Origin of the sequence: Rhizobium sp. Rhizsp42, from assembly GCF_047304155.1 — a bacterium.
Taxonomy (GTDB): Bacteria; Pseudomonadota; Alphaproteobacteria; order Rhizobiales; family Rhizobiaceae; genus Rhizobium.
The window spans coordinates 1-50,104 of sequence record NZ_JBGLYS010000040.1; the positions used below are offsets into that span (position 1 = coordinate 1).

52 protein-coding genes and 2 pseudogenes are annotated in these 50,104 nt (G+C 63.3%); 29 read left to right on the forward strand and 25 right to left on the reverse strand.

Going from position 1 to position 50,104, the window contains the following annotated elements:
• Positions 1–138: 138 nt before the first annotated feature.
• A complete protein-coding gene (locus ACCD05_RS26820; RefSeq protein ID WP_413396564.1) occupies positions 139–1,014 on the forward strand; it encodes a transglutaminase family protein in 876 nt (291 codons plus the stop codon).
• A 100-nt stretch (positions 1,015–1,114) separates the two neighbouring features.
• Positions 1,115–1,915 (forward strand): annotated as a pseudogene (locus ACCD05_RS26825) (transglutaminase-like domain-containing protein); the annotation flags it as partial.
• 61 nt (positions 1,916–1,976) lie between these two features.
• On the opposite strand, the gene ACCD05_RS26830 reads toward ACCD05_RS26825, so the two are convergent.
• Genes ACCD05_RS26830 through ACCD05_RS26840 form a run of 3 tightly spaced genes read right to left on the reverse strand, consistent with a single transcriptional unit; the run spans position 1,977 to position 5,169 of the window.
• Complete coding sequence (locus ACCD05_RS26830; protein ID WP_413396566.1) at positions 1,977–2,801, reverse strand: transglutaminase family protein; 825 nt, start codon at positions 2,799–2,801, stop codon at positions 1,977–1,979.
• Positions 2,802–2,813: 12 nt separating this feature from the next.
• Positions 2,814–3,755: an alpha-E domain-containing protein gene (locus tag ACCD05_RS26835; RefSeq protein ID WP_413396568.1), complete on the reverse strand. Its 942-nt coding sequence runs from the start codon at positions 3,753–3,755 to the stop codon at positions 2,814–2,816.
• Between the two features lie 4 nt (positions 3,756–3,759).
• Positions 3,760–5,169, reverse strand: coding sequence for a circularly permuted type 2 ATP-grasp protein (locus tag ACCD05_RS26840; protein ID WP_018897244.1), 1,410 nt, complete (start codon positions 5,167–5,169; stop codon positions 3,760–3,762).
• A 355-nt stretch (positions 5,170–5,524) separates the two neighbouring features.
• Here ACCD05_RS26840 and ACCD05_RS26845 point away from each other — a divergent pair, with 355 nt between their 5' ends.
• A complete protein-coding gene (locus ACCD05_RS26845; RefSeq protein WP_413396571.1) occupies positions 5,525–6,424 on the forward strand; it encodes a DMT family transporter in 900 nt (299 codons plus the stop codon).
• A gap of 69 nt (positions 6,425–6,493) precedes the next feature.
• On the opposite strand, the gene ACCD05_RS26850 is transcribed toward ACCD05_RS26845, so the two are convergent.
• The gene (locus ACCD05_RS26850; RefSeq protein ID WP_413396573.1) at positions 6,494–8,185 is read right to left on the reverse strand and encodes a DEAD/DEAH box helicase; all 1,692 of its coding nucleotides are present in this window, start codon (positions 8,183–8,185) and stop codon (positions 6,494–6,496) included.
• Positions 8,186–8,539: 354 nt separating this feature from the next.
• Positions 8,540–8,911, reverse strand: coding sequence for a hypothetical protein (locus ACCD05_RS26855; RefSeq protein WP_413396575.1), 372 nt, complete (start codon positions 8,909–8,911; stop codon positions 8,540–8,542).
• Between the two features lie 279 nt (positions 8,912–9,190).
• Between ACCD05_RS26855 and ACCD05_RS26860 the strand changes: the two genes are divergently transcribed.
• The gene (locus ACCD05_RS26860) at positions 9,191–12,409 is read left to right on the forward strand and encodes a response regulator (RefSeq protein ID WP_413396645.1); all 3,219 of its coding nucleotides are present in this window, start codon (positions 9,191–9,193) and stop codon (positions 12,407–12,409) included.
• A 26-nt stretch (positions 12,410–12,435) separates the two neighbouring features.
• On the opposite strand, the gene mnmD is transcribed toward ACCD05_RS26860, so the two are convergent.
• Entirely contained in the window at positions 12,436–13,176 is a 741-nt protein-coding gene (mnmD, locus tag ACCD05_RS26865; RefSeq protein ID WP_413396577.1) for a tRNA (5-methylaminomethyl-2-thiouridine)(34)-methyltransferase MnmD, read from the reverse strand.
• Here mnmD and ACCD05_RS26870 point away from each other — a divergent pair.
• From ACCD05_RS26870 to ACCD05_RS26915, 10 genes are all read left to right on the forward strand, one after another.
• Complete coding sequence (locus ACCD05_RS26870; RefSeq protein WP_413396579.1) at positions 13,175–14,353, forward strand: NAD(P)/FAD-dependent oxidoreductase; 1,179 nt, start codon at positions 13,175–13,177, stop codon at positions 14,351–14,353. The two genes, mnmD and ACCD05_RS26870, sit on opposite strands and share 2 nt — an antisense overlap.
• Positions 14,354–14,577: 224 nt before the next feature.
• The gene (locus ACCD05_RS26875) at positions 14,578–15,300 is read left to right on the forward strand and encodes a DUF1045 domain-containing protein (protein ID WP_018897252.1); all 723 of its coding nucleotides are present in this window, start codon (positions 14,578–14,580) and stop codon (positions 15,298–15,300) included.
• A 98-nt stretch (positions 15,301–15,398) separates the two neighbouring features.
• The gene (puuE, locus tag ACCD05_RS26880; protein WP_413396581.1) at positions 15,399–16,322 is read left to right on the forward strand and encodes an allantoinase PuuE; all 924 of its coding nucleotides are present in this window, start codon (positions 15,399–15,401) and stop codon (positions 16,320–16,322) included.
• A complete protein-coding gene (uraD, locus tag ACCD05_RS26885; RefSeq protein WP_413396583.1) occupies positions 16,322–16,819 on the forward strand; it encodes a 2-oxo-4-hydroxy-4-carboxy-5-ureidoimidazoline decarboxylase in 498 nt (165 codons plus the stop codon). The genes puuE and uraD overlap by 1 nt, the downstream gene beginning before the upstream one ends.
• A 60-nt stretch (positions 16,820–16,879) precedes the next feature.
• Positions 16,880–17,173 carry a nucleotidyltransferase family protein gene (locus ACCD05_RS26890; protein ID WP_413396585.1) on the forward strand — a complete coding sequence of 98 codons (294 nt, stop codon included), beginning with the start codon at positions 16,880–16,882 and terminating at the stop codon, positions 17,171–17,173.
• Positions 17,174–17,214: 41 nt separating this feature from the next.
• Positions 17,215–17,505 (forward strand): nucleotidyltransferase family protein, encoded by a 291-nt coding sequence (locus tag ACCD05_RS26895; protein ID WP_413396587.1) that lies wholly within the window; start codon positions 17,215–17,217, stop codon positions 17,503–17,505.
• The gene (locus ACCD05_RS26900) at positions 17,502–17,864 is read left to right on the forward strand and encodes a DUF86 domain-containing protein (RefSeq protein ID WP_047506317.1); all 363 of its coding nucleotides are present in this window, start codon (positions 17,502–17,504) and stop codon (positions 17,862–17,864) included. Before ACCD05_RS26895 ends, ACCD05_RS26900 begins: the two co-directional genes overlap by 4 nt.
• Positions 17,865–17,869: 5 nt before the next feature.
• Positions 17,870–18,370 (forward strand): ureidoglycolate lyase, encoded by a 501-nt coding sequence (locus tag ACCD05_RS26905; protein WP_413396647.1) that lies wholly within the window; start codon positions 17,870–17,872, stop codon positions 18,368–18,370.
• Positions 18,367–18,723 carry a hydroxyisourate hydrolase gene (gene uraH / locus ACCD05_RS26910; protein ID WP_047506311.1) on the forward strand — a complete coding sequence of 119 codons (357 nt, stop codon included), beginning with the start codon at positions 18,367–18,369 and terminating at the stop codon, positions 18,721–18,723. Before ACCD05_RS26905 ends, uraH begins: the two co-directional genes overlap by 4 nt.
• A 3-nt stretch (positions 18,724–18,726) precedes the next feature.
• Entirely contained in the window at positions 18,727–19,467 is a 741-nt protein-coding gene (locus ACCD05_RS26915; protein WP_413396589.1) for a metallophosphoesterase family protein, read from the forward strand.
• 2 nt (positions 19,468–19,469) lie between these two features.
• Here the strand turns inward: ACCD05_RS26915 and ACCD05_RS26920 are convergent, their stop codons facing one another.
• From ACCD05_RS26920 to ACCD05_RS26935, 4 genes and pseudogenes are all read right to left on the reverse strand, one after another.
• Positions 19,470–19,874 carry a type II toxin-antitoxin system HicB family antitoxin gene (locus ACCD05_RS26920; RefSeq protein WP_413396591.1) on the reverse strand — a complete coding sequence of 135 codons (405 nt, stop codon included), beginning with the start codon at positions 19,872–19,874 and terminating at the stop codon, positions 19,470–19,472.
• A gap of 2 nt (positions 19,875–19,876) precedes the next feature.
• Positions 19,877–20,082, reverse strand: a pseudogene (locus ACCD05_RS26925) (type II toxin-antitoxin system HicA family toxin).
• Positions 20,083–20,125: 43 nt separating this feature from the next.
• A complete protein-coding gene (locus tag ACCD05_RS26930) occupies positions 20,126–21,268 on the reverse strand; it encodes an L-lactate dehydrogenase (protein WP_413396593.1) in 1,143 nt (380 codons plus the stop codon).
• 92 nt (positions 21,269–21,360) lie between these two features.
• Positions 21,361–22,329 carry a quinone oxidoreductase family protein gene (locus tag ACCD05_RS26935; RefSeq protein ID WP_413396595.1) on the reverse strand — a complete coding sequence of 323 codons (969 nt, stop codon included), beginning with the start codon at positions 22,327–22,329 and terminating at the stop codon, positions 21,361–21,363.
• 96 nt (positions 22,330–22,425) lie between these two features.
• On the opposite strand from ACCD05_RS26935, the gene ACCD05_RS26940 reads away from it, so the two are divergent.
• Both ACCD05_RS26940 and ACCD05_RS26945 read left to right on the forward strand, forming a co-directional pair.
• On the forward strand, positions 22,426–23,262 hold the full coding sequence (locus ACCD05_RS26940; RefSeq protein WP_413396597.1) for a LysR family transcriptional regulator: 837 nt from the start codon (positions 22,426–22,428) through the stop codon (positions 23,260–23,262).
• A 99-nt stretch (positions 23,263–23,361) separates the two neighbouring features.
• The gene (locus ACCD05_RS26945; protein ID WP_413396599.1) at positions 23,362–23,958 is read left to right on the forward strand and encodes a dihydrofolate reductase family protein; all 597 of its coding nucleotides are present in this window, start codon (positions 23,362–23,364) and stop codon (positions 23,956–23,958) included.
• Here the strand turns inward: ACCD05_RS26945 and guaD are convergent.
• From guaD to ACCD05_RS26970, 5 genes are all read right to left on the reverse strand, one after another.
• Positions 23,955–25,262, reverse strand: a complete 1,308-nt coding sequence (gene guaD, locus ACCD05_RS26950) for a guanine deaminase (protein WP_413396601.1) — start codon at positions 25,260–25,262, stop codon at positions 23,955–23,957. The two genes, ACCD05_RS26945 and guaD, sit on opposite strands and share 4 nt — an antisense overlap.
• Positions 25,263–25,306: 44 nt before the next feature.
• Positions 25,307–25,780, reverse strand: a complete 474-nt coding sequence (locus tag ACCD05_RS26955) for a hypothetical protein (RefSeq protein WP_413396602.1) — start codon at positions 25,778–25,780, stop codon at positions 25,307–25,309.
• Positions 25,777–27,021, reverse strand: coding sequence for a urate hydroxylase PuuD (puuD, locus tag ACCD05_RS26960; protein WP_413396604.1), 1,245 nt, complete (start codon positions 27,019–27,021; stop codon positions 25,777–25,779). Before puuD ends, ACCD05_RS26955 begins: the two co-directional genes overlap by 4 nt.
• A gap of 197 nt (positions 27,022–27,218) precedes the next feature.
• On the reverse strand, positions 27,219–27,404 hold the full coding sequence (locus ACCD05_RS26965) for a hypothetical protein (protein WP_413396606.1): 186 nt from the start codon (positions 27,402–27,404) through the stop codon (positions 27,219–27,221).
• Positions 27,404–27,658, reverse strand: a complete 255-nt coding sequence (locus tag ACCD05_RS26970; RefSeq protein ID WP_413396608.1) for a hypothetical protein — start codon at positions 27,656–27,658, stop codon at positions 27,404–27,406. Before ACCD05_RS26970 ends, ACCD05_RS26965 begins: the two co-directional genes overlap by 1 nt.
• 214 nt (positions 27,659–27,872) lie before the next feature.
• Here ACCD05_RS26970 and ACCD05_RS26975 point away from each other — a divergent pair, with 214 nt between their 5' ends.
• Positions 27,873–28,235, forward strand: a complete 363-nt coding sequence (locus ACCD05_RS26975) for a hypothetical protein (protein ID WP_413396609.1) — start codon at positions 27,873–27,875, stop codon at positions 28,233–28,235.
• On the opposite strand, the gene ACCD05_RS26980 is transcribed toward ACCD05_RS26975, so the two are convergent.
• Complete coding sequence (locus ACCD05_RS26980) at positions 28,229–29,134, reverse strand: LysR substrate-binding domain-containing protein (RefSeq protein WP_413396611.1); 906 nt, start codon at positions 29,132–29,134, stop codon at positions 28,229–28,231. The genes ACCD05_RS26975 and ACCD05_RS26980 overlap by 7 nt on opposite strands.
• Positions 29,135–29,259: 125 nt before the next feature.
• Here ACCD05_RS26980 and ACCD05_RS26985 point away from each other — a divergent pair, with 125 nt between their 5' ends.
• A complete protein-coding gene (locus tag ACCD05_RS26985; RefSeq protein ID WP_413396649.1) occupies positions 29,260–29,451 on the forward strand; it encodes a hypothetical protein in 192 nt (63 codons plus the stop codon).
• Here ACCD05_RS26985 and xdhC read toward each other — a convergent pair.
• The 5 genes from xdhC to ACCD05_RS27010 form a co-directional block, all read right to left on the reverse strand.
• Complete coding sequence (xdhC, locus tag ACCD05_RS26990; protein ID WP_413396613.1) at positions 29,424–30,242, reverse strand: xanthine dehydrogenase accessory protein XdhC; 819 nt, start codon at positions 30,240–30,242, stop codon at positions 29,424–29,426. The two genes, ACCD05_RS26985 and xdhC, sit on opposite strands and share 28 nt — an antisense overlap.
• Before the next feature lie 439 nt (positions 30,243–30,681).
• Entirely contained in the window at positions 30,682–31,224 is a 543-nt protein-coding gene (locus tag ACCD05_RS26995) for an endonuclease domain-containing protein (protein ID WP_413396651.1), read from the reverse strand.
• Complete coding sequence (xdhB, locus tag ACCD05_RS27000; RefSeq protein WP_413396615.1) at positions 31,149–33,491, reverse strand: xanthine dehydrogenase molybdopterin binding subunit; 2,343 nt, start codon at positions 33,489–33,491, stop codon at positions 31,149–31,151. Before xdhB ends, ACCD05_RS26995 begins: the two co-directional genes overlap by 76 nt.
• A gap of 256 nt (positions 33,492–33,747) precedes the next feature.
• The gene (gene xdhA, locus ACCD05_RS27005; RefSeq protein WP_413396617.1) at positions 33,748–35,214 is read right to left on the reverse strand and encodes a xanthine dehydrogenase small subunit; all 1,467 of its coding nucleotides are present in this window, start codon (positions 35,212–35,214) and stop codon (positions 33,748–33,750) included.
• A 33-nt stretch (positions 35,215–35,247) separates the two neighbouring features.
• Positions 35,248–36,024 (reverse strand): 3-hydroxybutyrate dehydrogenase, encoded by a 777-nt coding sequence (locus ACCD05_RS27010; protein WP_413396619.1) that lies wholly within the window; start codon positions 36,022–36,024, stop codon positions 35,248–35,250.
• A 393-nt stretch (positions 36,025–36,417) separates the two neighbouring features.
• Between ACCD05_RS27010 and glpK the strand changes: the two genes are divergently transcribed.
• Both glpK and ACCD05_RS27020 read left to right on the forward strand, forming a co-directional pair.
• Complete coding sequence (glpK, locus tag ACCD05_RS27015) at positions 36,418–37,911, forward strand: glycerol kinase GlpK (RefSeq protein ID WP_413396621.1); 1,494 nt, start codon at positions 36,418–36,420, stop codon at positions 37,909–37,911.
• Positions 37,912–37,993: 82 nt separating this feature from the next.
• Positions 37,994–38,401, forward strand: a complete 408-nt coding sequence (locus ACCD05_RS27020) for an OsmC family protein (RefSeq protein ID WP_111562943.1) — start codon at positions 37,994–37,996, stop codon at positions 38,399–38,401.
• Positions 38,402–38,699: 298 nt separating this feature from the next.
• Here ACCD05_RS27020 and ACCD05_RS27025 read toward each other — a convergent pair whose 3' ends face one another.
• The 3 genes from ACCD05_RS27025 to ACCD05_RS27035 form a co-directional block, all read right to left on the reverse strand.
• A complete protein-coding gene (locus ACCD05_RS27025) occupies positions 38,700–39,731 on the reverse strand; it encodes an acyltransferase family protein (RefSeq protein WP_413396623.1) in 1,032 nt (343 codons plus the stop codon).
• A gap of 110 nt (positions 39,732–39,841) precedes the next feature.
• A complete protein-coding gene (locus ACCD05_RS27030; RefSeq protein WP_413396625.1) occupies positions 39,842–40,783 on the reverse strand; it encodes an HlyD family secretion protein in 942 nt (313 codons plus the stop codon).
• Positions 40,780–41,025: a DUF3302 domain-containing protein gene (locus ACCD05_RS27035; RefSeq protein ID WP_413396627.1), complete on the reverse strand. Its 246-nt coding sequence runs from the start codon at positions 41,023–41,025 to the stop codon at positions 40,780–40,782. The genes ACCD05_RS27030 and ACCD05_RS27035 overlap by 4 nt, the downstream gene beginning before the upstream one ends.
• Positions 41,026–41,217: 192 nt before the next feature.
• Between ACCD05_RS27035 and ACCD05_RS27040 the strand changes: the two genes are divergently transcribed.
• From ACCD05_RS27040 to map, 7 genes are all read left to right on the forward strand, one after another.
• Positions 41,218–41,592 carry a YciI family protein gene (locus ACCD05_RS27040; protein ID WP_018897284.1) on the forward strand — a complete coding sequence of 125 codons (375 nt, stop codon included), beginning with the start codon at positions 41,218–41,220 and terminating at the stop codon, positions 41,590–41,592.
• A complete protein-coding gene (locus tag ACCD05_RS27045) occupies positions 41,589–42,848 on the forward strand; it encodes an RNA polymerase sigma factor (RefSeq protein ID WP_413396629.1) in 1,260 nt (419 codons plus the stop codon). The genes ACCD05_RS27040 and ACCD05_RS27045 overlap by 4 nt, the downstream gene beginning before the upstream one ends.
• Positions 42,849–42,946: 98 nt before the next feature.
• Positions 42,947–43,408, forward strand: coding sequence for an SRPBCC family protein (locus ACCD05_RS27050; RefSeq protein WP_413396631.1), 462 nt, complete (start codon positions 42,947–42,949; stop codon positions 43,406–43,408).
• Between the two features lie 30 nt (positions 43,409–43,438).
• A complete protein-coding gene (locus ACCD05_RS27055; protein WP_413396633.1) occupies positions 43,439–43,855 on the forward strand; it encodes a DoxX family protein in 417 nt (138 codons plus the stop codon).
• 72 nt (positions 43,856–43,927) lie between these two features.
• Positions 43,928–44,194 carry a type II toxin-antitoxin system Phd/YefM family antitoxin gene (locus tag ACCD05_RS27060; RefSeq protein ID WP_047506264.1) on the forward strand — a complete coding sequence of 89 codons (267 nt, stop codon included), beginning with the start codon at positions 43,928–43,930 and terminating at the stop codon, positions 44,192–44,194.
• A 105-nt stretch (positions 44,195–44,299) separates the two neighbouring features.
• Positions 44,300–45,361: an LLM class flavin-dependent oxidoreductase gene (locus ACCD05_RS27065; protein ID WP_413396635.1), complete on the forward strand. Its 1,062-nt coding sequence runs from the start codon at positions 44,300–44,302 to the stop codon at positions 45,359–45,361.
• A 113-nt stretch (positions 45,362–45,474) separates the two neighbouring features.
• Positions 45,475–46,233 (forward strand): type I methionyl aminopeptidase, encoded by a 759-nt coding sequence (gene map / locus ACCD05_RS27070; protein ID WP_413396637.1) that lies wholly within the window; start codon positions 45,475–45,477, stop codon positions 46,231–46,233.
• A 104-nt stretch (positions 46,234–46,337) separates the two neighbouring features.
• Here the strand turns inward: map and ACCD05_RS27075 are convergent, their stop codons facing one another.
• Positions 46,338–46,919, reverse strand: coding sequence for a PadR family transcriptional regulator (locus ACCD05_RS27075; protein ID WP_413396639.1), 582 nt, complete (start codon positions 46,917–46,919; stop codon positions 46,338–46,340).
• Positions 46,920–47,070: 151 nt separating this feature from the next.
• Between ACCD05_RS27075 and ACCD05_RS27080 the strand changes: the two genes are divergently transcribed.
• Complete coding sequence (locus ACCD05_RS27080; protein ID WP_413396641.1) at positions 47,071–48,255, forward strand: YbfB/YjiJ family MFS transporter; 1,185 nt, start codon at positions 47,071–47,073, stop codon at positions 48,253–48,255.
• Between the two features lie 123 nt (positions 48,256–48,378).
• Complete coding sequence (gene sbmA, locus ACCD05_RS27085; RefSeq protein WP_413396643.1) at positions 48,379–49,644, forward strand: peptide antibiotic transporter SbmA; 1,266 nt, start codon at positions 48,379–48,381, stop codon at positions 49,642–49,644.
• Positions 49,645–50,104 lie beyond the last annotated feature (460 nt).

Here is a 50,104-nt window from a genome sequence, read left to right on the forward strand (position 1 = left end):
GGGCCCGCGCGCCAATGGGCGGGGGGGGCCCCCTGGCCCCGTCTATATTTCTCTCCCCGGGGGGGCTGGGGCGGTTTTTCTATTCCCGGCTTTCAAATCCCGGGGCGCCCCCCCGGGCGGGGGGGGCACGAGGGCAGCATGACCGTATATTCCGTCAGGCACATCACCCAATACAGCTACAAACGCCCGGTCACCTTCGGCCAGCATCGGGTGCTGTTTCGCCCGCGCGACAGCTTCGACCAGCGGCTGCTCGACGCGACGATGGTGGTCGAGCCGACGCCGGCGCGGGTGCGCTGGATACACGACGTGTTCGGCAATTGCATCGCGCTGGTCGATATAGAGGGCGCGTCCGATCATCTCCGCTTCGAGACCAATATCCGGCTGGATCATACGCCCGAGGTGCCCGTCGAGTTCGAGATGGACAGCGAGGCGCTGACCTATCCTTTTTCCTATGAAGAGGACGAGCTTCCCGATCTCAGCTGCACCATCGCCCGCTCCTACGACGATCCCGAGGGTGCGGTGGCGCTTTGGGCGCGGCAGTTCACTGGTGCGGGCGCTTCAGTGCAGACGGGGCACATCCTGATGACGCTCTGCTTCTCCATCCGCCAGAGCTTCGTTTATGCGCGCCGCGTCGAGAGGGGAACGCAAACGCCTGTCGAGACGCTGCAGCGGCGGCAGGGGACGTGCCGGGATTTCGCGCTGCTGATGATGGAAGCGGCTCGGTCTCTCGGTTTCGCCGCGCGTTTCGTCACCGGCTACATCTACGTACCTGATCGCGACGGATCGCGCACGCTCGGCGGCGGGTCGACGCATGCCTGGTGCCAGGTCTATTTGCCGGGCGCGGGCTGGGTGGAGTTCGACCCGACCAACGGCATTGTCGGCAATCAGGACCTTATCCGCGTCGGCGTCGCCCGCGATCCGCACCAGGCGATCCCGCTCTGGGGGAGCTATGACGGCACGAGCGACGACTTCGGCGACATGTTCGTGCAGGTCAACGTGACCACCGAAACATGATGCCGTTAACCGGCCGTCGAACGTGGAACCGATCGGTGCCGGTGACGTTCCCTGAAAGCGCGCCAATGCCGCCGCGCCGCTTTTTCGAGAAGGAACGATCATGAAGATCCACGCCGGTTTCACGATAGGGTATGAATGCGTGCAACCGACGCCGATGCTTCTCACCCTCAACATCCATCCCTCAAGACGGGTCGATCTTTTGACCGAGCAGGTGCTGGAGTTCGACCAGCCTATCGACGCCTGGGGCTACACCGACGATTTCGGCAATGCCTGCACCCGCATTGTGGCGCCGGCGGGGACCACCACCATCTCGACCAGCTTCGACATCTACGACAGCGGCCAGCCCGATGTCATACCCGTCGATGCCGTCCAGCATGAGATCAAGGATCTGCCCGACGACGTGCTCGTCTTCCTGCTCGGCAGCCGCTACTGCGACACGGACCGGCTCGCCGATTTCGCCTGGGAGACCTTCTCGGCCACCGCGCCCGGATGGACCCGCGTGCAGGCGATCACCGATTTCGTGCACGGGCATATCCGCTTCGACTACATGAACGCCGATCTCCTGCGCACCGCGCATGGCGGCTACACGGACAGAACCGGCGTGTGCCGGGATTTCGCGCATCTGGCGATTACGCTTTGCCGCTGCATGAACATTCCCGCGCGCTACTGCACCGGCTATCTCGGCGATATCGGGGTTCCCAGGGACCCGGCGCCTATGGATTTCAGCGCCTGGTTCGAGGTCTATCTCGGCGGCCACTGGCACACGGTGGATGCGCGCCACAACACGCCGCGCATCGGCCGTATCCTGATGGCGACGGGCCGCGACGCCACCGACGTCGCGATCTCCACGGCGTTCGGCCCGGCGCGGCTGGCGCAGTTCGAGGTCGTTACCGATGAGATTGCCAACGGCGAGATCGTCACCGGCGACACGGCGTCGCCGCCGCTCAATGCCGGCGTTTTGCCTAGCTCTGGGACTGACTCTGAGATTGCCCCTGGTCCGCGACCTTGACGATCACCTGCAGTTTTTCGCCCGGCGTGCCGATGCGCATGCCCGAGACGGGCGCGGCGTCCTTGTAGGAAAGGCCGCTGGCGATGCGGACATAGCGCTCATCCGGGCAGATCTTGTTGGCGGGATCGAAGCCGACCCAGCCGAGGCCCGGAATATGCGCTTCCGCCCAGGCATGGGTTGCCGCCTGCTCGATCTTTTCTTCCATCATCAGGTAACCCGAGACGTAGCGCGCGGGAACGCCGAGCGCATGGGCGGCGGCGACGAAGATGTGGGCGTGGTCCTGGCAGACGCCGGTCTTCTTTTCCAGCGCCTGTTCGGCCGTGGTTTCGACGTCGCTGGTGCCGGGCTGGTAGTTCACCGTCTCGTGGATGGCGCCCATCAGCGCATGCATGCGGCCAAGCTCGTTGTCGCCGCTGACGCCCTTGATGAGCTCCTTCACCAGCTTGCCGGGCTTGGTGCGCGGCGTGTCGCGCAGGAAAAGCCACAGCGGGCAGAAGCCTGTGTGCGGGCCGGTGACGCCGTTCAGATCCTCGGTCTCGACCTCGCCCTCGGCGACGATGCGCGTCACCTGCTGCTCGCCTTCCAGCGAGACCAAGTTGACGTGGTTGCCGAACTGGTCGTCGTACTCGACTTCAGGCTTGGCGCCCTCGACATGCAGCGACCAGTTCAGCACCTTCTGGCCGGGGCCCGATGGCGGGGTCAGCCGCAGGCGCTGCAGCGAGAAGGCGGAGGGTTCGTCGTAGCGGTATTCGGTGACGTGGCTAATCTTCAGTTTCATGTCGCGACCCGCCTATGCGTAGAACCGGTAACCGTCGGAAATTTCCTGTCCGAGCTGGTTGTTGCGTGAGACGAAATCCTCGAGGAATTCGTGCAGGCCCTGATCCATGATGTCCTTGATCGCCTGCTTCTTCAGCGATTGGCGGATGGCGTCGGCGGTGTCGTGCGCCTTCAGCCGCTCGCCGTAATCGGTGGCGAGGTGGCCGAGTTCGCTGGTGATCTTCTCGTAGCAATAGGCGAGCGACCGCGGCATCTGGCCGTTGAGGATCAGGAAGTCGGCGATGTTGGTGGCGCGGTATTCGCCATCATAGGCCCAGCTGTAGGAGCGGTGGGCGGAGACGGAGCGCAGGATCGATTCCCACTGGACGTTGTCGATCGAGGTGCCGACGGCGGAAACGGCCGGCAGCAGCACGTAATACTTCACGTCGAGGATGCGGCTGGTGTTGTCGGCGCGCTCGATGAAAGTGCCGATGCGGGCGAAGTTGTAGAGCTCGTTGCGCAGCATCGAGCCGTGCAGCGCGCCGCGGATCAGGCCGGCGCGGTGCTTGATGACGTCGATCGCCTGCGGCAGATCGGCCGGCTTCAGCCGCTTGGACAGGAGATCCTTGAGCTCGATCCAGAACTCGTTGGTCGCTTCCCAGGTCTCGCGGGTCAGCGCCGTGCGCACCATGCGGGCGTTGTTGCGGCCGAAATCGACGCAGGACATGACGCTCGACAGGTTGGTGCGGTCGCGCAGCAGGTAGTCGATCGCGTCGGGGCCGGTGAGCTTCGAATGGCCCTCGTCATAGGCTTCGCGGACGCCGGCGCTCTGCAGCACGCCGTCCCAGTTGTCGTCGCTGCCGCTGCTTCTGGTGAGCGACATGCGGATGCCGGCATCGATGAGGCGCGCGATATTCTCGGCGCGCTCGAAGTAACGGAACATCCAGTAGAGGCCGTTTGCGGTTCTTCCGAGCATCAGATCAATCCTCCAATACCCAGGTGTCTTTGGTGCCGCCGCCCTGGCTGGAATTGACCACCAGCGAGCCCTGCTTCAGCGCCACGCGGGTAAGGCCGCCGGGAATGATCTGCACCTTGTCGGAGACCAGCACGTAGGGGCGCAGGTCGACGTGGCGCGGCGCGATCCCCTTGTTGACGAGGATCGGCACCGTCGATAGCGAGAGCGTCGGCTGGGCGATGTAGTTGCTCGGCTTGGCGCGCAGCTTCTCGGCGAAATCGGCGCGTTCCTTCTTCGACGCGGTCGGGCCGACCAGCATGCCGTAGCCGCCGGAGCCGTGCACTTCCTTGACGACGAGTTCTTCCAGGTGCTCCAGCACGTATTTGAGGCTGGAGGCCTCCGAACAGCGCCAGGTCGGCACGTTTTCGAGAAGCGCCTTGCGGCCGGTGTAGAACTCGACGATCTCCGGCATGTAGGAATAGATCGCCTTGTCGTCGCAGATGCCGGTGCCCGGCGCGTTGGCGATGGTGATGTTGCCGGAGCGGTAGACGTCCATGATCCCGGGGATGCCGAGGGCGGAATCCGGGCGGAAGGTCAAGGGATCGAGGAAGTCGTCGTCGACGCGGCGGTAGAGCACGTCGATCGCCTCGTAGCCGCGCGTGGTGCGCATCTTCACCTTGCCGTCGATGACGCGCAGATCCGAACCCTCGACCAGCTCGACGCCCATGGTGTCGGCGAGGAACGAGTGCTCGTAGTAGGCGGAGTTGTAGATGCCGGGTGTCAGCACGGCGACGCGCGGCTTGCCCTTGCAGCCGGGAGGGGCGAGCGAGGCGAGCGACTGGCGCAGCAGATAGGGGTAATCCTCGACCGGGCGGACCTTGTTCTCGTGGAACAGCTCCGGGAACATGTGCATCATCGTCTCGCGGTTTTCCAGCATGTAGCTGACCCCCGAGGGCGTGCGGGCATTGTCTTCCAGAACGTAGAACTGGTCCTCGCCGGTGCGCACGATGTCGGTGCCGACGATGTGGGTATAGACGCCGCCGGGCGGGCGGAAGCCGATCATCTCGGGCAGGAAGGCATCGTTCTTCTCGATCAGCTCGCGCGGAATGCGGCCGGCGCGGATGATCTCCTGCTTGTGGTAGATGTCGTCGAGAAAGGCGTTGAGCGCGATGACGCGCTGCTCGATGCCCTGCGCGAGCTTGCGCCATTCGCGGCCGGAGATGACGCGGGGGATGATGTCGAAGGGGATGAGCTTTTCGGAACTGTCGGCGTGGCCATAGACGGCGAAGGTGATGCCGGTCTTGCGGAAGATGTTTTCCGCATCGCGGGATTTGGCGATCAGATGAGCGCGATCCTGATTATTGTACCACTCAAAGTATTTTTCATATGGCTGTCGAGGGCTTTCGTCCCCGGTGATCATTTCATCAAATGCCAAAGGTGTGGCTCCCCTTTTTTCTTCATTTGAGTACAACGGAGAAAGCAATGCAAGAACCATGCTCAGTTCAAACGGAAGATTCCTAAAATCGTAACGATCGGCCGAAAGAGCCGAAAAACTGAGCATTTTCGGGAAGCTAGCGCCGGAGCGGCAAAGAGCAATTGTATCTCGTCGCTTAAAACATGAGCATGTGATTATTTTCCACGCGTGGCGCGATTTATTTTCGGGCGATCGGGATGTGGAAGCGGTTTTCCGACGGCTTCAATGAAACTTACAATAAGCATCAACGCTTCGCCTTTGACTGCCGGCACCCGCAGCGGCTATCTCGGCCCATTTCCGTTTTCCAAGGCCGCCCATGTCGCTCGATCGCCTCGCACCCGCCATCTTCGTTCTTCTCTGGTCCACCGGCTGGGTGGTGGCGAAATACGCGGCCATTCATTCCGAGCCTTTCACCTTTCTTTCCGCGCGCTTCGCGCTGTCGGCGGTCGCGTTTCTGGCGCTCTGTCTCGTGCTCAGGGTGCAATGGCCGGATAGGGCGGTGATGTGGAAAGCGATCTATTCGGGCCTCTTCCTGCACGGCTTTTATCTCGGCGGCCTGTGGTGGGCGATCGCCAATGGCGTGCCGGCGGGCATCTCCGGCATCATCGCGGCGCTGCAGCCGCTGTTGACGGCGATGGCAGCACCGCTGCTGATCGGCGAAAGGCTGCAGCCGGTGCAGAAGGCCGGGCTCGCGCTCGGCTTCGTCGGCATCGCAATCGCCATCTCGCCGAAGCTCTTCGACCCCGCCAACGCCAATCTCGCCCATGCCCTCGTGCCGCTCGCCATCAACCTCCTGGCGATGGCCTCGGTCACCTATGGGACGCTCTATCAGAAGAAACATCTGCAGGCCGGAAATCTGCCTGCCATCGCGACGCTGCAGTATGTCGGCGCGCTCATCGTCAGCGTACCGTTGATGCTCAGCTTCGAGCACATGCATTTCGATGGCTCGGCAACGGCGGTCGCGGCCCTCGTGTGGTCGGTCTTCGGCCTGTCGATGGGTGGCGTCGGGCTGCTTCTCTATCTGATCCGGCGCGGACAGGTGTCGCGCGCGGCCTCGCTGATCTACCTGATGCCGCCGACCGTGGCGCTGGAGGCCTTCATCGCCTTCGGCGAACCGCTGACCCGGCCGTTCATCATCGGCACCATCGTGGTCGTCACCGGCGTCTATCTGACCAACCGGCAGGCGGCAGCGCCGCTGCGCGAGCAGGCGCAGTAAGCTCCGAGCAGGCACAACAGAAAACGGCGGGATCTCTCCCGCCGTTCGTTGTTCAATCGCGTCTAAGAATTACGCGCGTTCGCGGCGCTGGCCGCCATTGCCGCCGCGCGAGGGGCCGCCGCGGCGGTTGCCGCCGTTGCCTTCGCGACGTTCGCCGCCACCGTTGCCGGTGTGCTGCTGGCCACGATCTTCGCCAGCCTTGCGGGCCGGACGGCCCTGGCCGTTGCGGGGCGCATTGCGGGCGCCGCCGCCGGGCTGGTGGCGGTTGGCGTCGCCATGGGCGTGGTTGCCGTGCTGGGGACGCTGCTGCTTGCGGGCCTGGCCTGCGCCACGGAAATCCGAGGTCGAGGCGAGATCATTGTCCGGGCCTGCCGTGACCGGCGCGACTTCGCCGCGACGCTGGCCGCGGAAATCCTCATTGCGCTGGGGCTGGCGTTCCGGACGCGGACGACGCTCGCGGCGTTCCTCGTTGGCGCGCACTTCCTCGCCAGCTTCCGGGCGCGGACGGCGCTCGGGGCGGCCGGCGCGGGCGTTGCCACGGCCTTCACCACCACGACCTTCACCGCCGCGACCCTGGCCCTGGCCACGGTTGCCGCCATTGCCGCGCTTCGGCGCCGCGTTCATGTTGGCCGGCGCTTCGCCAGAGGCAACCGCGATCGAGATGTTCATCAGGCGCTCGATATCGCGCAGCAGACGGGTTTCATCCGGTGCGCAGAAAGCGATCGCGATACCATCGCGTCCGGCGCGCGCCGTACGGCCGATACGGTGGACGTAGGCGTCGGGCACTTCAGGCAGGTCGTAGTTGTAGACGTGGCTGACAGCCGGGATGTCGATGCCGCGGGCCGCGACGTCGGTCGCGATCAGCGTCTTGATATCGCCGTCCTTGAAGGCCTTCAGCGCGCGCTCGCGCTGACCCTGGCTCTTGTTGCCGTGGATCGAGGCGACGGAGTAGCCGACGTGCTCGAGATGCTTCATTAGCTTCTCGGCGCCGTGCTTGGTGCGCAGGAAGACGATGGCGCGGCCATCGGGGTTCTCGGAGAGCGACTTCTTCAAGAGGTCGGTCTTGTCGTTCTTGCCGTTGACGAAGTGAACATACTGCTCGACCTTGTCGGCGGCCTTGCCCGGAGGCGTCACTTCGACCTTGACCGGGTCGGTCAGGAAGTCGGCGGCCAGATCGGCGATCGCCTTCGGCATCGTGGCGGAGAAGAGCATCGTCTGGCGACGCTTCGGCACCATCTTGGAGATCTTGCGGAGATCATGCACGAAGCCGAGGTCGAGCATCTGGTCGGCTTCGTCGAGCACGAGGTAGCGCACGGCGGTCAGGCCGATGGCGCGACGGGCAACGAGATCGAGAAGACGGCCGGGGGTGGCGACCAGGATGTCGGTGCCCTTTTCAAGCTGCAGCTGCTGCTTGTTGATCGATACGCCGCCGACGACGACGTTGATGCGCAGATGCGACTTGCGCAGGAAGTTCTTCAGGTTCTGGGCGATCTGGTTCACCAGTTCGCGGGTCGGCGCCAGGATGAGCGTACGGGTGGTACGGTTGTCGGGGCGGCGTTCTTCCGGGATCAGCTTTTCGATCAGCGGCAGGCCGAATGCGGCCGTCTTGCCGGTGCCGGTCTGGGCGAGGCCGATCAGGTCGCGGCCTTCGAGAAGAAGCGGGATCGCCTTTTCCTGGATGGGGGTCGGCTTTTCGATGCCGAGCTGGAAAAGTGTGGCGACGATCGGCTTGGAGACACCAAGCGATTCAAAATTGGTCAAGTCATAACCTTTTTAGGGCGCGCCAAAACAAAATCGCCGGAACGCGGGGGTGCGGTCCGGTGTTACTCTGGCGTCAAGCACCCCGCGTGAAGTGGGAACTTGTCTTGTTGGAAAAAGCTTTCCAGCGCTTCTGCCGCGTCCCTTGGGATGCGGTCAATTCGAAATGCGCTTTTGTCCTTCTTCCTGCATCCTATTTGCTGGCAGGGGCACGCTCACGCGGCGGCCGGAAGGTGAAAGCTGGCCTGCATTTGGTCTAGTTCGGCCGGAAAGTCAAGGGGAGGGGCGCAAAAGGCCGAGCAGGACCACGGCGCGGGAGGCGTATCGCGCGCCGTGGTCGGGCAAACGGCTGACGTGTCAGTACGGGCAGACGCGAACGCGGTAGGCCTCGCCCCATCCGTTGCGCCGCCATTCGAGATGGCAGGTGCGATAGGGCTGGACATAATGCGTGCGGTAGACCGGATAGGCGCGGTAGGGCCGGTATGCCCTGTAGGGATATCCGTAGCGATAGCCATAGGCATAAGGATAGCCGTAACCGTCGGGATAGCCATATGTGTAGGGGTAGGGGCGCAGCGCCTGCGACAGCAGCACGCCGCCGACGAAGCCGGCCGCGGCGCCGCCCCAGGCGTAATGTTCATGCGCCATCGCCGGCGAGGCCGGTGTCAGCGTCGCCGCCGTGAGTGTGAGCAGGATAGAGCCGGTTGCCATGCTTTTATGAAGTACGGACATGTTCGCCTCCTATAGCGGAAGAGTTGTTCTTGGGCGTCGGCAGCAGAAGGTTGTGGCCGCCTAAGAAATGGCTGCGATTTTAGCACGATTTTCGAGGTTTTGCTTGGCGATGACGGGAGCATCAGCCGCTGCAACCACGCATGCTCTTCTTCTACTCTTCTCAATTTGCAGCGTTATTTTTATCCGGCCGGGTCATGGTTAATTCGTTGTTAAACGCCTCTCGACTATGGTCGATGACGTAGCAATTTGCCTAGTATTTTCATGGTGGAGCAGGTGTTTTTGGGACCGAACGGGGACATTCTCGAACTGGCATGCCGCCGGATCGCGGATCTGGACAACCCTGCCTATGTCAAGAACAGCGAGCTGCGCTATGTCGCGGTCAACCAGGCCTATGCGGATTTCTTCGGCAAGGAGATTTCCGATTTCATCGGCCGCCGCAGCCGCGAGCTGTTCGATCGCCCCGATGAGCAGGACCGCGAGGACAAGGAGCGCCGCGCGCTGGTGTTCGGCAGCGAGGAAAGCGCGCTCTGCTTCGACGCGACAGGCGATCTCCATGACCGCGTTCGGATCGAGAGCTTCGCGCTGTCGGACGAACGGATCTATGTGCTCGGCATGTTCGAGGAAGCGCGCAAGGCGGCGCGGCCGAAATGGCCGGCGACGCGAGCGCTCAGTGAAATCAACACGGATATCGACTTCCTGCGCGATGTGATCGAAGCGCTTCCGGTTGCCGCTTTCGTGCGCGACGAGGATCACCGCCTAGTCTACGCCAACGCATCTTACGAACAGTTGACGGGACTGCCGCGGGCCGAGGCGCTGGGCAAGACCGAGCGCGAGATGTTCGGCAAGGCGGCCGGCGACATGGTGAGCCGCGGCCATGTGCAGGCGCTGGCCAAGGGCGAGGCGCGCGATATCGAGAGCCTGGTTCCCGGCGCCAAGGGCGGGGTCTATCCGATCCTGGCGCAGATCAACCGGATCAGTGGCGACGACGGCCGGCATTATACGGTCGGCTCCTTCTCGGATGTCTCGCTGCTGAAGGAGCGAGAGAGCGCGCTCATCGCCGCGCAGGCGCATACCGAAATTCTTCATCGCGACATGGCGCGCGTGCTGAACTCGCTGCCGGTCGGCGTTCTGATCCTCGAGAGCGATCTGACGATCCGCTATGGCAACCACGCCTTCTACACGATCTCGGAGCTGCCCGAGGGCCTCTTTGACGGCAAGGGCTTTGCCGAGCTTGTGGAGTACAATCACACGCTGGGGCGCTATCCGCCCGGTGTGACGGCCGAGGAGATACTGGCGCGGCGCACCGATCAGTTCCGCTCCGACCAGCCGGCGGCGGCCGAGATCAACTGGGGCGACAAGTTCCTGCTGGTCGACAGCCGCAAGATCTCGACGGACCGCATCCTGCTCACCTATGCCGACGTCTCGGCCGTGCGCCGGCACGAGCGCGAAATCCACGCTGCCCGCGAAGAGCTCGAAAACCTCGGCGAGCTGATGGGTGACGCGACGCATGCGATGTCGCAAGGGCTGCTTGTGCTGCAGGATGGCGAAATCCTGCTCAGCAACGATGCGCTGGCCGGGATGCTGGACCTTGGCTGCGAGCACGTCGCGGTCGGGCGCAACTGGCGCGAGATGCTGGCCTTCTGCGGCAAGCGCGGCGACTTCCCCGAAGATTCCGATCACCTGCTCAACGACATCGGTCAGGCGCTTGCCGACGGCCAGCCGGCGTCGCATCTGTTTCGCGTGCCCGATGGCCGCTGGGTGCAGATGGACGTCATGGTCAGCGCGCGCCGGCACTGGGTGGTGCTCTTTACCGACATTTCGGCGATGAAGATCCGCGAAGGCGATCTCGAAAGCCTGCTTGAACGCGCGGAAGTCGCCGACCGCGTAAAGTCGGAGTTCCTCGCCAATATGAGCCATGAAATCCGCACGCCGATGAATGGCGTTCTCGGCATGGCGGAACTGCTGTCGAAGACCAACCTTGATACGCGCCAGAAGACCTTCGTCGATATCATCACCAAATCCGGCAATGCGCTGATGACCATCATCAACGACATTCTCGACTTCTCGAAGATCGATTCCGGGCAGATGACCCTGCGGCGCGTGACCTTCGATCCGATCGAGGCCGTCGAGGACGTGGTGACGCTGTTGTCGTCGCTGGCGGCGGAAAAGAGCATCGAGCTTCTGGTGCGCGTCACGCCTGATATGCCTGCAGCCATCATCGGCGATGCCGGGCGTTTCCGGCAGATCGTTACCAATCTTGTCGGTAACGCCGTCAAGTTTACCGAGCGGGGCCATGTGCTGGTCGAGCTCGGCTATGTCGCGGGTGCTGCCGACGAGATCATGGCGACGCTGCGCATTGAGGATACCGGGATCGGCATGCCGAAGGACCGGCTGGACCAGATCTTCGGCAAGTTCTCGCAGATCGATTCCTCCTCGACGCGGCGTCATGAAGGCACCGGGCTTGGGCTGGCGATCACCGCCGGTCTCGTCGATCTCTTCGGCGGTTATATCGAGGTCGACAGCGCTGTCGGCGAAGGCTCGGTCTTCACTGTCACCCTGCCGTTTACAGTCGGCGCCAAGCGGGCCGAGCCGCGGCCGCTGCCGGTCAATGTGCGCGGCGCGCGCGTGCTTGTCATCGACGACAACGCCGTCAACCGCCAGATCCTGACCGAGCAGCTTACGCAATGGGGCTTCGATGGCGCGGCCGCCGAAGACGGCGTCGAGGGGCTCGCCATTCTAGAGGAAGCCTTCGCACTCGGCGTTTCGATCGATGCGCTTGTTCTCGACTACCAGATCCCCGGCATGAACGGCGCCGATATCGCCCGCCTGCTGCGCGCCGACGAACGCTTCGCCGACCTGCCGATCGTCTTCCTGACCTCGATGGATATCTCCGGCACCGAGAAGGAATTCGCGGCGCTGAACGGCCAGGCGCATCTGATGAAGCCGGCGCGGGCCAACGTGTTGCGCAATACCATCGTCGACGTCGTCCGGACCAACCGGATCAGGCTGGCGCCGACGCTGCGCCCCGTTATCGAGGCGCCGCCGCTCGAACCTGAATTGTTGCCGGAACCGCTCAGCGAAAGACTTCCGCCGTCCTTCATCGACGTGCTCGTCGCCGAGGACAACGAGGTCAACCAGATCGTCTTCACGCAGATCCTGCAGGCGACTGGTCTGAACTTCCTCGTCGTCAAGAATGGCGAGGAGGCTGTCGAGGCCTGGGAAGCCTATACGCCGCGCATCATCATGATGGATGTGTCGATGCCCGTGATGAACGGCCACGACGCGGCGCGGCGCATCCGCGAGCTCGAGCGCGGGCAGGGGCACCGCGTGCCGATCATCGGTGTCACGGCGCACGCGCTCGACGCCGACCGCGATCTCTGCCTCGATGCCGGCATGGACGACTACATGGCCAAGCCGATCAGCCCGGAACTGCTGGAAGAAAAGATCGCGCTCTGGCTCGGCAAGGAAGGCCGCGCGAGCGGGATTTCGCTGAGCTAGCCTAGCGCTGGCCCAGCTCTGGAGGGCTAACCCTCGGCGCGCTTGACGCCGCAGAGCATTTCGCGCTTGCCGGCGAAACCGGGACGGCGCTCGACCGCGAAGCCCGCCGCACCCAGATTGCGCCGCACGAAACCGGCGGCGGCGTAGGTCGCGAAGGTGCCGCCTGGGATCGTCTTTTCGCAGACGAGCGTCATCAGCTCCTGCGACCACATATCGGCATTGCGCGAGGGCGCGAAGCCATCCAGATACCAGGCATCGAAACCCGCTTCGGCGGCGGCCACGCCGTCGAGCGCCCGGCCGCAGACGACGCTGAGCGTGGTCTGCTCGTCGAGCTTCAAGGACACGGTGCCCTCGGGCATATCCGGCCAGGCCGAGACCAGCGCGATGCGCTCGGCGTCGATCTCCGGCCAGTGCGACAGCGCGCGGTCGATTTCGTCACGCCGCATCGGGTAGAGCTCGAAGGACATGAACTGCAGATGCTGGCCTTCGGCGCGCTTCAGCTTCCAGTTCCGGAAGGTCTCGGCGAAGTTCAGGCCGGTGCCGAAACCGAGCTCGCCGATCAGGAAGCTTTGCGCCCCAGTCCAGCGCTCGGGCAGGCCGTTTCCGGCGAGGAAGACATGGCCGCATTCGAGGCGGCCGTCGGTCTGGCAATAAAAATGGTCGCCAAAGGCCGGCGAATAGGGCATATCGCCGTCGCGCCATTCAAGCGGCCGGTTCGCCATCTCAGCCTGTGCCAAATTAATCTGATCGGGATCGATGTCTGTCATGTCAACAGCCGATAGTCCGGCCTTGCCCTCGGGTCAATCGTCCACTGATCTGTTGATCGTCGGCGGCGGCATCATGGGGCTTTGGGCGGCCGTTCACGCCGAGCGCATGGGGATCGACGCGGTACTGATCGATGCCGGCGTGCTTGGAGGCGGGGCGAGCGGCGGTCTGCTCGGCGCGCTGATGCCGCACATGCCGGACAAATGGAACCCGAAGAAGCAGTTTCAGTTCGATGCGCTGGTGGCGCTGGAGGCCGAGGTGGCGCGGCTGGAGGCCGAGACGGGCCTCTCAACGGGCTATCGCCGTTCTGGCCGCTTGATCCCGATGCCCAAGCCGCATCTGCGCGATATCGCGCTCGGACATTCCGCCGATGCCGACAGCCACTGGCATGCCGATGAGCGACGCTTCCATTGGAATGTGATCGATACGCCTGATGTATCCGGCTGGCCGGACGCTTCCGGTATGGAGGGCGGCTTCGTGCATGACACCTTGGCCGGCCGGGTGGCGCCACGATCGCTAACGGCTGTGCTCGCAGCCTTTCTCCGCCGTGCCAAACATGTGCGCATCATCGAGAATTCAGTCGTTCACGGCATAGATGCGGAGCGCGGGATCGCCGAGACCGATACCGGTGCGATTGCCTTCGGACATTGCATCGTCGCGGCCGGCTACCAGTCGTTCCCGCTTCTGGCGCGCGACACGGCAGGGCTGACACAGCCGCTCGGCCAGCCGGTGAAGGGCCAGTCGGCGCTTTTGAAGGCCGATATCGATGCTGGCTTCCCGACCATCTTTCGCGACGGGCTTTATGTGGTGGCGCATGAGGGCGGGCATGTCGCGATCGGCAGCACCAGCGAGAACCGCTTCGATGCACCCTTTTCGACCGACGGGCAGCTGGATGTGCTGGTCGAGAAGGCGCGGGTGCTGGTGCCCTTGCTGCGCGATGCGCCCGTTATTGAGCGCTGGGCGGGGCTGCGGCCAAAGGCGATCGACCGCGACCCGATGATCGGTCCGCATCCCGCGCATGAGAGATTGCTGGCGCTGACCGGTGGCTTCAAGGTCAGCTTCGGGCTCGCGCACCGGCTGGCCGAGGCGGTTGTGCACATGGCTGTTGGCAGCGCGATACCGTTTGCGGTGCCGGAGAGCTTTCAGCTGATCAATCATATTCACGTCGCTTCACGCTAAAGTGCCTCGCGATCGCTTGAATCTTCCCGTTTCGCTTACGCTTTTCCGTTTTACGCTGTCTTATTCCTGAAATCAGCAGCCACTTTCGCGAGATATTTTGCAATTCACGTTAAACGTGAATTAGCACTCGCTATCCTTCGTCAATCTGTCATGCAAATCGCCTATCTGCTTGCAAAACGGCGGCGCGCTGACGAGTCGCGCCTGGTGCCGACGGAGATAATTGCATGCGATACGCCATCTGCTTCACGCCCGCCGCGAATGACCCGCTTTCGCATGCGGCCGCCAATTGGCTCGGCCGAAACGTGTTTTCCGGCGAGATGGTCGAGCCCACGGCGATCCGCGGGCTCAGCATCCACGAGGTCGCCTTTCATACGGCGGTGCCGCGGCGCTACGGTTTTCACGGCGCGCTGAAGGCACCATTCCGGCTTGCGACCGACATGTCGGAGCCGCAACTCCTGCGGGAACTGATGCGCTTCTGCGGTACGCTGACGCCGTTTTCCATTCCGCGGCTCGAGGTCGCGCGCACCGGTAGTATCTTCAGCCTGGTGCCGTCGCTGCCCTGCGACAACGTCCAGTATCTGGCATCCTCGATCGTGCAGCAATTCGACCAGTTCCGCGCGCCGCTCAGCGATGCGGATATCGAGCGTAGCGATCCGGATGGGCTTTCAGCGGCGCAGTTCGCCAATCTGCATCGCTGGGGTTGCCCCTATGTGATGGACGAATTCCGCTTCCATATGCCTTTGACCGGTCCGGTCAGCCTGATCGACATGTCGCGCATCGAGCGTTCGCTGCGGAGCGTTTTCGAGCCGGTTCTCATCGATCCCGTGAAGATATCGAACGTGGCGCTGATGGTCGAAGAGGGCAATGGCGGGCCGTTCCGGGTGCATTCGCTGCATCCGATGGGCAAGGTCAGCGCGCGGCGCGAGCGGGTTCCCGTTCCCGCCTAAGCGGTTGTGCCATAAAGGCAAAACTCTGTTGCGCAGTTTCCGTCTCGACATTCGCTCTTGAGGTGTTACCGTTCGCCGACTTTCTGGAAGGTGATTTCATGGTATCCGAGACCTACCCGCGCAATCTCGTCGGCTATGGCCGCAACACCCCCGACCCGAAATGGCCCGGCGGCGCCAATATCGCCGTGCAGTTCGTCATCAATTACGAAGAGGGTGGCGAGAGCTGCATTCTGGATGGCGACGCGGCCTCGGAAAACCTGCTGTCGGAGATCGTCGGCGCGGCCGCCTGGCCCGGCCAGCGCAATCTCAACATGGAATCGATCTACGAATACGGCTCGCGGGCCGGTTTCTGGCGGCTGTGGCGGATGTTCACCGAGCTCAAGGTGCAGGCGACCGTCTACGGCGTGACGCAGGCCATGGCGCGCAACCCCGAGGCGGTGGCGGCGATGAAGGAAGCCGGCTGGGAAATCGCCAGCCACGGCTACCGCTGGTTGGAATACAAGGATTTCCAGGAGGAGCTGGAGCGCAAGCATATTCACGAAGCTGTGCGGCTGCACACCGAACTAACAGGCGAGCGGCCCTATGGGATGTACCAAGGCAAGCCATCCGACAACACGCTGCGGCTGGTGCAGGAGGAGGGTGGCTTCCTCTATTCGTCGGACAGCTATGCCGACGACCTGCCTTTCTGGGTGAAGGGGGTCGACGGCAGGCCGTTCCTGATCATCCCCTATACGCTCGAAACCAATGACATGCGCTTTGCGACGCCGCAGGGCTTCAATTCGGGCGACCAGTTCTTCACCTATCTCAAGGACGCGTTCGACACGCTCTATGAAGAAGGTGAGGCCGGCAGCCCGAAGATGATGTCGATCGGCCTGCATTGCCGGCTTGTCGGCCGCCCGGGCCGCGCGGCGGCGCTGAAGCGCTTCATGCAATATGTGCTCGACCACGAGAAGGTGTGGATGCCGCGCCGCATCGAGATCGCCGAGCATTGGCACAAGCACCACAAGCCGGAGGCCATCTGATGATCGCGCGCAACGAATTCATCTCCCGTTTCGGCGGCGTCTTCGAACACTCGCCCTTCATCGCCGAGCGGGCCTTCGACGACGGCTTCGTCGGCGAGACGCTTGATGTCGACCGCGTGCACACGGCGCTGGTGGCGATCTTCCGCGCCGCGAGCCCGGAGGAGCGCCTCGGCGTTCTGCGCGCCCACCCGGATCTCGCCGGCCGCCTGGCGATCGCCGGCGAGCTGACGGAGGACAGCAAAAAGGAACAGGCCGGCGCCGGCCTCGACCGGCTGAGCCCCGAGGAGCATCAGCGCTTCACCGAACTCAACCGCGCCTATGTCGAAAAATTCGGCTTTCCCTTCATCATCGCGGTGAAGGGTCTCGACAAACAGGCAATCCTTTCGGCGTTCGAAAAGCGCATCGACAACAGCCGCGACGCGGAATTCGAAACGGCGACGGCGCAGGTGGAGCGGATTGCGTTGCTGCGGCTTGAGGCGCTTCTGCCCTCGCGCTGAGCGACGCCGCTTTTCTCTTGTCCGTCCGCCGCTTATAGTCGTCGAGAGGGAGCGAGTGCGATGAGACCATCGGAAGTGCTGGAGCAAAACAGGCAGGCGATCCGCGAGGCGACGACGCGCTTCAACGCGACGAATCCGCGTGTGTTCGGTTCGGTGGCGCGGGGCGAGGATCGGGCGGATAGCGATCTGGATATTCTGGTGGACGCGTTGCCCGGCGCGACACTTCTTGATCTCGGCGGTTTGCTCGATGAACTGGAGCAGATGATGCTGGGTACGTCGATACACCTTATGATACCGGGCGACTTCCCCGAAGATGTCCGACGCCGCGTCCTCGAAGAGGCCAAACCGATATGAGTTCGACCATTATTCTTGCCGAGTGGTAACGTGAGAAGACGATGAAACCATCCGAGGTGCTGGAGCAAAACAGGCAGGCGATCCGCGAGGCGACCAAGCGCTTTAACGCGGCGAACCCGCGTGTCTTCGGCTCGGTGGCGCGCGGCGAGGATCGGGCGGATAGCGATCTCGATATTCTGGTCGATACGCTGCCGGGAACGTCTTTGTTCGATCTTGGCGGGCTGCTTGAGGAATTGAAGGATATTCTGGGAGTGAAGGTGGATCTGGTGACGCCGGGCGGCTTGCCTGAGAACATTCGCGAGCGTGTTCTTTCGGAAGCGACCTGCATATGAGCGCGGAGAGGCTGGTCGATTATATCGGCAGGATGCAGGCCGCCGCCGAACAGGCGCGGATGCTCACCGAAGACATGGATGAACAGGCTTTCCTGTCCGACGTGCGCACGCAGCTTGCGGTGACCATGTCGCTGGTGCTGCTCGGCGAGGCGGCATCGCGGATCGCCAGCAATCATCCGGAGTTTCCTCGTGAGCATGAGCAGATACCCTGGGCGCAGATCCGGGGCATGCGCAATCTCATGGTCCACGATTATTATCGCGCCGATTTGCCCGCGATCTGGACCACCGTGCGTCGTGACCTGCAGACGCTGATTTCCGAGCTCGAATCCCTACGCCACTGGCGCATACAAGGCGAATGACCGACGTGACAGACTTCCTCGATATCCAGCCGCTGACCAAAGCCGCCTTCGCGCCGTTCGGCGAGGTCATCGAAGCCGATCCTGATACGATGCGGTATATCAACAACGGCACCACAGAGCGGTTTCATGCGCTGGCGTCGGCCGACGTCGTGGGCGAGGGCGCTCGAGTGATCGTCAACCTGTTTCGCGGGCAGCCACGCGATTTTCCTTATGAAGTCGGGATGATGGAGCGGCATCCTTTCGGCAGCCAGAGTTTCTCGCCGATCTCCGGCCGGCCGTTTCTGGTCGTCGTGTCCGAGGACGAGGGCGGCAAGCCGGGGCGTCCGCAGGTGTTCCTGGCGCAAGGCGATCAGGGCGTGAATTATGGGCGCAATGTCTGGCACCATCCCTTGATGTCGCTTGGCGCCGTCAGCGATTTTCTGGTTGTCGATCGCGACGGGCCGGGCAACAATCTGGAAGAATATTTCTTCGATACTCCCTTTGTCATCAGCGAGCCCATTTCATGACCGGATTGACCACCCATGTCCTCGACACCGCCTCCGGCAAGCCGGCTGAGGGTTTGAAGATCGAGCTCTTCCATATCGAGGCCGAGGTTCGCAGGCATGTGAAGACCGTCGTCACCAATGCCGATGGCCGCGTTGATGGCGGGCCGATCCTTGTTGGCGAGAGTTTCAAGGCCGGGACCTACGAGCTTCTGTTTCATGCCGGCGATTATCTGCGCGGCACTGGTGCTGCCCTCCCGCATCCCGCCTTCCTCGACCTCGTGCCGATCCGTTTCGGCATCGCCGACGAGAGCGCGCATTATCACGTGCCGCTGTTGATCTCGCCCTATGGCTATTCGACTTACCGCGGGAGCTGAGCGATGCGTTTTGCCGCGATCGCCGATGTGCATGGCAACCATCTGGCGCTGGAAGCCGTGCTTGCCGATATCGAAGCGCTTGGGATTTCCGAGATCGTCAATCTCGGCGATTGTTTGAGCGGGCCGCTAGAGGCCGGCAAGGCGGCGGACAGGCTGATGTCGCTTAATGCGCCGACGGTACGCGGCAATCACGACCGCTACCTGATCGAAAGCCCCGCCGACGCCATGCCCTCCTGGGAGCAGCATGCCTTTGAACAGCTTTCGGCCGAGCATCTCGGCTGGCTGCGAAGCCTCCCGTTCAGCGCCGTCTATCGCGACGAGGTCTATCTCTGCCACGCAACGCCTCGGCATGACGAGACCTATTGGCTGGAATCCGTCTCGCCTGATGGGCATGTCTTCCTGAAGCCTCTCGAGGAGATCGAGGCGCTGGCCGAGGGGATCGAGCAGAAGCTGATCCTCTGCGGCCATAGCCATGTACCGCGCATGGTGCGGCTCAGCGACGGGCGCCTGATCGTCAACCCCGGCAGCGTCGGCTGCCCCGGCTACAGCGACGACACGCCCTATGAGCACAAGGTCGAAGCCGGGCATCCGCTGGCCTCCTACTGCGTCATCGAAAAGACCGCGTCCGGCTTCGCGCCGCAGTTCCGGACCGTTGCCTACGATCATATAGCGATGTCGCGGCTGGCGCGGGAGAACGGGCGGCCGGATTGGGCGGGTGCGCTGGCAACGGGGTGGGTGCGGTAAAGCTAAGCCGCCGCATTGCGCTCGATCTCGTGCTTCGCGGCCTTGGCGAGAAAGGCGGAGCGCGAGAGGCCGGCTGCGGCGGCGACCGCGTCGATGCGGGCCAGAACATCTTCCGGCAGCGTCACATTGATGCGCACGGCCCTGCTTGAGGCGGCTTTCAGAGAGACGAGGATAACGACGCCGTCCTTATTCTCTGGGTTGGCCATGACGGTTTCGAGCGAAGAGGGTTGTGGAAGCGTCTCGCCGTCCTCGATCAAGCCTTCGACGTGAAATGCCAGGGCTTCCTCGGCCATTTCGCGCGCCTCATCCAGCGTCGAGCCAGCCGTGATGGCGCCGGGAAAATCCGGAAAGGAGACGCCGTAGTCGCTTGCTGCATCCTTGTGGATCAGTCCGATATAATTGCGCATGATCACCTCAACTTCAGGCCCGACTGCCTCTCGATGCTGCGCAGCGTCCCGATCGGAGTGTCCCGTTTGGGATGCGGCACCGTCACGCGGCCTAGCTTGTCCGCGTGCTTGAACTGGGCATGACTAAAACTGGCGATTGCTGGCCTTTGCGGCCGACCTCGAACCAGCCGGCTTTCAGCAGCAGGGCAATGACGTCGGCGCTCTTCATCGGGCGAAATTATACACAATGATGTGTATAATTCAAACCGCGCCTACTGCCGCCCAACGATGATCGACGAGTTTACATCCTTGATGTCGCGCTTGCCGCAAAGGGCCATGGTCACGTCCATCTCCTTGCGCAGGATGCTGAGCGCCAGCGTAACGCCTTCCTTGCCCATGGCGCCGAGGCCGTAGAGGAAGGGGCGGCCGATGTAGGTGCCTTTGGCGCCGAGCGCCACGGCCTTCAACACGTCCTGGCCCGAGCGGATGCCGCCGTCGAGATGCACTTCGATCTTGTCGCCGACCGCGTCGACAATTCCCGGCAGCATGCTGATCGAGGAGGGGGCGCCGTCGAGCTGCCGGCCGCCGTGGTTGGAGACGATGATGGCGTCGGCGCCGGTGTCTGCTGCCGCCTTCGCATCCTCGACATCGCAGATGCCCTTGATGATCAGCGGGCCACCCCACTGTTCCTTGATCCAGGCGACATCGGCCCAGGAGAGCTGCGGGTCGAACTGCTCCGCCGTCCAGGAAGACAGCGAGGAGAGGTCGGAGACGTTCTTGGCGTGGCCGACGATGTTGCCGAAGGAGCGGCGCTTGGTCTGCAGCATGTCGAGGCACCAGAAGGGGCGCGTCGCCATCTGCCAGATGTGCTTGGGCGTGAACTTCGGCGGCGCGGAGAGGCCGTTGCGCAGGTCCTTGTGACGCTGGCCAAGGATCTGCAGGTCGGCGGTCAAGACCAGTGCCGAGCACTTGGCGGCCTTGGCGCGGTTGATCAGGTTCAGCACGAAGTCCTTGTCCTTCATGACATAAAGCTGGAACCAGAAGGGTTTGGTCGTCGCCGAGGCGACATCCTCGATCGAGCAGATGCTCATCGTCGACAGCGTGAAGGGAACGCCAGCCTCTTCGGCCGCCTGCGCCGCCAGCATCTCACCATCGGCGTGCTGCATGCCGGTCATGCCCGTCGGGGCGAGCGCCACCGGCATCGACACCTTCTGGCCCACCATCGTCGTCTCAAGCGTGCGGTTCGTCATGTCGACGAGCACGCGCTGACGCAGGCCGATCTTGGCGAAATCGCTCTCGTTGGCGCGGTAGGTCTGCTCCGTCCAGGCGCCGGAATCGGCGTAGTCGAAGAACATCTTGGGCACACGGCGCTGGGCAAGCGATTTCAGATCGGCAATGGTGAGAGGTTTGGTCATGGATAAGACTTTCACATCTGAATAATGCAACCGGCCATATCACATATAATTTACATCCGAAACGGTATCTTTCGTGCCGCTCTGAAGCTCCTCTATGGGATCAGCAACAGGCTGCCGCTGCTCAATCCTGCCTCCAGTTCGGTATGGGCCGCGGCGGCATCTGAAAGGGCGAATTCGCGGGTGGGAAGCGTGAGAATGCCGAGCCGGATCGCCTCGATCGCCGCCGTCGCCGCCTCCAGGTAGAAGGCCGGATCGGCGCTCGCCGCCATGATGCTTGGGTGCGACAACGACTTGTTCGGGCGCAGCGCCTCTATCGCCACCGGCGGTATCGGTCCTGCCGCCTGGCCGAAGCTCGCGGCCATGCCGAAGGGGCGGATGCACTGGATGGTCTTCGCCAGCATTTCGCCGCCGATACCATCATAGCCGACATCGACGCCGCGCCCTGATGTCAGCGCCATGACGTCTGCGACCAGATCGGCATCGCGGCCGATCACCAGATGGTCGGCGCCGTTCGCGGTCGCGAGTGCCGCTTTTTCCGCGCTGCTGACGGTGCCGATGACGGTGGCGCCGAGGTGCTTGGCCCAGCGCACCAGAAGCGTGCCGAGACCGCCGGCTGCGGCATGCACCAGGATGGTGCTTTCAGGCGTCACCGTGTGGATCCGGTGGAGCAGCATATAGGCCGTCATGCCCTTGAGCATCATGGCCGCGGCCTGCTTCGAGCCGACATCATCGGGCAGGCGGATGGCGCGGTGGGCCGGCAGCAGACGGGTCGAGGCATAGGCGCCGACGGGGGCGCCCATATAGACGACGCGGTCGCCCGGAGAGACCGTCGTTACCTCTGAGCCGACCGCCTCGACCACGCCAGCACCCTCGGCGCCGATGACGGCGGGGTAGGCGGGGAGCGGATAGAGGCCCTTGCGATGATAGATGTCGAGGAAGTTGACGCCGATGGCGTCGTGGCGGATGCGGATCTCGTTCGGCCTTGGCGCCTGCAGTTCTTGCGGGGTGATCTTCAGCTGCTCGATGCCGCCCGGGGTGGCGAGGGTGATTGCGATATCCATGTCCAGTCTCCTGTGTCGGTCTGGCGCTGAAGATGGGGGATGGTTGCGTGATTGAAAATTCCCTATGATCTCACGTCACTTGGGAAAAAATGATCAATGCTGGATTGGGAAGATCTGCGCCATCTGCTGGCGCTGTCGCAACTTGGAACCTTGTCGGGTGCCGCGCGGGCGCTTGGGGTTGAGCATGCGACGGTATCACGGCGGGTGGCGCATCTGGAGCGCGAGATCGGCGCCAAGCTGGTTGACCGGCGCGGGCGACGCATTCTGCTAACGGCGGAGGGGGTGCGTGTCGCCGCGATCGCCGAGCGCATGAGCGCCGATGCCGTGACCATCGCGCGCGGCGGCATCGGCGCCGATCAGACGCACATCGGCGAGGTCCGCATCAGCGCGCCGCCGGCCTATGCGGGCGCGGTTCTGGCGCCGCCGCTGGTGCGGCTGAGAGCGCGCCATCCAGGCATTCGCGTCACGCTCATCGGCGAAACGCGCTATGCCTCGCTCGGGCGGCGGGAGGCCGATATCGCCGTGCGGCTTAATCGGCCTGAGAGTGGCGATCTGACCGTCTCGAAGATCGGCGAGGTGGGTTTCCATGCCTACGCGGCATCAGGCTATGCTGAGACGGTCGACGAGCGCGACTGGACTTTCATCGGCTATGACGAGGGGATGGCGTCGTCGCCGCAGGAGGAGCGGCTGGCGGAGATCGCCGCCGGTCGGCCGATCGCGATCCGGGCCTCGACGCTGGAGTTTCAGGTGGCGGCGGTCAGGGCCGGCGGCGGCGTGGCGCTGCTGCCCGATTTCATCGCGGAGGGCCAAGGGCTAGCGCGGCTTGATCTTGATGGCGCCGATATCACGCGGGATCTGTGGCTTGTCGTCCATAGCGACATCAAGGATGTGCCGCTGGTGCGGGCGGTGATGGATGCGCTGCGCGAGCGTTAACGGTGATCGTTGGCTGGCGAAATGCGGATTTCCTGTTCGGCGGATGTCGGAATAGCTCGGCCCGATCCGTCCTTGGGGAGAACACAAGAGGAGGAAGCGATGCGAGAGTTGATCCTGGCCATGGCGATGACGCTCGATGGTTTTGTCAGCGGCCCCGAGGGTGAGACCGAGTGGATTTTCACCGGCGACGAGGAAGCGATCGCCTGGAAGGTCGAGAACGCCTGGAACGCCAGCCTGCACATCATGGGCAGCCGTACCTTCGAGGGGATGGCGCGCTTCTGGCCGACATCGACCAACGTCTTCGCACCCGCGATGAACCAGATCCCCAAGGCGGTGTTTTCGAAGAAGGGCGCCGCGATCCTGCCGAAAGCGATCGACGCGGCGCCATCAGGCGAGCCGCGGCCCGGCGCCGATAGCTGGAGCAAGGCCTATGTGGCGAGCGGCGATCTCGCCGAGGAAATCGCCAGGCTGAAGGCCGAAGACGGCAAGCCGATCATCGCCCATGGAGGCGCTACCTTCGCGCGCAGCCTCATCGCCCATGATCTGGTCGATCAATATATGCTGATGGTCTATCCGCTGGCGCTCGGTCGCGGCCAGCCGATCTTTTCCGATCTGGCGCAGCCGAGGCAGTTGCAACTGGTCAGCACGCGCGTGTTTCCCAAGGGCGCCATCGCGCAGGTCTATCGGCGGGCCTAAAGCGCCCCCTTCGCCGCCACACCCGCGACATAGGTCTCGGCGATGGCGCGGTCGTCGCCCATGGTCTGCAGCAGGAAGAGTTCTTCCGGCAGCGTCTTCACCACTTCCATCTTCAGCGCCATGGCTGGTGTCGCGCTAGCATCAAGCACCACCACGTCGGCATCGGTGCCCTTGTCGAGCGTGCCGATGCGGTCGACCAGCGACAGCGATTGCGCGTTGCCAAGCGTCATCAGGTAGTAGCTTTCCAGCGGGTTCAGGCGCTCGCCGAGCAGCTGCTGGATCTTGTAGGCCTCGTCCATGGTGCGCAGCATGGAATAGCTTGAGCCGCCGCCGATATCGGTAGCGACCCCGATCCTCACCGGCTTGTCGCGGCGCATCAGCGCCTTCATCGGGAACAGGCCGGAGCCGAGGAAGAGGTTGGAGGTCGGGCAGTGGACGGCGATGGCGCCGGCCTCGCTCATCGCGTCCGCCTCGCGCTCCGACAGGTGGATGCAGTGGCCGAAGAGCGTCTTGTCGCCGAGCAGGCCGTAGCGGGCGTAGATGTCGGTGTAGTCGATCGCCTCAGGATAGAGCTCGCAGGTGAACTTGATCTCGTCGTGGTTCTCGGAGAGGTGCGTCTGAATGTGCAGGTCGGGGAATTCGCGGGCGAGCGCCTGCGTCGCTTCCATCTGGGCGGGCGTCGAGGTGATGGCGAAGCGCGGGGTGATGGCGACGTGGTTGCGGCCCTTGCCGTGCCATTCCGCGATGATCTCTCGGGTTTCATCATAGCCCATCTGGGGCGTGTCGAGCAGGCCCTGCGGGGCGTTGCGGTCCATCATCACCTTGCCGCCGACCATGCGCATGTTGCGCTTCATGGCTTCGGCGAAGAAGGCGTCAACGGAGGTCTTGTGGACGGAGCAGTAGGCGACCGCCGTCGTCGTGCCGTGGCGGATCAGCTCGTCGTAGAAATGCGTGGCGATACGCTGAGCATGCGCGCTTTCGACGAAGCGGCATTCCTCGGGAAAGGTGTAGGTGTTCAGCCACTCCAAAAGATTGGCGGCGTAGGAGGCGATCACCTGCATCTGCGGGAAGTGCAGGTGCATGTCGATGAACCCGGGCATGATCAAATGCGGGCGGTGGTCGATCTCCTGTGCATCGGCCGCGGCCTTCGCCTTGACCTCGGCATAGGGGCCGCTTTCGACGATGACGCCATTATCAATCAACAGGCCGCCATCGGTCTCGTAGCGATAGCTTTCGCTGTCAGTCAGGCTCTGGGGTGCCCTGACGAAGGAGAGCAGGCGGCCGCGGAGAAGGGTTTGGGTCATGGGCGTTCGCCTTTATCGATTGCGTGTCGTCGTCGGAACAGGGCTCAGGGCGCCGGCTTGGCGGGGAGGGCCGCGACCGATGCGGCGCAGCCGTATAATGTCCTGCCCTGAAATACCAGCTTTGCGGCGAGATCGTAACGCTTCGCGGATGCGCCGTCGACGCAGGTCTCTTTGGTGACTGTCAGCGTGTAGTGCTGCGGCGGGTGAGTGATGGTCCATGTGGCGCTGTCTTCAGTCATCGCCATCGGGCCGGGGTTTACGGTGATGACGTCGTTCTTGCCTGCGCGGCTGAAGGTGATCTGACCCTCGCGGATGCTGAGCGCCCAGTAGGGGCCGGTACCCAGCACGTTGACCTCGCCCCATATTTCCTTGGGGGCCGTAATGTCAGCAGGCACGGTTCCCGTCGTCTTCACGTCTTCCTGTTTGGCAATGGCCTCCTCGGCCCGCGCTTCCGTCCATGCCAGCCCCGAGAGGGCGATAAGATTGGCCAGAAGCAGGGGGCGGAGGCCTTTGATCATTCGCGTTTGCCCTCGACCGCGCTTTCGAACCAGGCGACGAGCAGCTTGCGCTCATCCGGCGTGATGTCGGTGATGTTGCCCGGCGGCATGGCGTGGCTGCGGCCGGCCTGGATGTAGATCTCGCGGGCGTGCGCGGCTATCTCGGCGTCGTTTTCGAGGATCACGTTTTTCGGCGGCCGCGCCAGGCCTTCATAGACCGGCTCGGCGGCATGGCACATGGAACAGCGGGTGCCAACAAGCTGCTTGACGGCGGGGAAGTGCGGATCGCCGGCGAACTTCTGGAAGGCCGGGGCGACCGTCTCGGCGGCCGCGTCCTTCTCGCCGGTCAGCACCTTGGGCACAGTGGACAGCCACATGATCAGGATGAACAGGATCACTGTCGCCAGCCACGTCCAGGTCGGGCGGCCCTTGCGCGCATGCGTGGTGTTGAACCAGTGGCGGATGGTGACGCCCATCAGGAAGACCAGGGCCGCGATCACCCAGTTATAGGCCGTGCCAAAGGCCAGCGGATAGTGGTTCGACAGCATGAAGAAGATGACGGGGAGTGTCAGATAGTTGTTGTGCAGCGAGCGCTGCTTGGCGATAGCCCCATATTTCGCATCCGGCGTGCGGCCGGCGATGAGATCGGCGACGACGATCTTCTGGTTGGGGATGATGATCATGAAAACGTTGGCCGACATGATCGTCGCCGTGAAGGCGCCGAGATGCAGGAAGGCGGCGCGGCCGGTGAAGAGCTGCGTATAGCCCCAGGCCATGAAGACCAGCACGGCATAGAGCACCACCATCAGGCCCCAGGTGTTCCGCCCGATCGGCGACTTGCAGAGCAGGTCGTAGACGATCCAGCCGACGGCGAGCGAGGCGAGCGAGATGGCGATCGCGACAGGGGCGCTGACATCGAGCACGTGGCGATCGATCAGGAACAGATCGGCGCCGCCGTAATAGACGATACAGAGCATCAGGAAGCCGGAGAGCCAGGTGAAATAGCTCTCGTATTTGAACCAGGTCAGGTGCTCGGGCATCTGAGCCGGCGCCACCAGATATTTCTGGATATGATAGAATCCGCCGCCATGCACCTGCCACTCCTCGCCATAGGCGCCGACCGGCAGATGCGGACGCTTCACCAGGCCGAGATCGAGCGCGATGAAATAAAAGGACGAGCCGATCCAGGCAACGGCGGTGATGACGTGGAACCAGCGGGCCGCAAAGGCCAGCCATTCCCACGCTATGGCGTATTCATACATTCAGTTCCCCTATTCTCTCCGATTCAGCAGTGTGCAGAATGTTTGGGTGGGAGAAAAGGGGGATTAGGGCAACACCGCCACGTTGTGGGGCCGGAAATCACGGCTTTCGGACGTAGAGCGGGGAATTAGGGTGTCATCGCTCCAGCCGCGTGTCGCTCTAGGTCGCCAACGGAACGCTGCGGCGCTCCCGCGTATCCTTATTTGGCAACCTTGCCCCGCTCGAGCGATTGAAGCAGTTCATCGGCGGTGTCGAAGACCTTGCCGTGACCGGCCTTGATAGCTCGGGCCTCCTCCATCGCGGCGATGGTCTTCGCGTTGGGACGGGCGAGTTCCACGGGCCACGCTTTGCCATGGGTGATCCTGGGCGCGATCTCATCGTCCATCAGCGCAGGCCCCAACGGCGCATCGCGTTGTCTTTCTCTCGCGCGACCTCTTCTGGATGCTTTCCAGCCAGCGCGTCGCTTGCCACCTGATTGATATAGTCAGGATCTCGGGTGTCGTAGCCCAGCGGGTCGGCCGTCCGGCGATGAAGCGCGGGGAGGGATTTGGGTGCGTCGTTCGGCACCGCTTCCACATCGGCTGGACTCAAGACGTCGCCGAGATTTGTCTGCAGGTTGATCGGGCGAATGCTCTGCATATCGGACGCTTCCAACATTTACGCAAATTTACATAATCCCGGCTCCGCGCGCAAATATTTCACGCCACTGCATTTGAATGCCCGCTGCAACGCAAAGCCGATCAGACCGCCGCCATTGAAATGCCAAGACTTCATTACAGTTTTACTCAAGGCCGCCGAGACGAGGGGAAACCGCATCGGCGTGGCGGCGCATTCATCGACGGAGAAGATGCTGATGCGCAGTATTCTTGTGGTTGTGATGATTGCCTTTTCGTCCTGTGTTCAAATCCCCGGCGTCCAGACCAATGGCGCCCAGGCCCATGACGCCCCATCCGGCTGGGCGTACGAGCCCTATTGTTGCAACGGCGACAACGAGACGGGCGATTGCCAGATGATCCCGCCGAAGAGCGTCGCGATCACGCCGAACGGCTATCGGGTGACGCTTCTGCCGGGGGATCACCGGCTCGTCACCCACGCCCACGTCTTCCTGCTGCCGATGGGCCGGGAGATGAAATCGGGCGACGGCGATTACCATCTCTGCCTGTTTCCCAACGAGGATACGCCGCGCTGCTTCTACGCGCCTGAAATGGGCTACTGACCGATCTCTTTGTCGCGAGCGATCTCTTCGAGGATCCAGCTGCGGAAGGCCTTGATCTTCGGGACGTTGCGGCGGTTTTCGGCGTAGACCAGCCAGTAGCCGCGATCGTCGGTGCAGGTCATCTCGAAGGGCTGGTAGAGGCGGCCCTGGGCAAGTTCGTCGCCGTAGAAGGCGGGCGTCAGGATGGCGACGCCCTGGCCGGCCATCGCCGCACTCGCTTCGAAGGTCTGCGAGCCATACTGGCTGCGCGGGCGCGATTCCAGGCCGAGATCGGTCAGGCCTGCCGCCTTAAACCAGATCTGCCACCAGGGATCGGTGGCGCCGATGATCGGCAGCTTCATCAGGTCCTCGGGCTTGTGGATGCCGCCGATGCTTTCCGCCAGCTTCGGGCTCAGCATCGGGGTGAAGTCGACATCGAGCAGCTTGTCGGCGATCAGCCCGCGCCAGTTGCCGTCGCCCGAGCGGATGGCGACGTCGACGGATTCGCGGGTGAAGTCGATCAGCGCTTCCGACGTCGATAGACGCACCGCGATCGCCGGATGCCGGAGCTGGAAGGTTCCGAGGCGACGCGCCAGCCAGTGCGAGGCGAAGGTGGCGATCGTGTTGATCAGCAGCGTCGATTCGATCTCGCCGCGCGCCTCGGCCATCGCCTCGTTCAGGAGCACGAAGGCGTCGGACACTTTGGGGAGCAGCAGTTCGCCGGTGTCGGTCAGGCTGATCTGGCGCGGGCGGCGCAAAAACAGCGGCTCGCCGATATTCTCCTCCAGCAGTTTCACCTGGTAGCTGACGGCCGTCTGCGTCATGCCGAGCTCGTCGCCGGCCTTGGTGAAGCTGCCCAGCCTTGCCACGGCCTCGAAGACGCGCAGCGCATTCAGCGGAACCTGCTTGGACAGCTTCATGGATAAGTTCTCTTTATGCATGCAGACGGTTGTTCGATTGGAATTGCAGCATTAATCGGCGCAATCTGCAAGTCATCAGATCAGATTATCGAGGTGATGTCATGGCTTGCGTAACCAACGAACATATGGCCCAACACGTGGCCGAACCGACCCATATCGGGGCCTTCGAGCGGCTGGCGCATCTGTTGCGGGGGCTTGCCGTACGGCTGGCGCGGCCGGACCGGCTGGATCTCGAGGGCATGCCGGATCGCGTCAAGCGCGACCTCGGCTTCATGGACGGGCGCGATCCCTATATCGAGGATGCGCGGACACGGTAGGCGGCGATCGCGGTCAGGATTTCGGCCGCGGTCATGGCGGCGATCACTTCCGGCCGCTTGTCGCGCACCTGTTGGCCGCCGATCGGCAGCGTCAGCCGCTCCATCCATTCCTTCTCGCCACCCGCCTCGCGCTGCAGCCAGCTTGCAAAGGTGGCGCGTTTGGTGGCCGAACCGATCATGCCGGTATAGGCGAGATCGGTGCGGGCGAGCGCCTCGCGGGCGATCAGGAAATCGAGCGCGTGGTCATGGGTGAGGATGACGACGACGGCGCCCTCGCGCATCTCGTCCACCAGCGCTTCCGGCATGGCGACGAGCCGGGCGTTGATGCCTTCAGGCAGATGCGCGAGCTCCTCTTCGCGGGTCTCGATCACGGTGACGTCGAGCGGCAGCGGCGAAAGCGCTGCCGCGAGCGCGCGGCCGACATGGCCGGCGCCGAACAGCCAAACCTCCGGCCGGTGCTCCGCTTCATCGCTGCGCCGTTCCTCCAACTCACGGATCACGGCATCCGTCACGCGGCGAAACCTGAGCTGCGTGCGCCCGCCGCAGCATTGGCCGATCTCCGGGCCGAGGGGGATATCCATCACGTCGCGGCCGTCGGCGCCGTGCAGCAGTTTCCGGGCGTTGGCGATCGCCATGAACTCGAACTGGCCGCCGCCGATGGTGCCCCAGATGTTGTCGGCTGAGACGACCATGAAGGTGCCGGTCTCGCGCGGGGTGGAGCCCTGGGTGCCGGTGATGTCGATCAGGATGGTGTCGGGGTGGGTGGCGAGGAATTGGGGGAGGGTAGTCATGGGGATGCGCCGTGCTTTTGCTGGCGACGTTGCGCTTGCCGCGCCCCCTCATCTGCCTGCCAGCATCTTCTCCCCGTTGGGGAGAAGAGACTTGTGGCCAGCGCTCGTGCCTCTTGCTCCCTCTTCTCCCCAACGGGGAGAAGGTGGCCCGAAGGGTCGGATGAGGGGGTGTGGTTTGAAGGTGAGGTCAACGGCGCACCTCCGACGGAACGATCGCATCGGATGATGGCGAACGGGCGAGGTCGCGCCAGCCGCGTCCCCCTCATCTGCCTGCCGGCATCTTCTCCCCGTGGGGGAGAAGAGACTCGTGGCGGCCGATCTTGCGCCTCGTTATCACCACGGAACGTGGCCACGGGGGGTGCCTCTTGCTTCTTCTTCTCCCCAACGGGGAGAAGGTGGCCCGAAGGGTCGGATGAGGGGGCGTGGTTCGAACGAGAGGTCAACGGCGCACCTCCGGCGGAACGATCGCAGGATAGAACCGCAATACCTCATCGCGCGCGAAGATGCGTCCTTCCACGGCAGCCAAAATCGTCTCCAGCACCGCGTGCCGGTCCCGCGTAATTTCGTGATTCCAGAACCGCAAGACCGAATAGCCGTTGGCATTCAGCCAGTCTGTTCGCTTGTTATCTTTCTCACTATCGGCATGCTGGAAGCCATCAATTTCGACGATCAAGCGCACGCGCCTGCAGAGAAAGTCCGCAATGTAGGGCCCAATGGGAACCTGCCGCACGAATTTATACCCATTTAGCTCGCGGTTGCGCAGGTCGCGCCAAAGCTGATGTTCCTCATCCGTCTCATCATGCCGTAAGCGGCGCGCCTGGGTTGTCTTGCCCGGCCTGCGCTTGGTGATGACGGGACGAGGCGGCGGCACGCGGCACCTCAGCTTTCTCGCGCCAAACGGTTCATTCATCCCACCGCCTTCATCCGCTCGACCGCCATCAACACCCGCTCCGGCGTCGCCGGCGCGTCGAGCCTCGGGCAGACCTTGTAATCCGCCACGCTCGCCACTGCCATCGACAGTGCCTCCAGCACCGAGATCGCCAACATGAACGGCGGTTCGCCGACGGCCTTGGAGCGGCCGATGGTTTGTTCGGCGTTTTCGGACCATTCGGCCAGCTTGACGTTGAAGATCTTCGGGCGGTCGGAGGCGAGAGGGATCTTGTAGGTGGAGGGGGCGTGGGTGCGCAGGCGCCCCTTGGCGTCCCACCAGAGTTCTTCCGTCGTCAGCCAGCCCATGCCCTGCACGAAGGCGCCCTCGACCTGGCCGATGTCGATGGCCGGGTTCAGCGAGCGGCCGACGTCGTGGAGGATATCGGTGCGGTCGATGAGGTATTCGCCGGTCAGTGTGTCGATCGAGACCTCGGTGCAGGAGGCGCCGTAGGAGTAGTAATAGAAGGGCGTGCCCTTTCCGGCTGCGCGGTCCCAGTGGATCTTCGGGGTCTTGTAGAAGCCGGCGGCCGATAGCTGCACACGGGCGAAATAGGCCTGCCTTATGAAGTCGGGGAAGGGGATCTCCTGGTTGCCGACGCGCACCCGGTTGGGCAGGAAGGCGATCTCGGAGACCGGGACGTCCCATTTCTCGGCGGCGAAGGCGACGAGGCGTTCCTTGATCTGGCGGGCGGCATCATAGGCTGCCATGCCGTTGAGATCGGTGCCGGAGGAGGCGGCCGTGGCCGAGGTGTTGGGCACCTTGCCCGTGGTCGTCGCGGTGATCTTTACATGTTCGATATCGATTTGGAAGCTGTCGGCCAGAACCTGCGCCACCTTCGTATAAAGGCCCTGGCCCATCTCGGTGCCGCCGTGGTTCAGGTGGATCGAGCCGTCCTGGTAGACATGAACGAGAGCGCCGGCCTGGTTGAAGGCGGTCAGCGTAAACGAGATGCCGAATTTTACCGGCGTCAGCGCGATGCCCTTTTTGATGTAGCGGCTGTCGCGGTTGAACTCGATGATCTCTCGGCGCCGCGCCTGGTAGTCGGCGCTCTCCTCAAGTTCGCCGACGATCCGCTCCAGAATGCTGTCTTCGACCTCCTGGTGATAGGGCGTCAGTGTGCGGCCGGAGCCGGGCTGGCCGTAGAAATTCAGCTTGCGGACCTCAAGCGGGTCCTTGCCGACGGCATAGGCGATCTCCTCGATGAAGCGCTCGGCGCCCAGCATGCCCTGCGGCCCACCAAAGCCGCGAAAGGCGGTGTTGGAGACGGTGTGTGTCTTCAGCGGTTTCGAGGTCAGGTGCACATGCGGATAGAAATAGCTCGAGTCGGCATGAAACAGCGCGCGGTCGGTGACCGGGCCCGACAGGTCCGACGAGAAGCCGCAGCGGGCGGCATAGGTGGAGTCAACCGCGTGGATGCGGCCTTCCTCGTCGAAGCCGAGTTCGTAATCGACCATGAAGTCGTGGCGCTTGCCGGTTGCGGCCATGTCCTCGTCGCGGTCGGGGCGGAACTTGATTGATCGTTTCAGCTTCTTGGCGGCGATGGCGGCCAGCGCCGCAAACTGGTTGCCCTGCGTTTCCTTGCCGCCGAAGCCGCCGCCCATGCGGCGCACGTTCACAGTCACGGCGTTGGAGGGAATGTTCAGCACATGGCCGACGATATGCTGGATCTCGCTCGGATGCTGCGTCGAGGACCAGACCGCGACCTCGTCGTCTTCGCCGGGAATGGCCATGGCGATCTGGCCTTCGAGATAGAAATGCTCCTGGCCGCCGATCCGCATCTGGCCCTTCAGCCGGCGGGCGGCATTCCCCATCTCACTCTTCGCCTCGCCGCGGCTCAGCGTCATCGGGCTGGTGACCAGCGCACCACCGTTTTCAAGCGCGCCGTCGATGTCGCTCCAGTGGGCGAGATCGCGATACTCGATCTTCGCCTTGCGGGCAGCACGGCGCGCGATGTCGCGGGTCTCGGCGATCACGGCAAAGATCGGCTGCTGATGGAACTCGACCTTGGTTTCGGCCAGCAACGGTTCGTCGTGGCTGCCGTTGGAGCTGACGTCGTTGACCCCCGGCACGTCCTTGCCGGTGAAGACCCAGACGACGCCGGGGGTGGCAGCGACCTCGGAGAGGTCCATGTTGACGATCTCGGCATGCGCCCGGTCCGACAGGCCGAGCGCGCCGTGCAGCAGGCCTGCGGGCTCCGGAAGGTCGTCGATGTAATCGGCCGTGCCGGTGACGTGCTTGTGGGCGCTGTCATGGCGGCGCGAGGCGTGCATCGGGCCTGAGATGATGAAGGCGGGATCGGGGAAGGCAGACTTGTCCATCAGGGGTTGCCTCCTGTGGTGGGTGTTTGGGGATGGGTGATTATTGAGGGCGTGCCGCGTGGCCCCCTCATCCGACCCTTCGGGCCACCGACCGGGGTCGAGCCACTGGTCTCGACCCGTCCTTCGGACCCCCGTTGGGGAGAAGAGACTCGGAGCCGGCCGCTCGCTCCATCTTCCCTTCGCCCCATAGGGGAGAAGGTGGCCCGAAGGGTCGGATGAGGGGGCTTCACGGCACAACGCTGCATATCAGCAATCATCACGCCACCTCCTCGAAACGCCGCAGCTCGGTCGGGGCACCCGTCGTCTCCAGATAAAACCGCGTCAGCAAATTCTTCGCCGTCAGCTGCCGATACGCAGCCGTCGCGCGCCAATCCGAAAGCGGCTGGAAATCGCTGTCGAAGGCGTCTCTCACCGCCTCGATCGTCTCTTCATTCCACGGCCGGCCGATGAGTTCGTTTTCGACGGCGCGGGCGCGCTTGGGCGTGCCGGCCATGCCGCCGAAGGCTATTCTCACGTCGTTGACGTCGCCCTGTTCATCCAGCGTCAGATAGAAGGCGCCGAGCACGGCGGTGATGTCCTCGTCGCGGCGCTTGGTGATCTTGTAGACGGCGAAATGCGTGTCCTCGGCGGGGTAGGGCACGAAAAGGCTTTCGACGAACTCGCCGGGGCGGCGGTCCTGCTTGCCGTAGTCGATGAAATAATCCTCCAGCCGCAGCATGCGCGTGCCCTCCGTCGAGCGCAGCTTGACGGTGGCGCCGAGCGCGATCAGCGGCGGCGGGCTGTCGCCGATCGGCGAGCCGTTGGCGATGTTGCCGCCGATCGTACCCATGTTGCGCACCTGCTCGCCGCCGATGCGGGTGATCAGCCGGCCAAGCGTCGGGACCTTGCTGGCGATGGTCTCCAAGGCGCGGGTATAGGTCACGCCGGCGCCGATGGTGATGCCGCCTTCGCCTGACGTAATCGTCTGCAATTCCTGGAGATGGTTGATGAAGACCACGGGGTTCAGCGCCCGCATCTGCTTGGTCACCCAAAGCCCGACATCGGTCGAGCCGGCGACGATGGTCGCCTTCGGCTCGTCGGCCAGAATGCGCGCCAGCGCTTCCAGCGAGCCCGGCACCAGCAGGCGGTCCTCGCCCGAGGTGATCGAGATGGTGCCCGATCCCTGCATCGCCCACAGTCTTGCGACGATGTCGGAGCGGGTGCGCTCCAGCGGGTCGAACAACGCGCTCGGCCGCGTCCTCGCCACCTGCTCTGCGGCCTTGACGATCGGCTCGTAGCCGGTGCAGCGACAGAGATTGCCCTGCAGCGCCTTTTCGATCTCGGCGCGATCGGGATTGCTGTTTGAGAGCCACAATCCGTACATCGACATCACGAACCCTGGGGTGCAGAAGCCGCATTGCGAGCCGTGACAGTCGACCATCGCCTGCTGCACCGGATGCAGCGTGCCGTCTTTCGCGGCCAGATGCTCGACAGTGACGACATGGGTGGCGTTCAGCGAGCCGATGAAGCGGATGCAGGCATTGACGGATTCATAGTGCAACTTGCCGTCGATCAGCCGGCCGACCAGAACGGTACAGGCGCCGCAGTCGCCCTCGGCGCATCCCTCCTTCGTGCCCGTCAGCCGGCGCTTCAGCCGCAGGAAATCGAGCAGCGTCTCGGTAGGCTTGACGTCTCTCAGCGTGACGTCTTCCCCATTCAGGATAAAGCGGATGCTGTCGTTCATGTCGTTCCCGATTTTTCTCTTTATTTTAGATGGTTATGCCGCCGTCCAGCCCCCGTCAATCGAGATGTGGGTGCCTGTCACCTGGCGGGCCTCGTCGCTGGCGAGGTAAAGCGCCAACGCGCCAATCTCCTCCGCCTTGACGAATTCATGCGTCGGCTGCGCCTTCAAGATCACCTCGGTCTTGACCTGTTCCTCAGTCATTCCGCGCGCCTTGGCGGTATCCGGGATCTGCTTTTCCACCAGCGGGGTTAGCACGTATCCCGGGCAAATGGCGTTGACGGTCACGCCCGTTTCGGCAAGCTCGAGTGCGGCCGTCTTCGTCAGGCCGAGTATACCATGCTTTGCCGCGACGTAGGCGGATTTGAACGGGGAAGCGACGAGGGCGTGGGCGGAGGCGATATTGATGATGCGCCCGTGCTTCTTCTCCTTCATCAGCGGGATCGCCGCGCGCATCGTGTGAAACGCGCTGGAGAGGTTGATCGCGATGATCTGATCCCACTTGTCGATCGGGAAATCCTCGATCTTCTCGACATGCTGGATGCCGGCATTGTTGACGAGCACGTCGACGCCGCCGAAGGTCTTGGCGGCGGTGGCGATGAGGTCGGCGATCTCGTCCGGCTTGGTCATGTCGGCTGGGTGATGGATGACGCCGGCTTTCGAGAGTGATTCAAGCCGTTCGGTTATGCCCTTGATTTCCTCGGGCTTTCCGAAGCCGTTGAGGACGATGTTGTCACCCTTGCCGGCGAATGCGGTGGCGATCGCCAGGCCGATGCCGCTGGTGGATCCGGTGACGACGACTGTTCTGGCCATGAGGTTCTCCGATTTGTCCTTCGACGCGGTTGTGTGGAGCGTAGTCCGGAATCGGTTGGGCTGGCAATTGGGGGACGGTGTTGTGGGGAGGCATCGGTGTCGGGAGAGCCATTCCCGTAGTGCGGATGGGACGTGCTTAGATCCTCGGCACGAGGCCGAGGATGACGCCGAGATTTTTGTAACCGATTGAACACTAAGCGAATTCCCGCCCGCAACGTCATCCTCGGGCTCGTCCCGAGGATCTAAGCACGCCGCCCGGACTGCAACGGTGATGGCATGCTGAAGCTCGCAACACCCAAAGCCGACCGCCCAATAAATTTCACTTTAATTTCTTTTCACATTCGTTTGCCTGCATTATTCATTCAATCCGAAGCAGTTCATGGGAGGATGACAATGGCGGGGTATGTACTGGCGATCGATCAGGGGACGACGTCGACGCGGGCGATCGTGTTCGATGGCGAGATGAAGATCGCCGGCGCGGGCCAGAAGGAATTCAAGCAGATCTATCCGCAATCCGGCTGGGTCGAGCATGATCCGGAGGAGATCTGGGATTCCGTCGTTTCGACCATCAAGATGGCGATCCGCGAGGCGAAGATCAGCGCCAAGGATATCGCAGCACTCGGGATCACCAACCAGCGCGAGACCGTCGTCGTCTGGGAGCGCGAGAGCGGCAAGCCTATTCATAACGCCATCGTCTGGCAGGACCGCCGCACCGCGAGCTATTGCGACAAGCTGAAGAAGCAGGATCTGGAAAAGACCTTCACGAAGAAGACCGGGCTGCTGCTCGACCCCTATTTCTCCGGCACCAAGCTTTCCTGGATGCTCGCCAACGTGAAGGGGGCGAGGGCGCGGGCCGCCAAGGGCGAGCTCTGCTTCGGCACGATCGACACGTTTCTGATCTGGCGGCTCACCGGCGGCAAGAGCTTCGTCACCGACGCCACCAATGCGTCGCGGACGCTGATGTACAACATCGCCAGCAACGAATGGGACAAGGACCTGCTGGAGATCCTGCGCGTTCCCTCGGCCATGCTGCCTGAGGTGAACGATTGCGCGGCCGATTTCGGCGTTACCGAGCCTCACATCTTCGGCGCCGCGATCCCGATTTTAGGCGTTGCCGGCGACCAGCATGCGGCGACGATCGGTCAGGCCTGTTTCGAGCCGGGCATGATGAAATCCACCTACGGCACCGGCTGCTTTGCCGTGCTCAACACCGGCGCCGACATGGTGCGCTCGAAGAACCGGCTCCTAACGACTATCGCCTACCGGCTGGACGGCGAGACGACCTATGCGCTTGAAGGTTCGATCTTCATCGCAGGCGCCGCCGTGCAGTGGCTGCGCGACGGGCTCGGGATCATCGACAGTGCCTCGAAGACCGGCGAACTGGCCGATGCCGCCGATCCCTCGCAGGAGGTCTATCTGGTGCCCGCCTTCACCGGGCTCGGCGCGCCGCACTGGGATGCGAACGCCCGCGGCGCGATCTTCGGCCTGACGCGCAACAGTGGGCCGAAGGAATTTGCGCGCGCGGCGCTCGAGGCCGTCTGCTACCAGTCGCGCGACCTGCTCGACGCCATGCATAAGGACTGGAAGGGCGGCGTCGACGAGACGGTGCTGCGCGTCGACGGCGGCATGGTGGCCTCCGACTGGACGATGCAGCGGCTGGCCGACATTCTCGACGCGCCCGTCGACCGCCCCGTGATCCTCGAGACCACGGCGCTGGGTGCTGCCTGGCTCGCCGGCAGCCGAGCGGGTGTGTGGCCCGACAAGGCGGCTTTCGCCAAGAACTGGAAGCGCAACAACCGCTTCGAGCCCGATATGGACGAGAAGACGCGTGCGGCCAAGCTCAAGGGCTGGCGGAGTGCAGTGAAGCGGACGTTGAGCGAGGGGTGACGCGGACGCGCTGGCGGTGTCTTTGACGCCTTCGCCGATCGTTCTACAATGCCTGCCAATCTTGACATGTGGAGGAGCGGGCATGGTGTCGATGACGGTCGAGCTGCGCAATGTCGCGGGAACCCAGGCGGCGATGGGATGGGCCGGTGGCCATACCATCGTCGTCGACAGGCCGCAGGGCAAGGCGGGCGGGCAGGGGCTCGGCTTCAACGGCGCGCAGTTGCTGGCGCTGGCGCTCGGCGGCTGCTTCTGCAACGACCTGCGCTATGTTGCCGAAGAGATGGGGTGCGAGCTCGGCAGCATCGCGGTGTCTGTCACCGTGGAGCTCGATGGCAGCCCGCTGGTGACGACCGCCGCGCATATGCAGGTCGCCTGCGAGATGGCCGACGGCTCCAGCGCCGACGCGGTGATCGAGAAGGCAAGGGCTAGCTGCATGGTCAGCAATTCACTTCAGCGCGGCGTTGCCGTCTCGATCGAGGCGGTGCGCTAGAGCCTTTCCTGGTTAGATTGAAGCATTCTGTTGGCTCAAACGGAGTCGGATGGTCGACTGGCCGGCGCGCGTCGTAGCCAACGCATACGGCCAAGCCGGCCGGTCGATCAGGCGGCCCGTTTCAGCCAACCCCCGCTGGTTTGCTTCGCAAACCGGCTAGGGGCCGGGCATCTTTCCGCCAGGATCAAAGGCGATCGGCTCGACCGTACCTAGGGTATGCCCTTCGCCAATCGCCTTTGCCCTGACGAAAACCTGCTCCGGCAGAATGCTTCAAGCTAACCAGGAAAGGCTCTAGGTTTTACGTCGCAACCACCTGCCGCTGGCGCCTTGCCGGCGGGGCGTAGAGCCAGCCGGCGCCGCCTCGGTCGGCCACGGCGCGGATCGCCAGCGACAGGCCGATTGCAACGACCACGACCAGCGGCGCGGTGAGATAGCCGAGTTTTCCGCTTTCGCCGATCGCGGCGGCGATGGTGGCGACCAGGAGCGAGACGATCATCACATGGGTGACATAGACGGGCAGCGTGTTGCGGCCGAAATAGGCGAATGCGTTGCGCACGCTCTCCCACCGCGACAAAAGCACCGCCGTGCCGCAGAGCCAGGCAAGGCCGGCGATGGAGGAGGCGAGCGCCCAACTGCCCTTGTCGACGGCCTGCAGCCGCCAGCGCAGCACGTATAGCGCCGAAAACAAGAGGAAGCCGCCGAGCGCCGTCAGAAACGGGCGGGCGGTGATGAGGTGCACGGCGGATCGCCCATACCAGCAGCCGAAGAGGAAGAAGACGAAATACTGCAGCACGTTACGATGGGTGAAGAGATCGATCGCCAGATGGTCTCCGAAAGTGAGGACCGAGACGATGGCGGCGATCGCGATGGTGATCGCATGCGGCGTCGATTGCAGCAGCTTGGTGGCGACCATGAAGATGGCGAGCGCCCAGATGAACCAGATGCCGGTGTTCGGCGCCCACCACATTTGCAGCAGCTGATAGGGATCGCTGCCCTCAGTGGGGACGAGCGCGTTCTGTTGCACGTAGCGGAAGAACAGCCAGCGGGCGGTGCTCCAGATGGCGAAGAGGTAGACCAGCAGCCAGATCTTGCGGCGCAGGAAATCGCTCCATGGCGCGCGCATGGCCGATGCCGCCAGGAAGCCGGAGACTGTGAAGAACAGCGGCATGCGGATCGGCGTCATGATGGCGCTGAAGCGTGCGTAGAGATCAGGCGCTATGGCGTGGAACTGGTGGTAGAGAAGGGTGTGATAGATCACCACCAGGATGATCGACATGCCCTTGGCGATATCGAGCCATTCGATACGGGTCTTCTCCTGCCGCTGCTCCAAGCGCCGTCCTCCATTTTGCATTGCAGCAAATTGAAGGGGGCATTGTGGCGAAAACGTGGGATAGCAGAAATTTATGGCCGCTATCCGCAGTTGTCTTCGGTGGGAGGCGCTCAGAACGGATTGACGTAGTTGGTGATGGCGATCTGGCGCAACAGCACCTTGCGGATGATGTGCGTCGGCGTGACGTGATCGGTGTAGATCGCCGCATCGCCGGTGCTGCCCGCCGGCAACACGTCGGCGAAGTGCTTGTCGTCGAGCCTGATGCGGACGGCAAGCGGCAGGGAGGCGATCTCCTTCGGCGCCACGGCGAGACCCGAGGTCTGCGTCTGGCCGCTCGCCACCGCCTGCAGCACGCTTTCCACCTTGCCGGGATAGACCTTGCCCGGCGCGTATTTGAAGGTGATCTCGACCGGCTGGCCGGGGGTGATGTAGCGCGCGTTGATCTGTGCGATCTCGATGCCGATGATGGTGTCCGACGTGTCGATGAAGGCCATGACGGGCGCCAGCGGCAGGCTGCTGACGCGGGCGCCCTTGCGAAGCGCGAGATTGGTGACGTAGCCGTCGGCGGGTGCCCGCACCACCGTCTTGTCGAGATTCCACTGCGCCTCGGCGATCTCGGCCTTCAGCTGGTCTGTTTGCGCCTGCGCCTGCTCCACGTCGAAGCCGCGGCCGGCGCCCGTGGTTTGCAGCCGTGTCGTCTCGGAGAGCCTCAGTGTGGCGAGCTCGAGCTGCGCCTTGAGCGCGTCGAGCTTGGCCTTATAGGGCACGGGGTCGATGCGGAAGAGCACGTCGCCCGCCTTCAGCGGCGTGTTGGGGATAACAGGGACATCGATGACCTCGCCGGCGACATTGGGGACGATCGCCACGGAATTGCGCACGACCAGTGCCGCCCCCTGCGGCGCACCCCAGCCCATCGGGATGAACAGGCCGATCAGGAGAAGCAGGAAGACCAGTGCCGGCGAGACCTTCCAGAACAGGTTGAAGGGCACGATCTTCAGCTTCACCAGCAGGAAGAGGATGACCAGGTAGACGTTGAGGAGAACGACGATCATCGGTTCTTCTCCGCATCAGGCACGCGTGGGACGTCGACATAGGCCCAGATCACGACCAGCGGCCAGAAGGCGAAGCCGAGCAGCAGCGTCACCCAGCCGCCGACGCTGACGGCCTGAGCCCAGGGATGATTGCGCCTGCGGGCGATCATGCCGGGCAGCATCGCCAGGAAGAGGATAACCGCAAGCGTGCTGGCCGCCAGCACGATCAGCACGATCCACGCGAAAATATCGACGGCGCTCATGCGGGGTCTCCCTGCCGGTCAAGATCGACGGCAGCAGACCATGCGGCGGCGGCGGTGCGGAAGTACGTTACCGTAAATGCAACTGTGCTGCTTCCGATCCCGGCTGACCGAGAGCCCTGACCTCAGCAATTTTTTGCTGCGTCCTGTCGGCGGGCGCGTTACTCCTTCGTCATTGAGGAAGAGGAGTATGAGATGCTGTATGCGATCCTTTGCTATGCCGATGAAGAGCGGGTTTTCTCCTGGACCAAGGAGGAAGAGGACGCCGTGATGGCGAAGCTTTATGCGGTTCAGGCGCCCTTGGCCGAAAGCGGCAAGCTCGGGCCGGTCGGCCGGCTGATGCCGACCACGGCGGCGACCACCGTGCGTAAGGGCAAGGAAGAGCCGCTGGTGCTCGATGGTCCGTTTGCCGAGACCAAGGAAGCGCTGCTCGGTTTCTACGTGGTCGACTTCGACACGCTGGAGGAGGCCGTCGCCTTTTCCAAGGAGCTTTCGTCAGTCAATCCCGGCTCCACATCCTATGAAATCAGGCCGTTCTACGTGTTCCGGCCGGGAGAGAGTGCGACATGACAGACATTGCCTGGATCGACGTGACGCTCGCTTCTGCCCGGCCGAAGGCGCTCGGCGCGCTGCTCAGATACTTCCGCGATCTCGATATCGCGGAAGAGGCCTTCCAGGAGGCCTGCCTGCGCGCTGTCAGAACCTGGCCGGACAAGGGGCCGCCACGCGATCCGACGGCTTGGCTGATCTTCGTCGGCCGTAACAGCGGCATCGACGCGGTGCGCAAGCGCTCGAAGACCCAGGCGCTGCCGGATGAGGAGCTGATCTCCGACACGGAGGATGCCGAGAGCGATATCGCCGAGCGGCTGGATACCTCCAACTACCGCGACGACATTTTGCGTCTGCTCTTCATCTGCTGTCATCCCGATCTGCCGGCGACGCAGCAGATCGCGCTGGCGCTACGGATCGTGTCCGGCCTTTCGGTGCAGCAGATCGCCCGGGCCTTTCTGGTCGGCGAGAGTGCCATGGAACAGCGGATCACGCGGGCCAAGGCGCGTGTCGCCAAGGCCGGCGTTCCCTTCGAGACGCCGGATGCGGCGGAGCGGGCCGAGCGGCTGTCGATCGTTTCGACGATGATCTACCTCGTCTTCAACGAGGGCTACAGCCAGGCCGATCCCAAGGCGGAAGCCTGCGCTTTTTCCGACGAGGCGATCCGGCTGGCGCGGCTTTTGCTGCGCATCTTCCCCGGCGAGCCGGAGCTGATGGGGTTGCTCGCGCTGATGCTCTTGCAGATCTCACGCCGCCCGGCGCGCTTCAGCGCCGACAACGAGATCGTGCTGCTCGAGGATCAGGACCGGTCGCTCTGGAACCGCGAGCTGATCAACGAGGCGCTGGCGCTGCTCGACAAGGCGATCCGCCACCGGCAGCCGGGGAGCTATCAGTTTCAGGCGGCAATCGCCGCGCTGCATTCGCGCGCCAAGAGGGCCGAGGATACCGACTGGGAGGAGATCGAGCTGCTCTATCGTGCGCTGGAGCGCATGCAGCCATCCCCCGTCATCACGCTCAACCGTGCGGTCGCGGTCTCGAAGCTCAGGGGGCCGGGTGAGGCGCTGACGCTGGTGGAGACGCTCGGCGAAAAGCTCGACGGCTATTTCTATTATCACGGTCTGCGCGGCGGGCTGTTGAAGCAGATCGGCCGGCCGCGCGAGGCGCGCGAGGCCTTCGACCGCGCGATCGCGCTGGCGCATTCGGCACCCGAGGCCGCGCATATTCGCCGGCAGATCGACAGCCTGAAGATGGAGCCGGCGCTGCCGGCGGTGAAATAATTCCGAAAATCACCTTGCGCCTTGTCGGATCGGCGACATCTCACACGTTCTTGTAACAGACTGATCAAGAACAGGTTTCACGAAACAGGAGACAACACATGACCGCCATGAACGAGCTTATTCTCGTCCGCGAATTCGATGCGCCACGCGAAAAGATCTTCAAGGCCTGGACCGATCCCGAGCTGATGAAGGAATGGTTCGTGCCGCGTCCCTGGACAATATCGGACGCCAAGCTCGACGTGCGCGCCGGCGGCGCCAACCTCATCGTCATGCGCAGCCCCGAGGGGCAAGAGTTTCCCAATCGCGGCGTCTATCTCGAAGTGATCGAGAACGAGAAGCTGGTCTTCACCGATGCCTATACCAGCGCCTGGGTGCCATCCGAAAAGCCGTTCATGACGGCGACCGTGCTGCTCGAGGATCTCGGCAATGGCCGCACCAAATACACGGCAACGGCCGTGCACTGGACCGCCGAGGACAAGAAGACCCACGAGGAAATGGGCTTCCACGAGGGCTGGGGCAAATGCGCCGACCAGCTCGCCGAGCTTCTGGCGCGGATTTGATTTGAACAGACCGAACAAGGGGATGGGACGATGTCCGCAATCATTGATTCAAATCCGGCGCAGCCGCGTTGGCAGACCATTACAGGCCTCGTGCTGAGCTGCCTCATCGTCGCCTTCCTCGTCTTCGACGGCGCAATCAAGCTGGTGCCGATTGCGCCCGTCACCGAAACGCTGACGGCGCTCGGCTACTCCGCCGACCCGATGTTGGCGCGCAGCCTCGGCATCATCACGCTCGCCTGCGCGCTGCTATACGCCATCCCGCGCACCTCGGTGCTGGGCGCGATCCTGCTCACCGGCCTGCTCGGCGGCGCGATCGCCACGCACTTGAGGGTCGGGAGCCCGGTGTTTTCGCACCTGCTCTTCGGCGTCTATCTCGGGCTGATGGCCTGGGGTGGGCTCTATCTGCGCTACGAGGCGGTTCGCAGGATGATTCCGTTCAGGCTCTGAAGTGGTTGAAATGAGAGTCGGATTTGGTGGCGGGGGTGGGATGTCGTAACATATCCGACGAGAGGTGTTGCCATGACGGTCATCAGCAGTCGGGAATTTCACAGGAAGCGGCGATCGGACGTTTTTCGTGCCGCCGCGCAGGAGCCTCTGATAATCACCCGCAGAGGGCAGCCGGCCTATGTTCTGATGTCGGTCGAAACCTATGAGGCGACGGTCAAGGCAAAGCGGCCAAGTCTCATCGAAGCCTTCTCGGTGCCCGGAGCAGAGGATATCGAGTTCGAGATTCCGAAGTTCGACGATACCGGCATCAAGCCGGGAGAGTTTGACGTCTCGGATTGACGCGACCCCATCAACTTTATCGAACGATCCGTTCTAGAATTTGTCATTGCGCCCCACCTCGGCCATCCTTATCTGCAATCTAAAGATTTCAACGGGATGCACGCCATGGAACTCGGCCTTTATACCTTCGCAGACGTCAACCCCAATCCTTCGAGGAGCAAGGGGGTGGAAGGGGCCGAGAGGTTGAAGCATCTGATCGAGGAGATCGAGCTTGCCGATCAGGTGGGGCTCGACGTCTTCGGGTTGGGCGAGCATCACCGGCCGGATTACGCGGCGTCCGCGCCGGCCGTGGCGCTGGCGGCGGCTGCGGTGAAGACCAAGAACATCCGGCTGACGAGTGCCGTTACGGTGCTTTCCTCCGACGATCCGGTGCGGGTGTTTCAGCAGTTCTCGACGCTCGATCTTCTCTCCAACGGCCGCGCCGAGATCATGGCGGGGCGGGGGTCGTTCATCGAATCCTTCCCGCTGTTCGGCTATAATCTCGAGGATTACGACCAGCTGTTCGAGGAAAAGCTCGACCTGCTTTTGGCCCTTCGCGACAGCGAGGCGGTGACGTGGTCGGGCGAGATGCGGCCTGCGATCAACGGACGTGGTGTTTATCCTCGGCCGTTCCAGGATCCGCTGCCGGTGTGGATCGCGGTTGGCGGCACGCCGCAGTCGGTGGCGCGCGCGGGTGCGCTCGGGCTGCCGGTGGCGCTTGCCATCATCGGCGGCGAGCCGCATCGCTTTGCGCCGTTGTTCGATCTCTACCGCGAGGCCGCACGACGGGCAGGGCAGGATCAGGCCAAGCTCAAGACATCGATCAACGTGCACGGCTTCGTCGCCGACACGACGGATGCGGCGGCCGATCAGTTCTACGGGCCGCAGGCGGAGGTGATGAACCGGATCGGCCGCGAGCGCGGCTGGGGGCCGACCAGCCGCCCGCATTTCGACGCCTCGCGCGGACCGAAGGGCGCGCTCTTTGTCGGCGATCCTGAAGTGGTGGCCGAGAAGATCATCGCGCATCACAAGCTGTTCAAGAACGATCGCTTCCTGTTGCAGATGGCGATCGGCCTGATGCCGCACGACCAGATCATGCGCGGGATCGAACTCTACGGCACGAAAGTCGCGCCGATCGTCAGAAAGGCATTGACTGAGAGCGGCGAAGGGGCGAAAGCCAGCGCCTAAAGCAGGAGCTTCATGGCGTAAAGGATGAATTGGATTTCCCCCGGCGTCGTGTTCTGTTCCAGATTCGAGAGCCGGCCGACCGGCCGTAACCTTAGGGCCGGAAACGGAATTTCATGATTATCGAGACTGAAGACGAACTCCTGAAGCTCAAAGAGATCGGTCGCATCTGCGCCAACGCGATCCAGATCATGGCGTCGTCCATGGAGCCCGGGATCACCACGCAGGAGCTCGACGATATCGGCCGCAAGGTGCTCGAAAGTGCCGGCGCGCGCTCGGCGCCGGAGTTCTGCTACCAGTTTCCGGGTGCCACCTGCATCAGCGTCAACGAGGAGATCGCGCACGGCATTCCCGGTTCGCGCATCATCCGTCCTGGTGATCTCGTCAATATCGACGTTTCGGCCGAAAAGGACGGTTTCTTCTCCGATACCGGCGCCTCCTTCGTCGTGCCGCCGTCGAAATCGAAGCTCGACAAGCTCTGCCGTGACGGCAAGCGGGCGCTTTGGGTCGGTCTCAACCAGGTGAAGTCGGGCGAGCCTCTCGCCAAGATCGGCCAGGCGATCGGCGCGTTCGCGGCCAAGAACCGCTATACGCTGGTGGCGAACCTTGCCAGCCACGGTGTCGGCCGCTCGCTGCACGAGGAGCCGGGCGAACTTTCGACATGGCCGGATCCTTCCGAGAAGCGGATCATGACGGATGGGCTGGTTTTCACCGTCGAGCCCTTCCTGTCGCTCGGCGCCACATGGGCCGAGGGTGGCGACGACGCCTGGACGCTCTATGCCGATCCGCAGGCGCCGACGGTGCAATACGAACACACCGTGGTCGCGACCCGCAACGGGCCGATGATCCTGACGCTGCCGGATGGGCAGACGTAAGATCGGCTTCGGCGATCTGTCTTACGATATAACGGCCCCATAATGCGAGACGCCCTGCCGTGAGAGCAGGGCGTTTCCGTTTGGCTCTGTGAAGCCGGTCGTGCTTAGTCTTGCTTGGGCTGCTGCAGGATCTCGGCGGCCGCGCGTTCTAGAATGCCGGCGATGCGCTTGGCTTCGTCCTTCGACCATGGATAGCGCAGCTTCAGCGCCGATTTCAAAAGCATGCGGGCGGCGACGACTTCGCTCTTGTCTTCGGGGAAGGCTTCTTCCTCGCGTTCCCTGCCATAGCTTTCCGGGCCACGGCTTTCCGGATCGAAGATGCGACGCACATGCGCCATCTTCTCGCCGATGCGCTGCAGCTTTCCAAGCGTCATTTCGATCATGGAACTGTTCTCCTCGACCTGTTTGCGGCCGCTTTCGGTGATGCGGTAGAGCTTCTTCGTGCCCTCCGCCTCGACTTCGGCAAGGCCGGTTTCTTCCAGATAGGTTAGCGCCGGATAAATGACGCCGGGGCTCGGGACATAAAAGCCGCCGGAGCGCTCTTCCAAGAGCTTGATCAGCTCGTAGCCATGGCGCGGCTGTTCGGCCAAGAGCGCTAGGATCACCAGCTGCAGGTCGCCTGCCGCGAACTTCCGCCCCATGCGAAAGCCGCCGCCACCCATCATTCCACCTCTAAAACCTCTCATCGATCACTCCTTATGATGTATCGTTGATTATGTCGTAAAACATATATCGTAAGATATGGCGTTTCAAGGGCGGGCCGAAAATTTCCGGAATTGATGGGTTCATCAGAAAATCTTGATTGCGGCTCGCAGTGTGCAGCGCGATAAGCGAGCCATGTTGGCTCGCAATGAACTCCCCCACGCCCCCCTGTTTCGCACGGCATTGGCCGGAATGATCGCCATGGCGGCGGCCATGGGCTTCGGGCGGTTTTCGTATACGCCGATCCTGCCTGGGATGATGAGCGGCGTGCCGCTGTCGGCCGCCGATGCCGGCTTCGTCGCGTCCGCCAATTTCGTCGGCTATCTCGTGGGCGCGGTTCTCGCCGCCTATGGCTGGGCGGCGGGGCGGGAGCGCAAGGTGGCGCTGTCGGCACTTCTCGCCAACGCCATCCTGCTCGCCGCGATGGCGATGACCCATTCCGTCATGCTCTTTGCCATCATCCGCTTTCTCGCAGGTCTCGCCAGCGCGTTTGCGATGATCTTCACCTCGTCGATCGTGCTCAGCCACGGCGCTGCCGCGGGCAATGACCATGTGCAGTCGGCGCATTTCGGCGGGCCGGGGGCGGGGATCGCCTTGTCGTCGGTGATGGTCTTCGTCATCGGGCTCGTCGCGCATGGCGGCCCGGATGCCTGGCGGATCGACTGGATCGGCGGGGCGATCTATTCGGCGATCAGCCTCGTGCTCGTCTGGCTGCTCCTGCCTTCGGGTCCCGTCGTCAGCGGGCAAACCGGCAAGGAGCCGCCGATCACATGGAGCCGGCCGATGCTCTTGGTCACGCTCTCCTATGGCCTGTTCGGCTTCGGCTATGTCATCACCGCCACCTTCCTCGTCACCATCGCCCGCATGGCTGCCTCAGGTGCTGTCGTCGAATTCCTCTGCTGGTTCATCGCGGGATTGACGTCTGCCGTCGCGCTGTTTGCGTGGAAGCCGCTGGTGCGGCCGCTCGGGCTCGGCTGGATTTATGTCGCGGCCCTTCTGGTCGAGGCGCTTGGCGTCCTCGCGACCGTGATGCTGCCGCCATCGGTGGCGCCGCTGATCGGCGGGGCGCTGTTCGGCGCGACCTTCCTTGCGATTACCGCCTACGGGCTGCAGATCGGCCGCAAGCTGGTGCCTGCAAGCCCACGCCGGGCGTTCGCGACGATGACGGCGGCCTTCGGTCTTGGTCAGATCGTCGGCCCGATCGTCGCCGGCGCGCTTGCCGAGCGCACGGGAAGCTTCGTCGCGCCCACCTATGTGGCGGCCGTAGCGCTCGTCGTCTGCGCCGCCATGGTCATGCCTGTGATCAAGAAGCTCTCCTAAGCGGTTACAATTGCGTAACAATGGCGTCAGGCCATTGCCGCTTTCCGCGAACTGCCTTAATTTCCGGCGCAATCGCTCTTATAGAGCTTGCGAAGACACTCGTTCAGGAAAGCAATCCCACCCGTGTTTCTATCCTACTTCCCGAAGCCGAAACTCTTCTTCACATCGGCCGTCGTCTGGGCGCTCATCGGCGTCCTCCTTTGGTATTTCGGAGGCTCGAGCCTCGGCGCCGCGATCGGCCTGCCGCCACTGGCCGCCGGTCAGGAAGCGCCGATCGGCGTTTCCGTGTTCTGGTCGACACCGTTCCTGTGGTTCTACATCTACTACGTGGTCTTCGTCGCCATCTTCGCGGGCTTCTGGTTCACCTATAGCCCGCATCGCTGGCAGATGTGGTCGGTGCTCGGCTCGGCGCTGATCATCTTCAACACCTATTTCTCGGTGCAGGTGAGCGTCGCCATCAATGCCTGGTACGGTCCGTTCTACGACCTGATCCAGCAGGCGCTGGCAAAGACGGCGCCCGTCACCGCCTCGCAGCTCTATCTCGGCATGTTGGGCTTTGCCGGCATCGCCTTCGTGGCGATCACCGTCGGCGTGCTCAACCTGTTCTTCGTCAGCCACTGGATCTTCCGCTGGCGCACGGCGATGAACGAATACTACATGGCGCACTGGCCGAAGCTGCGCCACATCGAAGGCGCCTCGCAGCGTGTGCAGGAAGACACGATGCGCTTTTCGTCGACGGTCGAAAGCCTCGGCGTCAGCCTGGTCAGCTCCGTCATGACGCTGATCGCCTTCCTGCCGGTTCTCTTCAAGATCGGCGCCAGCATCACCGAACTGCCGCTGATCGGCGACGTCCCGCATGCACTCGTCTGGGCGGCGATCTTCTGGTCGGTGTTCGGCACGGTGTTCCTCGGCCTCGTCGGCATCAAGCTGCCCGGCCTCGAATTCCGCAACCAGCGCGTCGAAGCGTCCTACCGCAAGGAACTCGTCTACGGCGAGGACCATGCCGACCGCGCCACGCCGCCGACAGTGGCCGAGCTCTTCGCCAATGTGCGCCGCAACTATTTCCGGCTTTATTTCCACTACATGTACTTCAACGTCGCCCGCATCTTCTACCTGCAGGCCGACAACCTGTTCAGCCTGATCGTGCTGGTCCCGTCGATCGTCGCCGGCAAGCTGACGCTTGGCCTGCTCACGCAGATCAACAACGTCTTCGACCAGGTGCGCGGCTCGTTCCAGTATCTCGTCAATTCGTGGACGACGATCGTCGAGCTGCTCTCCATCTACAAGCGCCTGCGCACCTTCGAATCCGCCATCGACGGCGAGCCGCTGCCCGATATCGACCAGCGCTATCTGGAGCGTGAGCAGGGGATTATTCACGCCGACGGCTAGTTTGGTGTGAGGTTGGGTTTGGGAGACGCCGCGTGTCTTGGATGCGCGGCGTTTTTTGTTTTTGTGGGGGAGGCCACGGTTTGCCTTGTGCCCGGGATACCCCCCTCTGCCCTGCCGGGCATCTCCCCCACAGGTGGGGAGATTGGCTGGGCTTACCCGCTCGCTCCAGCCTCCACGTTTGACTACGGAGCAGGCCACGAGTCGATCTCCCCCCTTGTGGGGGAGATGTCCGGCAGGACAGAGGGGGGTATCACACGGCACAACGCCAACCGTCATGTAACACCCCACGCAATCCCGCCCACCACGCACACCAAAACCGCGCGCGAAGCAAAACCTCGCGACGGTCGGCGTCATAAAGCGGGAAGGGCAGGCGGTTTGGTATCGGTGGTATTGGTTGTCAGGCTGTCCGCCTGCCCGATCACCTCGGTTTCCGGTTCGCCCGACCCGACAGGAGCGTCTC

Coding starts and splice junctions, on each gene's coding strand:
- ACCD05_RS26820 (WP_413396564.1), top strand. CDS start 139: ATGACCGTATATTCCGTCAGGCACATCACCCAATACAGCTACAAACGC.
- ACCD05_RS26830 (WP_413396566.1), bottom strand. CDS start 2,801: ATGAAACTGAAGATTAGCCACGTCACCGAATACCGCTACGACGAACCC.
- ACCD05_RS26835 (WP_413396568.1), bottom strand. CDS start 3,755: ATGCTCGGAAGAACCGCAAACGGCCTCTACTGGATGTTCCGTTACTTC.
- ACCD05_RS26845 (WP_413396571.1), top strand. CDS start 5,525: ATGTCGCTCGATCGCCTCGCACCCGCCATCTTCGTTCTTCTCTGGTCC.
- ACCD05_RS26855 (WP_413396575.1), bottom strand. CDS start 8,911: ATGTCCGTACTTCATAAAAGCATGGCAACCGGCTCTATCCTGCTCACA.
- ACCD05_RS26870 (WP_413396579.1), top strand. CDS start 13,175: ATGTCAACAGCCGATAGTCCGGCCTTGCCCTCGGGTCAATCGTCCACT.
- mnmD (WP_413396577.1), bottom strand. CDS start 13,176: ATGACAGACATCGATCCCGATCAGATTAATTTGGCACAGGCTGAGATG.
- ACCD05_RS26875 (WP_018897252.1), top strand. CDS start 14,578: ATGCGATACGCCATCTGCTTCACGCCCGCCGCGAATGACCCGCTTTCG.
- puuE (WP_413396581.1), top strand. CDS start 15,399: ATGGTATCCGAGACCTACCCGCGCAATCTCGTCGGCTATGGCCGCAAC.
- uraD (WP_413396583.1), top strand. CDS start 16,322: ATGATCGCGCGCAACGAATTCATCTCCCGTTTCGGCGGCGTCTTCGAA.
- ACCD05_RS26890 (WP_413396585.1), top strand. CDS start 16,880: ATGAGACCATCGGAAGTGCTGGAGCAAAACAGGCAGGCGATCCGCGAG.
- ACCD05_RS26895 (WP_413396587.1), top strand. CDS start 17,215: ATGAAACCATCCGAGGTGCTGGAGCAAAACAGGCAGGCGATCCGCGAG.
- ACCD05_RS26900 (WP_047506317.1), top strand. CDS start 17,502: ATGAGCGCGGAGAGGCTGGTCGATTATATCGGCAGGATGCAGGCCGCC.
- uraH (WP_047506311.1), top strand. CDS start 18,367: ATGACCGGATTGACCACCCATGTCCTCGACACCGCCTCCGGCAAGCCG.
- ACCD05_RS26915 (WP_413396589.1), top strand. CDS start 18,727: ATGCGTTTTGCCGCGATCGCCGATGTGCATGGCAACCATCTGGCGCTG.
- ACCD05_RS26920 (WP_413396591.1), bottom strand. CDS start 19,874: ATGCGCAATTATATCGGACTGATCCACAAGGATGCAGCAAGCGACTAC.
- ACCD05_RS26930 (WP_413396593.1), bottom strand. CDS start 21,268: ATGACCAAACCTCTCACCATTGCCGATCTGAAATCGCTTGCCCAGCGC.
- ACCD05_RS26935 (WP_413396595.1), bottom strand. CDS start 22,329: ATGGATATCGCAATCACCCTCGCCACCCCGGGCGGCATCGAGCAGCTG.
- ACCD05_RS26940 (WP_413396597.1), top strand. CDS start 22,426: ATGCTGGATTGGGAAGATCTGCGCCATCTGCTGGCGCTGTCGCAACTT.
- ACCD05_RS26945 (WP_413396599.1), top strand. CDS start 23,362: ATGCGAGAGTTGATCCTGGCCATGGCGATGACGCTCGATGGTTTTGTC.
- guaD (WP_413396601.1), bottom strand. CDS start 25,262: ATGACCCAAACCCTTCTCCGCGGCCGCCTGCTCTCCTTCGTCAGGGCA.
- ACCD05_RS26955 (WP_413396602.1), bottom strand. CDS start 25,780: ATGATCAAAGGCCTCCGCCCCCTGCTTCTGGCCAATCTTATCGCCCTC.
- puuD (WP_413396604.1), bottom strand. CDS start 27,021: ATGTATGAATACGCCATAGCGTGGGAATGGCTGGCCTTTGCGGCCCGC.
- ACCD05_RS26965 (WP_413396606.1), bottom strand. CDS start 27,404: ATGGACGATGAGATCGCGCCCAGGATCACCCATGGCAAAGCGTGGCCC.
- ACCD05_RS26970 (WP_413396608.1), bottom strand. CDS start 27,658: ATGCAGAGCATTCGCCCGATCAACCTGCAGACAAATCTCGGCGACGTC.
- ACCD05_RS26975 (WP_413396609.1), top strand. CDS start 27,873: ATGCGCAGTATTCTTGTGGTTGTGATGATTGCCTTTTCGTCCTGTGTT.
- ACCD05_RS26980 (WP_413396611.1), bottom strand. CDS start 29,134: ATGAAGCTGTCCAAGCAGGTTCCGCTGAATGCGCTGCGCGTCTTCGAG.
- ACCD05_RS26985 (WP_413396649.1), top strand. CDS start 29,260: ATGGCCCAACACGTGGCCGAACCGACCCATATCGGGGCCTTCGAGCGG.
- xdhC (WP_413396613.1), bottom strand. CDS start 30,242: ATGACTACCCTCCCCCAATTCCTCGCCACCCACCCCGACACCATCCTG.
- xdhB (WP_413396615.1), bottom strand. CDS start 33,491: ATGGACAAGTCTGCCTTCCCCGATCCCGCCTTCATCATCTCAGGCCCG.
- xdhA (WP_413396617.1), bottom strand. CDS start 35,214: ATGAACGACAGCATCCGCTTTATCCTGAATGGGGAAGACGTCACGCTG.
- ACCD05_RS27010 (WP_413396619.1), bottom strand. CDS start 36,024: ATGGCCAGAACAGTCGTCGTCACCGGATCCACCAGCGGCATCGGCCTG.
- glpK (WP_413396621.1), top strand. CDS start 36,418: ATGGCGGGGTATGTACTGGCGATCGATCAGGGGACGACGTCGACGCGG.
- ACCD05_RS27020 (WP_111562943.1), top strand. CDS start 37,994: ATGGTGTCGATGACGGTCGAGCTGCGCAATGTCGCGGGAACCCAGGCG.
- ACCD05_RS27030 (WP_413396625.1), bottom strand. CDS start 40,783: ATGATCGTCGTTCTCCTCAACGTCTACCTGGTCATCCTCTTCCTGCTG.
- ACCD05_RS27035 (WP_413396627.1), bottom strand. CDS start 41,025: ATGAGCGCCGTCGATATTTTCGCGTGGATCGTGCTGATCGTGCTGGCG.
- ACCD05_RS27040 (WP_018897284.1), top strand. CDS start 41,218: ATGCTGTATGCGATCCTTTGCTATGCCGATGAAGAGCGGGTTTTCTCC.
- ACCD05_RS27045 (WP_413396629.1), top strand. CDS start 41,589: ATGACAGACATTGCCTGGATCGACGTGACGCTCGCTTCTGCCCGGCCG.
- ACCD05_RS27050 (WP_413396631.1), top strand. CDS start 42,947: ATGACCGCCATGAACGAGCTTATTCTCGTCCGCGAATTCGATGCGCCA.
- ACCD05_RS27055 (WP_413396633.1), top strand. CDS start 43,439: ATGTCCGCAATCATTGATTCAAATCCGGCGCAGCCGCGTTGGCAGACC.
- ACCD05_RS27060 (WP_047506264.1), top strand. CDS start 43,928: ATGACGGTCATCAGCAGTCGGGAATTTCACAGGAAGCGGCGATCGGAC.
- ACCD05_RS27065 (WP_413396635.1), top strand. CDS start 44,300: ATGGAACTCGGCCTTTATACCTTCGCAGACGTCAACCCCAATCCTTCG.
- map (WP_413396637.1), top strand. CDS start 45,475: ATGATTATCGAGACTGAAGACGAACTCCTGAAGCTCAAAGAGATCGGT.
- ACCD05_RS27075 (WP_413396639.1), bottom strand. CDS start 46,919: ATGAGAGGTTTTAGAGGTGGAATGATGGGTGGCGGCGGCTTTCGCATG.
- ACCD05_RS27080 (WP_413396641.1), top strand. CDS start 47,071: ATGTTGGCTCGCAATGAACTCCCCCACGCCCCCCTGTTTCGCACGGCA.